Source organism: Photorhabdus kleinii, assembly GCF_025384885.1.
Taxonomy (GTDB): domain Bacteria; phylum Pseudomonadota; class Gammaproteobacteria; order Enterobacterales; family Enterobacteriaceae; genus Photorhabdus; species Photorhabdus kayaii.
Genome location: NZ_JAJAFY010000041.1, coordinates 1 through 41,957, shown reverse-complemented (window position 1 = coordinate 41,957; position 41,957 = coordinate 1). Strand labels below are relative to the sequence as shown.

At 42.2% G+C, this 41,957-nt stretch carries 30 protein-coding genes and 1 pseudogene; 8 read left to right on the top strand and 23 right to left on the bottom strand.

All coding sequences use genetic code 11. The features are described from left to right. Window positions 1-345: 345 nt before the first annotated feature. Genes hemG through pepQ form a run of 4 tightly spaced genes read right to left on the bottom strand, consistent with a single transcriptional unit; the run spans window position 346 to window position 4,340 of the window. Window positions 346-882 carry a menaquinone-dependent protoporphyrinogen IX dehydrogenase gene (hemG, locus tag LG003_RS17215; RefSeq protein WP_112878807.1) on the bottom strand — a complete coding sequence of 179 codons (537 nt, stop codon included), beginning with the start codon at window positions 880-882 and terminating at the stop codon, window positions 346-348. A gap of 23 nt (window positions 883-905) precedes the next feature. Further along, on the bottom strand, window positions 906-2,357 hold the full coding sequence (trkH, locus tag LG003_RS17210) for a Trk system potassium transporter TrkH (RefSeq protein ID WP_112878806.1): 1,452 nt from the start codon (window positions 2,355-2,357) through the stop codon (window positions 906-908). Between the two features lie 37 nt (window positions 2,358-2,394). After that, window positions 2,395-3,006, bottom strand: coding sequence for an IMPACT family protein (locus LG003_RS17205; RefSeq protein WP_112878805.1), 612 nt, complete (start codon window positions 3,004-3,006; stop codon window positions 2,395-2,397). Next, on the bottom strand, window positions 3,006-4,340 hold the full coding sequence (gene pepQ, locus LG003_RS17200) for a Xaa-Pro dipeptidase (protein WP_262981252.1): 1,335 nt from the start codon (window positions 4,338-4,340) through the stop codon (window positions 3,006-3,008). The genes LG003_RS17205 and pepQ overlap by 1 nt, the downstream gene beginning before the upstream one ends. Before the next feature lie 273 nt (window positions 4,341-4,613). On the opposite strand from pepQ, the gene fadB reads away from it, so the two are divergent. After that, window positions 4,614-6,800: a fatty acid oxidation complex subunit alpha FadB gene (fadB, locus tag LG003_RS17195; RefSeq protein ID WP_262981251.1), complete on the top strand. Its 2,187-nt coding sequence runs from the start codon at window positions 4,614-4,616 to the stop codon at window positions 6,798-6,800. Between the two features lie 11 nt (window positions 6,801-6,811). Next, a complete protein-coding gene (fadA, locus tag LG003_RS17190) occupies window positions 6,812-7,978 on the top strand; it encodes an acetyl-CoA C-acyltransferase FadA (protein ID WP_262981250.1) in 1,167 nt (388 codons plus the stop codon). Between the two features lie 83 nt (window positions 7,979-8,061). Here the strand turns inward: fadA and fre are convergent, their stop codons facing one another. Both fre and ubiD read right to left on the bottom strand, forming a co-directional pair. Next, the gene (gene fre / locus LG003_RS17185; protein ID WP_262981249.1) at window positions 8,062-8,763 is read right to left on the bottom strand and encodes an NAD(P)H-flavin reductase; all 702 of its coding nucleotides are present in this window, start codon (window positions 8,761-8,763) and stop codon (window positions 8,062-8,064) included. Window positions 8,764-8,773: 10 nt separating this feature from the next. Continuing rightward, complete coding sequence (gene ubiD, locus LG003_RS17180) at window positions 8,774-10,246, bottom strand: 4-hydroxy-3-polyprenylbenzoate decarboxylase (RefSeq protein ID WP_112878800.1); 1,473 nt, start codon at window positions 10,244-10,246, stop codon at window positions 8,774-8,776. 736 nt (window positions 10,247-10,982) lie between these two features. Between ubiD and rfaH the strand changes: the two genes are divergently transcribed. Continuing rightward, window positions 10,983-11,471 (top strand): transcription/translation regulatory transformer protein RfaH, encoded by a 489-nt coding sequence (gene rfaH / locus LG003_RS17175; protein WP_112878799.1) that lies wholly within the window; start codon window positions 10,983-10,985, stop codon window positions 11,469-11,471. 49 nt (window positions 11,472-11,520) lie between these two features. Here the strand turns inward: rfaH and hemB are convergent, their stop codons facing one another. The 11 genes and pseudogenes from hemB to udp form a co-directional block, all read right to left on the bottom strand. Next, on the bottom strand, window positions 11,521-12,534 hold the full coding sequence (hemB, locus tag LG003_RS17170; protein ID WP_112878798.1) for a porphobilinogen synthase: 1,014 nt from the start codon (window positions 12,532-12,534) through the stop codon (window positions 11,521-11,523). 109 nt (window positions 12,535-12,643) lie between these two features. Then, entirely contained in the window at window positions 12,644-13,426 is a 783-nt protein-coding gene (gene tatC / locus LG003_RS17165; protein WP_011148498.1) for a Sec-independent protein translocase subunit TatC, read from the bottom strand. A 134-nt stretch (window positions 13,427-13,560) separates the two neighbouring features. Beyond that, window positions 13,561-13,852: pseudogene (tatB, locus tag LG003_RS17160) on the bottom strand (Sec-independent protein translocase protein TatB); the annotation flags it as partial. Window positions 13,853-13,855: 3 nt separating this feature from the next. Next, window positions 13,856-14,116 carry a Sec-independent protein translocase subunit TatA gene (tatA, locus tag LG003_RS17155; protein WP_011148500.1) on the bottom strand — a complete coding sequence of 87 codons (261 nt, stop codon included), beginning with the start codon at window positions 14,114-14,116 and terminating at the stop codon, window positions 13,856-13,858. Between the two features lie 222 nt (window positions 14,117-14,338). Continuing rightward, entirely contained in the window at window positions 14,339-15,979 is a 1,641-nt protein-coding gene (ubiB, locus tag LG003_RS17150) for a ubiquinone biosynthesis regulatory protein kinase UbiB (protein WP_262981248.1), read from the bottom strand. After that, a complete protein-coding gene (gene ubiJ / locus LG003_RS17145) occupies window positions 15,966-16,616 on the bottom strand; it encodes a ubiquinone biosynthesis protein UbiJ (RefSeq protein WP_112878795.1) in 651 nt (216 codons plus the stop codon). Before ubiJ ends, ubiB begins: the two co-directional genes overlap by 14 nt. 1 nt (window position 16,617) lies before the next feature. Beyond that, window positions 16,618-17,373 (bottom strand): bifunctional demethylmenaquinone methyltransferase/2-methoxy-6-polyprenyl-1,4-benzoquinol methylase UbiE, encoded by a 756-nt coding sequence (gene ubiE, locus LG003_RS17140; protein ID WP_112878794.1) that lies wholly within the window; start codon window positions 17,371-17,373, stop codon window positions 16,618-16,620. Between the two features lie 72 nt (window positions 17,374-17,445). Next, complete coding sequence (rmuC, locus tag LG003_RS17135) at window positions 17,446-18,777, bottom strand: DNA recombination protein RmuC (RefSeq protein WP_262981253.1); 1,332 nt, start codon at window positions 18,775-18,777, stop codon at window positions 17,446-17,448. 129 nt (window positions 18,778-18,906) lie between these two features. Then, window positions 18,907-19,443: a DedA family protein gene (locus LG003_RS17130; protein WP_370446070.1), complete on the bottom strand. Its 537-nt coding sequence runs from the start codon at window positions 19,441-19,443 to the stop codon at window positions 18,907-18,909. A gap of 138 nt (window positions 19,444-19,581) precedes the next feature. Beyond that, on the bottom strand, window positions 19,582-20,364 hold the full coding sequence (locus LG003_RS17125; RefSeq protein WP_112878792.1) for a tyrosine-protein phosphatase: 783 nt from the start codon (window positions 20,362-20,364) through the stop codon (window positions 19,582-19,584). Between the two features lie 94 nt (window positions 20,365-20,458). After that, complete coding sequence (gene udp / locus LG003_RS17120) at window positions 20,459-21,214, bottom strand: uridine phosphorylase (protein WP_262981247.1); 756 nt, start codon at window positions 21,212-21,214, stop codon at window positions 20,459-20,461. A gap of 706 nt (window positions 21,215-21,920) precedes the next feature. On the opposite strand from udp, the gene pcp reads away from it, so the two are divergent. After that, entirely contained in the window at window positions 21,921-22,577 is a 657-nt protein-coding gene (gene pcp / locus LG003_RS17115) for a pyroglutamyl-peptidase I (RefSeq protein WP_262981246.1), read from the top strand. A gap of 244 nt (window positions 22,578-22,821) precedes the next feature. Here the strand turns inward: pcp and LG003_RS17110 are convergent, their stop codons facing one another. Both LG003_RS17110 and metE read right to left on the bottom strand, forming a co-directional pair. Beyond that, window positions 22,822-23,655 carry an intradiol ring-cleavage dioxygenase gene (locus LG003_RS17110; protein WP_262981245.1) on the bottom strand — a complete coding sequence of 278 codons (834 nt, stop codon included), beginning with the start codon at window positions 23,653-23,655 and terminating at the stop codon, window positions 22,822-22,824. A 250-nt stretch (window positions 23,656-23,905) separates the two neighbouring features. Continuing rightward, entirely contained in the window at window positions 23,906-26,182 is a 2,277-nt protein-coding gene (gene metE / locus LG003_RS17105) for a 5-methyltetrahydropteroyltriglutamate--homocysteine S-methyltransferase (protein WP_112878789.1), read from the bottom strand. Between the two features lie 108 nt (window positions 26,183-26,290). On the opposite strand from metE, the gene metR reads away from it, so the two are divergent. After that, window positions 26,291-27,244 (top strand): HTH-type transcriptional regulator MetR, encoded by a 954-nt coding sequence (gene metR / locus LG003_RS17100; RefSeq protein ID WP_112878788.1) that lies wholly within the window; start codon window positions 26,291-26,293, stop codon window positions 27,242-27,244. Between the two features lie 199 nt (window positions 27,245-27,443). Here metR and LG003_RS17095 read toward each other — a convergent pair whose 3' ends face one another. The 4 genes from LG003_RS17095 to LG003_RS17080 all read right to left on the bottom strand — a co-directional run bounded on the left by LG003_RS17095 (window position 27,444) and on the right by LG003_RS17080 (window position 33,133). Then, window positions 27,444-29,093, bottom strand: a complete 1,650-nt coding sequence (locus tag LG003_RS17095; RefSeq protein ID WP_112878787.1) for a Na+/H+ antiporter — start codon at window positions 29,091-29,093, stop codon at window positions 27,444-27,446. A gap of 271 nt (window positions 29,094-29,364) precedes the next feature. After that, a complete protein-coding gene (locus tag LG003_RS17090; RefSeq protein ID WP_112878786.1) occupies window positions 29,365-30,711 on the bottom strand; it encodes an NCS2 family permease in 1,347 nt (448 codons plus the stop codon). Window positions 30,712-31,099: 388 nt separating this feature from the next. Next, window positions 31,100-32,272, bottom strand: coding sequence for an MFS transporter (locus tag LG003_RS17085; RefSeq protein WP_112878785.1), 1,173 nt, complete (start codon window positions 32,270-32,272; stop codon window positions 31,100-31,102). Window positions 32,273-32,380: 108 nt separating this feature from the next. Continuing rightward, the gene (locus LG003_RS17080; protein ID WP_262981244.1) at window positions 32,381-33,133 is read right to left on the bottom strand and encodes a sulfite exporter TauE/SafE family protein; all 753 of its coding nucleotides are present in this window, start codon (window positions 33,131-33,133) and stop codon (window positions 32,381-32,383) included. Window positions 33,134-33,948: 815 nt separating this feature from the next. Here LG003_RS17080 and LG003_RS17075 point away from each other — a divergent pair. From LG003_RS17075 to LG003_RS17065, 3 genes are all read left to right on the top strand, one after another. Continuing rightward, window positions 33,949-35,568, top strand: a complete 1,620-nt coding sequence (locus tag LG003_RS17075) for a type I restriction-modification system subunit M (protein WP_262981243.1) — start codon at window positions 33,949-33,951, stop codon at window positions 35,566-35,568. Further along, the gene (locus LG003_RS17070) at window positions 35,558-36,943 is read left to right on the top strand and encodes a restriction endonuclease subunit S (protein WP_262981242.1); all 1,386 of its coding nucleotides are present in this window, start codon (window positions 35,558-35,560) and stop codon (window positions 36,941-36,943) included. Before LG003_RS17075 ends, LG003_RS17070 begins: the two co-directional genes overlap by 11 nt. A gap of 120 nt (window positions 36,944-37,063) precedes the next feature. Further along, window positions 37,064-40,327, top strand: a complete 3,264-nt coding sequence (locus LG003_RS17065; RefSeq protein WP_262981241.1) for a type I restriction endonuclease subunit R — start codon at window positions 37,064-37,066, stop codon at window positions 40,325-40,327. Window positions 40,328-41,957: the final 1,630 nt, after the last annotated feature.

Here is a 41,957-nt window from a genome sequence, read left to right as displayed (position 1 = left end):
TTCGTAATGAATTAACTGTTGTTCACTCTTCAAGACTTTAAAACGTATTTTTTTGTGATACGGTCTTGTGAGTGCCCACACAGATTGTCTGATTAATTGTTAAAGAGCAGGCTGAATTAAAAAATGATATTCTCGTTCAGCCGGGCTGCGTATACTACGCTTTTCGCCCGCGGAGTCAAGCGCTTATTGCCGCTTTCTCTGCCCGACCTCACAATGTTTATCAGCGTTGTGTCGGTCAGTGGTGGCGCATTATAGGGCGTTCTTTGGCGCTGGCAAGCGTTTATTTGAAAAAAACTTTTATTCGCGGATTTTTTCAACAAAACACTGATAAAAAGAACAAATCAGTCATTTTTCACTCACTATTTTAAGGAAATCATTGGTAAAATGATCAACTTGCTGCCAGTCGGTATATTCAACTTCTTTAGTTGTATCAGTTTCCCCACCGGTCATTTTCATAATTATTTTAACCATTATCCGATCCAACCAATGATAACGAGGATAAAGTAATGCACCAGCAAAAACACCACACAAATCTGGCTTCCACGGGGTATTAAATAGAAACTTACGAACATACACATTCGTTTCTGGTGTACGTTTCTCTGGCTTCCTTGCTGTCAAATTTACGCCAAAAAATGCGGTTGGCATTTTATTAAGTTGTTGTTGATGACAGATTGCAAACTTTTTCAGTGCCGAATTGAAATGACCATACCTGATCGAAGCTCCAATCATAATCTTGTCATAAGATTCCAAATTGATCGTTTTCACTGTTGCTAAATCTCTGAGCTCGCATACCTTCCCTGATCTGCGTAGATTTTCAGCAATGCGGGTAATGATTTTCTTAGTCTGTCCATCCCGACTGGAATAAAGTAATAAACAATTCATAGCCATATCCCTCTCCCAATAGACTATTCACGCCAGAAGGTTGGTGTAAATAAAACTAATAAAGTGAATACTTCCAAGCGACCAAACAACATCGTTATAACTAATATCCATTTGGCTGCCGGATTCATTGCAGTGAAGTTATCCGCAACAACACCCAACCCTGGCCCTAGATTATTTAGTGTAGCGGCTATTGCAGAAAACGCAGAAAGTTCATCTACACCAGTTGCGATAAGTAATAATAAACTAATGATAAATACCAAAGCATAAGCAGAGAAAAATCCCCAAACAGCTTCAATAATTCTTTCAGGTAATGCTCTTCGCCCTAGCTTGAGGGTATAAACCGCATTTGGATGAACCAATCTCTTCAATTCACGGGAACCTTGCAGGAATAGCAGTAAGATACGAATCACCTTCAGTCCTCCTCCCGTCGAACCTGCACAACCCCCAATAAAAGCGGAACACAACAGCAGTATTGGCAAAAATGATGGCCAACGAGCAAAACTATCTGTGCTGAACCCTGCTGTTGTCGCCATTGAAACAACCTGGAAAAAAGCTTGGTTTAGTGTCTCTATCCCCGACTTATAAATAGCGTGATGCCATAAGATCAGAGTGCAAATAATAACAAGCACTAATTGAATGGAGATAAACATACGGAATTCAGGGTCCCGCCAATATACTGTCAGGCTACGTCCCGTTAATACCGCGAAGTGCAAACCAAAGTTACAACCAGAAATCAGTAGAAAAATCGCAATAATGGTATTTATCGCGGGGCTATTGAAATAACCAATACTCGCGTCATGTGTAGAAAATCCACCAATTGCGATAGTTGAAAAACTGTGAGAAATGGCATCAAAAACTGACATACCCGCAGCCCATAACGCTAAAGAGCAGGCGATTGTCAGTAACACATAAATCAACCATAAAGTTTTTGCCGTTTCAGCAATTCTCGGGCGCATTTTATTATCTTTCAAGGGGCCAGGCATTTCAGCCCGATAGAGCTGCATTCCCCCAACCCCAAGTAGAGGCAGTATTGCAACAGCCAGCACTATAATACCCATACCACCTAACCATTGCAGCATCTGCCGGTAGAAAAGAATCGCTTTAGGCAAGGAATCAAGCCCAATCAGTGTCGTAGCACCCGTTGTTGTTAAACCGGAAAAAGATTCAAAAAATGCATCTGTAATAGAAAGATTTGGCTGTTCAGAAAAAATGAAAGGTAAAGCCCCAACACTACCAAGTACTGTCCAAAACAAAGCAACGATAAGAAACCCTTCCCGGGGCTTTAATTCATGTTTTTGCTCCCGATTTGGTATCCAAAGCATCAAACCGATAATTAAGGCAAAAATAAATGTCTGACTAAATGCACGCCCAGCGCCATCACGATAGATAAGTGCTACCAACCCTGGAATTATCATGGTGACAGAGAAAAGAATGACAAGCAGCCCAACAATACGGGTTATGGCACGAAAATGCATTTAGCTGGTTCCTTAGAAATCCAGTTACAGAGAATATTTACAGATCAGGTGTTAAATACAGTACACCGCGACTTAGATCACGTAATTTATCACCGACTTCCCCCACTAAGGTAGCTGGAAGTGAAATTCGCAAAGTAACATTCTCTGCATACTCACTGGAAATAATTTGCCCTGATGATTTCTGTAATAACTGTTCAATCATAGAGATATGGGCATATTCACACTGCAAGGAACAGAGTTTCTGTGGAACCTTATTTTTTGTCTCCAGCAATTTCAGCGCCTGTTGGGCACCACTTCCATATGCCCTTACCAACCCACCGGTACCTAATTTTATTCCACCAAAATAGCGAACAACAACCGCGGTTATTTCACCGATATTATTTCCCATAAGTTGGGACAGTATCGGCCTACCTGCGGTTCCTGAAGGTTCCCCATCATCTGAAAAACCCAACTGTTGTGAATCATCCGGTGCACCAGCAACAAATGCCCAGCAGTGATGGCGGGCATCAGGGTACTGAGCTTTGATTTTCTGGATAAACGCTTTAGCCTCATCCACCCCGTCAGTATGCTCCAGCAAGGTAATAAAGCGACTTTTTTTAATCTCTTCAGTAAAACTCACTGAAGCTGCGGGTATCAAATAAGGCTTCATTATGGCAATTGAAGATCCCGAGTCATGTTTTCCACTTTATTTTCATGGATCACAATATTGTCTTCAATACGAATACCACCGAAAGGTTTAAGCGTCCCAATTTTATTCCAGTCAAAATGTTTGCTGAACTCACTTTCACGCCAAGATGCAAGCAGCGATTCGATGAAATAAAGGCCTGGCTCGATAGTCAGCACCATGCGAGGTTCTAGAATACGGGTACAACGCAGATAAGGATACATATCCGGAGCGGTTAAATGTGTACCTGTATCATCCTGCATAAACCCTGCCACATCATGGACCTGTAATCCAAGAGGGTGACCAATGCCATGTGGAAAGAATGGCGTTGCCAGCCCTTTTTCAACCATGACTTCTTCACTGACATCTTTCACGATACCATATTTTTTCAACAACTTAGCAATCCGATGATGCATCTGAATATGATATTCGGTATAGCGAGTTCCTGCTTTAATTGTACTAATTAACGCTTTTTGTTCAGCATCCATATCTTTAATTAGAGAAGCAAATTCATTATTACTTTTTGCTGAATAAGTGCGGGTGATATCTGCTGCATAGCCATTATATTCAGCACCGGCATCAATCAGGAAACTACGAATATCCGAAGGTGCATTGTGCTGCAATGCAGTGTAATGCAAAACAGCCGCATTCTCATTCATAGCAATAATATTGTTATAAGGCACATCTGTATCACGATGACCTGTTGCCATAAGATAAGAGATATTAATATCAAATTCACTCATCCCAGCCTGAAATGCTTCATAAGCTGCCAAGTGCCCGACAATAGCCGTTTTTTGTGCTTCACGCATACAGACCAGTTCATAATCTGTTTTGTATGAACGATGGAAATGCAAATAATCAAGAACAGACTTTGGATTAATATTACGTTCAGAGAAACCAATCTCTTTTGCTCTTTGCGGTGAACAACCGATGTAAGCAACATTCTGTTTCACATAAGTGCTTAACGCTGAATTGATATCTCCAGCATTTGCCAGATGAATCATTTCAACTTCTTTAGTCCAGTAGCTAGTCGGCATCGGTTCTACGCTGTGCCAATAATCTACCGGCGAGTAAAACCATAATTTAGGTTTATTAATACCATCTACCCACAACCAGCAATTAGGCACTTTAGTTACTGGTACCCAAGCTTTGAAGTGAGCGTTAACTTTGAAAGGGTAGTCTCTGTCATCAAGAAAAATACGCTGTAACTCACCAGAGTGAATAAGCAAAGCACCAAATTGATTACGGGCCAATGCTTCACAGGTACGTTGCTGTAATGTAGAGATATGTTCGTGGTACAGAGATGCCAACTTTTCCATTTCAATTGACCTTTTTTATTTTATGACTAAACCATTAGCTTATCACAGCCGTTGATATTTGCAGGTATCACCCAAAAATCCTCTCAATTTATCGACCCCCACTAACACCTTATTTATCAAGATATAAAAACAATTATTGCCAATGAGATACAAATCTCACTTGTGATCACCCTTGCAAAAAACTAATCACTCATTTGCATTTACTTAACATAATAACCACAATCAAACCCATCTGGTCATACCAGATGGTATGCGCTCATTTAGGAGAACGACATGCTCTATCAAAGTGAAACAATTCAAGTAAGCTGGCTGAAAGATGGCATTGCTGAACTGGTTTTCAATGCCCCAGCCGCAATTAATAAACTAGATACTAAAACCGTTGCCTCTCTCGATAAGGCTGTTGCCAGCCTGGAGCAACAAACGGGACTGAAAGGCGTTTTATTACGCTCTGAAAAAGCCGCATTTATTGTTGGCGCAGATATTACTGAATTCCTCTCTTTATTCGATTCACCTGTAGAAAAGCTGCAAGAATGGCTTAACTTTTCAAATAGCATTTTTAACCGGATAGAAGATTTACCTGTACCAACCATTTCAGCAATAAACGGTTATGCTCTTGGTGGTGGATGTGAATGTGTTCTGTCTACAGATTTCCGTGTAGCTTCCCCGGATGTACGTATTGGACTGCCAGAAACCAAACTTGGTATTATGCCTGGTTTTGGTGGCTCAGTTCGCCTTCCACGCCTGATCGGGACTGATAATGCACTGGATATCATTGCCGCAGGTAAAGACATTGGGGCAGAAGAAGCATTGAAAAACGGTTTGATTGATGCTGTTGTTCCCAAAGAAAAACTGGTTGATTCCGCAGTATCAATGCTGGAACAAGCAATTGCAGGGAACCTTAACTGGAAAGCCGCACGCCAGCCAAAATTAGAGCCTTTGAAACTCAATGAAATTGAACGAGGCATGAGTTTTAGTGTGGCAAAAGGTATGGTGATGAAAGTCGCCGGCCCTCATTATCCAGCTCCTATCACCGCAGTTAAATCCATAGAAAAAGCCGCGACATTTGGTCGTGATGAAGCATTGAAACAGGAAACCGCCAGCTTCATTCCTTTAGCACAGACAAATGTTGCCCGTGCCTTAGTGGGTATTTTTCTTAATGACCAGTACGTAAAAGGACTGGCAAAAAAACATCTGAAAGAAGTCACAACACCTGAGTATGCCGCAGTTCTTGGTGCTGGAATTATGGGTGGTGGTATAGCCTATCAATCTGCCCGCAAAGGGATTACTGTCATGATGAAAGACATCAGCCAGCAAGCCCTTGAATTAGGTATGAATGAAGCCGCGAAACTTCTAAACAAGCAGTTTGAACGAGGCCGTCTAGATGCTATAAAAATGGCGAGAACCCTCTCTTCTATTCAACCTACCTTAAATTATGCCGGTATCGAACAGGCTCAAATCGTGGTTGAAGCTGTAGTAGAGAATCCTAAAATCAAAGCGGCTGTACTATCAGAAACTGAAACTCTGGTTAATGAAGATTGTGTCCTAGCTTCCAACACATCAACAATTCCAATTTCAGAATTAGCTAATTCCCTAAAACGCCCGGAAAATTTCTGTGGTATGCATTTCTTCAACCCGGTACACCGCATGCCGTTGGTTGAAGTCATTCGCGGTGAAAAAACTTCTGAAAAGACAATTTCAACCGTAGTCGCCTATGCCAGCAAAATGGGTAAAACTCCGATCGTCGTTAACGACTGTCCAGGGTTCTTTGTAAACCGGGTACTGCTTCCTTATCTCCTTGGCTTCGGTCTGCTATTGCGTGATGGTAGTGATTTCCGCCAAATAGACAAAATCATGGAGAAAGAATTTGGTTGGCCAATGGGTCCTGCTTATCTCATTGATGTTATTGGTCTTGACACTGCACATCATGCTCAATCAGTCATGGCCCAAGGGTTCCCAGATCGTATGCAGCGTGATTATAAAGATGCCATTGATGTTTTATATGACAATCAACGTTACGGGCAGAAAAACGGCCTTGGTTTCTACAAGTACACTCAAGATAAGAAAGGTAAGCCTAAAAAAGAGCAGGACGAGCAAACAGACCAACTGCTGGCAACTATCTGCCAACAGAAGAGTAATTTCTCCGGTGAAGAGATCATTGCTCGTACTATGATCCCGATGATCAACGAAGTTGTCCGTTGTCTGGAAGAAGGTGTCATTGCCAGCCCGGCAGAAGCCGATATGGCTCTGGTTTATGGCCTTGGTTTCCCTCCATTCCACGGTGGTGTTTTCCGTTATCTGGAAACAATGGGAACAGCGGCTTACGTAAAAATGGCTGAAAATTATGCTCACCTCGGTGCTCTTTATCAGGTACCACCTGGTCTGAAAGCCAAAGCTGAACGTAATGAAAGTTACTACTCTACAGCAGCAACGATTGCTGTCAGCACCGGAAAAACAGCGTGAGGTCTGGAAACATGGAAAATGTAGTCATTATTGATGGCATCCGCACCCCAATGGGGCGCTCAAAAGGTGGTGCATTCCGTCAGGTCCGGGCTGAAGATCTCTCCGCTCACCTGATGAAAGAGCTATTTAAACGTAATCCGGCAATACAGCAACACGAAATCGATGACATCTACTGGGGCTGTGTACAGCAAACTCTAGAGCAAGGTTTCAACATTGCCCGTAATGCAGCTTTACTGGCGGATATCCCTCACTCTGTACCAGCCGTGACTGTTAACCGGCTGTGCGGTTCATCAATGCAAGCGCTGCATGATGGCGCTCGTATGATCATGACCGGAGAAGCTAATGTCACACTGATTGGTGGTGTAGAGCACATGGGTCACGTTCCAATGACACATGGCGTGGATTTCCATCCTAAAATGAGTCTGAGTGTTGCCAAGGCCGCAGGAGTCATGGGCTTAACCGCTGAAATGTTGGCAAAGATTCACCATATCAGCCGTGAAATGCAAGATGAATTTGCGCTTCGTTCGCACCAACGTGCTACACAAGCAACGCAATCAGGCGCATTCTCCAATGAAATATCAGCAATTTATGGTCACGATGCCGATGGCATATTGAAATTGTTTGATTACGATGAGGTAATCCGTTCGGATGCTAATCTAAAAGATCTAGCCGCCCTGCGCCCTGTATTCGATCCAGTAACAGGCTCAGTCACAGCAGGCAGCTCTTCTGCTTTATCCGATGGTGCGTCTGCAATGTTGATAACCAGTGAAAGCTATGCCAAGAATCTGGGACTGAAACCTCGCGCCCATATCCGTTCTATGGCAGCTGTTGGTTGCGATCCTTCCATTATGGGATATGGCCCGGTCCCTGCTACACAAATGGCGCTCAAAAAAGCAGGTTTAGAACTGGGTGATATTGGCGTGATTGAACTAAACGAAGCATTTGCTGCTCAGTCACTTGCCTGCCTGAAAGGCCTGAATTTGTTGGACAGTATGGATGACAAAGTTAACCTGAATGGTGGCGCAATTGCTCTCGGTCACCCACTAGGCTGCTCAGGTGCTCGCATCACAACAACATTGTTGAACTTAATGGAACGCCGCGATGTTCAGTTTGGCCTGGCAACCATGTGTATCGGTTTAGGCCAAGGTATCGCCACCATTATAGAAAGAATGGATTAAGAACTTATCTGTAAGAATTATTATAACTGAGTCGTTGTTGCCGTAATTCCCGCCTGTCAGGGGCGGGTTTTTTTATTATTATTTTAAATGAATTCGAAAGCATCACCATACATGTTGTCAGTAGAAGCATCACGCTCACCACAAAAGCGCTCGCGAGCAATTTTTGCCATTTCAAATCGCCCTGCAATGTAGATATCATAATTGGCCAAACTACCAAAATCCTCTAGTACCGCTTTAAGCACTGTTCCTGTACGTCCACACCAACCATTCTCTGACTGTTCAACAACCGGAACAACCTTCAAATTAGGGTAGCGCTCTGTAAGTAGCTGTAATTCAGTAAGATCATATAAATGTTGTGATTCTCTGCCTCCCCAATACATAGAGATCTGGCGTTCAGGTTGTTCTTCCAACGCTGTCAGTAATATAGAACGGGTATAAGAAAACCCCGTACCGCCTGCAATTAATAACAGCGGATTAGTGCTGCTTTGACGAAACCAAGCTTTACCATGAGGGATATCAATATCGATCACTTTCTGATCCAGAATTCTATCCATCACCGCCATTGCATACAAATTCAATTCAGAAGCACCAATATGTAATTCAATAAACTCCTTTTCTGAAGGTGTTGATGCCATTGAAAACGGACGCTTATCTCTCTCACCCATTACCACCATCAGATATTGACCGGCACGGAATGAGAACGGAGAATCAGGAAGTAACCGTACCCGATAAACCGTATCAGTAATAGCCTCTACAGAGGTTACTTTGCAGCTCAGTGTTGTCATGCGTTCCCTCTTATGGTCCTAAAATATCTAATTCATCCCAGATTTTGTCGACGCGGGTACGCACTTCTTCACTCATCACAATAGGACGTCCCCATTCCCTCTGCGTCTCTCCCGGCCATTTGTTCGTTGCATCCATTCCCATTTTCGAACCCAATCCTGAAACGGGTGATGCAAAATCGAGATAATCTATCGGAGTATTCTCCATTAATACTGTATCTCTTGCAGGATCCATCCTCGTAGTGATTGCCCAAATGACATCGTTCCAGTCTCTGGCATTGATATCATCATCACAAACGATAACAAACTTTGTATACATAAATTGCCGTAGATATGACCAAACCCCCATCATGACTCGCTTGGCATGACCCGGATATTGTTTCTTCATAGTCACGACGGCAAGACGATAGGAACAACCTTCAGGAGGCAGATAAAAATCGACAATTTCAGGAAACTGTTTTTGTAAAATCGGTACCAGCACCTCATTCAATGCAACCCCCAACACAGCAGGTTCATCCGGCGGGCGGCCAGTATAAGTCGAGTGATAAATAGCATCATGGCGCTGAGTAATATGTGTCACAGTGAACACCGGGAACATATCGATTTCATTATAATAGCCCGTATGGTCACCATATGGCCCTTCTGGGGCTAACTCGCCAGGCTCAATATACCCCTCCAATACGATCTCAGCACTTGCTGGTACCTCCAAGTTATTTGAAAGACATTTCACAACTTCTGTTTTATATCCTCTTAATAACCCGGCAAATGCATATTCCGATAATGTATCAGGAACTGGCGTCACAGCCCCCAATATTGTCGCTGGATCAGCCCCCAAAGCAACAGCCACCGGGAAACGTTCTCCTGGATGTGCCTGACACCATTCCTGAAAATCAAGCGCACCACCACGATGAGATAACCAGCGCATAATGAGTTTATTTTTACCCAAGACTTGCTGACGATAGATACCAAGATTTTGCCGCTCTTTATTCGGGCCACGAGTGACTGTCAGCCCCCAAGTAATCAACGGCGCAGCATCCTCTGGCCAACAGTGCATAATCGGAATACGGGTTAAATCTACATCGTCACCAACCGAAACATGTTCCTGACAAGGCGCAGTATTAAGCCGTTTAGTTGGCATATTAAGGACTTGCTTAAATTTCGGTAGCTTATCCAGTAAATCACGAAAACCTTTCGGAGGATCGGGTTCTTTCAAAAAAGCTAGCAGCTTACCCACATCATGCAAAGCTTTAACATCTTTCTGCCCCATTCCCATAGCAACACGCTCAGCAGTACCGAACAAATTACACAATACAGGCATCGAATAACCTTTGGGATTTTCAAACAACAAGGCAGGCCCACCAGCGCGAAGGGTACGATCTGCAATCTCAGTCATCTCCAAATAAGGATCAACTTCAAAACTGATGCGTTTCAACTCACCTTTATGCTCCAATAAGGTTAGAAAATCTCTTAAGTCACGGTATTTCATACTATTCATTTATGCCGGTTTTTAAGGGGGAAAACATTATAAGCCATCCCACTCAGCTTTTTTGTGTTTTTTTCAGAAGACTACAAAGTAAACCAATAAGTTACTAAAAAGCAATGAGGTTAATTCAACCTTGCGACCTTAAAGTCAAATACAACGAAATGGAGGCTAATAAGTTAATATTTGAGCATTAAATTGCCTAGTAAGATGTTTAGTTGGAACATATACCCTATGGATTTCAAGATGCATCGCGACGGCAAGGGAGTGAATCCCCGGGAGCATAGAGAACTATGTGACCGGGGTGGGCGAGTGCAGCCAACAAAGAGGCAACTTGAAAGATGACGGGTATATTGCATTGGAACATCTCGATACCTTTACTCTTACCACAGAAATAATACTATCACTATCTCCTCTGGGTTCACTGCACAAAATGCAGCCAATCGATCACCACGGATTTCCCATATGACTACTCAATGACTATCAAATTTTGCAACTACTCAACAGAAATACTGATATTTTTCTTTTATTAATATTTTCTGAACAAATAACAACCAACTTTATATTAATTACTTTATCTGTTACTTACCAAAATATTACTCATCGCTTTTTTACTGAAAAACATAGGACCCACTCATAACAATAAATATGCATTATTAAACAATTATCACTAAGATAATGCCTGTAATGCCCTTTTCTATTTTGCTATGCTTAATAGTCATTGGATTAAGGTTAAATAAAGATGGAAAACTGGTACCTCATTTACTGTAAACGTGGGCAAATTTCACGAGCAATAGAAAATCTGGAACGACAGGATGTTGCTTGCCTGACTCCTACCGCGAGAATTGAAAAAATAACCCGTGGTAAACGTACTGTGAATATAGAACCACTTTTTCCTAATTATCTGTTTGTTCAGTTTGACCCTGAAATTATTCATACTACAACTATCAATTCAACACGCGGTGTTAGCCACTTTGTCCGTTTTGGCGTGCACCCTGCTATCGTACCGGAAACACTGATTAAAGAGATCGTATCAGCAACTGAGCAAGAATATGTATCACCAGATACACCTGTGGCTGGCGATACCGTATTAATCACCGAAGGTATTTTTGAAGGATTGCAAGCTATCTACAATGAGCCAGATGGAGAAACCCGTTCTATTCTGTTACTTAATATTCTGAATAAACAATTACCTAAGGCACTTAACAATAAGCAGTTTGTGAAAATTTAACCAAATAAAAAACGGGCAGAATTTGCATTCGCCCGTTTTTAATCAAGTATTAACGTTTCTGTTCATATAATTGTTGAGCAATCTGTTTCGCAAAATAGGTCAGTACACCATCTGCTCCAGCGCGCTTGAAGCATAACAGAGACTCCACAATTACCTGTTCTTGTAACCAACCATTCTGGATAGCAGCCATGTGCATGGCATATTCGCCAGATACTTGATAAGCAAAGGTTGGTACACCAAATGTCTCTTTTACCCTGCGAATAACATCCAGGTAGGGCATACCTGGTTTTACCATTACAGTGTCAGCGCCTTCCTGCAAATCCTGTGCAATCTCCTGCAATGCTTCATCACTATTCGCAGGGTCCATCTGATAGGTTTTTTTATTGCCCCCTTTCAAATTACGATTTGAACCGATTGCATCACGGAATGGGCCATAATAACTAGAAGCATACTTAGCGGAGTAAGCCATAATTTGAGTATTTACATGTCCTTCCGTTTCAAACAGTTCACGGATTGCACCAATACGCCCATCCATCATGTCGCTCGGCGCCACAATCTCAGCACCAGCTTCTGCATGTGACAATGCCTGTTTGACCAAGATCTCTTTGGTGACATCATTCATTACATAACCATCTTGGTCGATGATCCCATCCTGACCATGTGTAGTGAATGGATCTAATGCTACATCAGTTAGCAACCCTAGTTCAGGAACAGCATTTTTCAACGCACGAACCGTACGTTGAATCAACCCATCAGGGTTATAAGCTTCTTCCGCACCCAGAGATTTTTTATCTGCTTCAATAACGGGGAACAGAGACAATACAGGAATCCCCAATCGAGCAATCTCTTCAGCTTCTTTCAGCAAAAGATCCATCGTCAGACGATACACCCCTGGCATAGAGGGCACCTCTTGACGACGATTAGTGCCCTCCATCACAAATACAGGATAGATTAAATCATTAACAGTTAATTGGTTTTCAGCAACCAGACGGCGGGAAAAATCATGACAGCGCAACCGGCGCATACGTCGACCAGGGAAAGTTCCTGGAAATGCATAGCTCATATAGCTCTCCTAACTCAAACCCAGCACACTCGCGCTGGGTTAATTAATATGCTATCGCTTCGTACTAATTATCTTAGCACTACAGAACAACATGTTAAGATTACTATTATCACTTTTCCGTATTCACTTCTGGCGCTTCCTGCTCATCTTCCTCTGAACGATCCCCCAATTTCCGCTGTCCGGTATAAAAACGAGAGAGCAAAATCCCCAGCTCAAACAGCAGATACATAGGAATAGCCAGCAAGGTTTGCGAGAAAACATCCGGCGGCGTTAACAACATGCCAACAACAAAGGCCCCGACCAAAATATAGGGACGCTTTTTCTTTAAGGATTCCGGTGTAACTACCCCACTCCAACATAATAAAATAATGGCAACGGGTACTTCAAAAGAGACACCAAAGGCCATAAACAGTGCCATGACAAAGCTCAAGTAGTTACTGATATCCGTTGCAATCAGCACTCCTTCAGGCGCCGTTTTAGCAAAGAATCCAAAAGCTATCGGAAATACAACAAAATAAGCAAATGCCATCCCCAAATAAAACAACAGGCTGCTGGAAACAAGCAAAGGGATCATCAAGCGGCGTTCATGTTTATATAACGCAGGAGCAATAAATGCCCATACTTGATAGAGAACCATAGGTGCAGATACGAATATTGACACCATAATGGTTAGTTTTATTGGCGTAAAAAAGGGAGAAGCGACATCTGTTGCTATCATACTGGCACCTTGAGGCAACTGCTTAATCAAAGGCGCAGAAATCATTTGATAGATGTCGTTAGAAAAATAAACCAATGCTAAAAAAACCACTAATACAGTAAGTAAACTGTTTAGAATTCGCTTACGCAGTTCAATAAGGTGACTGATAAGTGGTTGGGTATCATCAACAGCCATGTTTTAGTGTTCACCATTAACTTAATTAGAAGTTTTTTTCTTTGTTGCAGAAGCCACAACCTGAGACGCTGCCGGCTTTTGTGCCACCTCATTTATTTCTGATGCGTTCATACTGCCCGCATCAGGTTCATTTTGGTATGCTTTTTTCAAAGACTCAGCAGCTTCTTTTAGCTCATCCATCGAAGCTTTTAGTTCCGGGGATAAATTCTGCAACCCCGCTTCTTCTTGAACTTTTTTCAGGCTTTCTTGGAGCTCCTGCAATTTCAGCTCTTGGGCCAACTCATTTTGGACGTTAGCAGCTAAAGAGCGCAGTGCCCTGATCCAACCAGCAACCGTTTTTACTGCCACCGGTAGCCGTTCTGGCCCCAAAACCACCAAGCCAATGACCATAACCAGCAGCAACTCACCAAAACCAATGTCAAACACGGTTTATACCTGCTCTTTGTTTTTGCTCTCAGATGTTTCAGATTGAGCTACAGATTGTTTTTCAGTAATGTTTTTAGTCTCAAAATCGGCATCACTACTGGTTTTTTGAGCCTGTTGAGGCTGATTATCATCCCCTATCGCCTTTTTAAAACCTTTAATAGATGCCCCAAGATCAGAACCTAAAGTACGGAGTTTATTCGTGCCGAACAACAGCACCACAATGACCGCAATAATGAGTAACTGCCAAATGCTTATACCACCCATTCTGATTCACCTCTATTTAACAGGAATTATTTTAATAGCTCATTATATACCCGTTATCTTTCAAGTTGCCTCTTTGTTGGCTGCGCTCGCTCACCCCGGTCACATCGTTACCTATGCTCCCGGGGATTCACTCCCTTGCCGTCTCGATGCATCTTGAAATCCATAGGGTATACATACGACGAACTATAACCAACCTTCAAAAAAATCTGACCAAGACAAATTTTACTCAACTTTATTCAGACGACACCAGCCAAACAACCATGAAACGGTACCCGCGCCTATAAACAACCAAGGAATATTTGCTAAGCCAGATAACAAAAACAAGCTGCCACAGAGAAACAATGTCGCACCAACACCAAGCAAATACTGCGACTGCCGCTGTTTTATCTGTTGCCCTTTCAAATGACTTGATAGCTTCTCAATGCTCACCTGCAAATGTTTATGCTGCTGAAGACTGTCATACACTAATTCAGGTAGTTCTGGCAACTTTTCTGCCCAATAAGGTGCCTTTTCTTTCAACGCTCGGATAACTGCCGGCAATCCAACCTGGCTATGTAACCACTCCTCCAGAAACGGTTTTGCTGTTTTCCACAAATCAAGCTGTGGATAGAGCTGCCGTCCTAATCCTTCTACATACAAAAGCGTCTTCTGTAGAAGAACTAACTGAGGCTGCACTGCCATATTAAAACGACGTGCAGTATTAAATAGATTCAGAAGTACATGACCAAATGAAATTTCAGCAAGTGGCTTCTCAAATATTGGCTCACAAACCGTACGGATTGCAAATTCAAAATCTTCAACATTGGTATCACTAGGAACCCAGCCTGAATCCACATGAAGCTCAGCAACTTTCCGGTAATCACGATTAAAGAAAGCAATAAAATTCTCAGCCAGATAACGTTTATCATCTTTATTAAGAGAACCAACAATACCGTAATCAATACCAATATAAAACGGATCTTCAGGATGTTCATAGCTGACAAAAATATTTCCCGGATGCATATCGGCATGGAAGAAGCTATCGCGAAAAACCTGTGTAAAAAAGACCTGTACGCCCCGTTCAGCCAGCAATTTCATATTGGTATTCTGCGCTTCCAATGCTTCAATATCAGAAACAGGGATACCATAAACCCGTTCCATTACCAAAACATTTTCACGGCAATAATCAGCATAAATTTCCGGTACATAAAGCGTTGAACTATTTTCGAAATTACGGCGGAGTTGAATTGCATTAGCCGCTTCACGCAGCAAATTCAGTTCATCAATTAACGTCTTCTCGTATTCCCGCACAACTTCACGAGGACGTAAACGACGTCCATCGGGTAATAACATTGGTACCCAATTAGCCAGACGGTACATTAACCGGATATCCGCTTTGATAATCGGCAGAATATCAGGGCGGATGACTTTGATAACAATTTCCTGTCCATTCTCTTTTAACCGAGCAGTATGGACCTGAGCAATTGAAGCAGAGGCCAGAGCAATAGGTTCAAAATCATCAAACCAGGTTTCCAATGCCCCTCCTAAAGCGGTTTCAACATATTGACGCGCCAGAGCGCCATCAAAAGAGGCAACTCGGTCTTGCAACAATGCCAATTGATCTGCTATTGCGGGAGGAAACAGATCACGCCGCGTTGAAAGCATCTGTCCAAATTTAATCCAAACAGGCCCTAATTCCTGTAAGGCAAGCCGTAGTCTCTCCCCAAGTGATTTATCTTTATGTCTATTTGGGATCCAGAACAACAAATAACGACCAAAACGAAGAGGCCAGGTTAAGCGAATCCGAGGAATTAGTTCATCCAATCCGTAAGAAAGAAAAACCCGTATGATCAAATAAAGGCGCCTTAATTCACCTGGAGTCATATTTTCCCTCTAATACTGCCAATCGTTGTTCTATTTGCTCAATATCTTTGGCCAACATGCTAACCTCTTCACTGAAATAAGCCACTTCAAGCTGATTTGGGGCCAGTTTCCATTCTTCCGTTAACGCTTCCGCCAGATAATTTTTCTGGCATTCCAGTGAACCTGAAACAAACTGAAATCCTTTTTTAAGGATTTGATTAATACTTTCGGCAGCGATATCCCCGAAATAAGGAGAAAGATAATGGGCCAAATCCCATTCAACCATATCTAACAACGCAGCCCATTGCTGAACAACCTGCATATCCCCTTCAATAACCATTTCACCGCTATTAAGCAACTTGGAAAGTTGTTGGCGATCCCGTAGCTTAAGCAAAGCAGAAAAGTGAGTTTTAACCGTGCAATCGGCAGATTCGCCCCATTGGCTTAATACGTCCACCTGTTTTTCACTGAACACCAACGTGAGTGGTGTATTCATTTCTTTTAATTCTATCGACAAAACTTTGTCCACCAGCCGCATACGGGCTGGCCTTAACACGGGTTCACGGTACAACAGGTAATTCAACGATGTTTCCATCACTGCGGTTAAAACCGGCGTAAGTGTGGAATTAATAACTGTACTCAGTGATGGTCTTTCCATCTCAGAATTTAAAACCTCTGTGTAGTGCAACAATGCCGCCAGTCATATTGGTATAAGTCACCTGTTCAAAACTAGCCTCTTCCATCATCGTTTTAAGCGTTTCCTGATCAGGATGCATACGGATGGATTCCGCCAGATAACGATAACTATCAGCATCCTGCACAAAAACCTGACCAATCTTTGGCAGCACATGGAAAGAATAAGCATCATACGCTTTGCTTAACGGAGCGAACAAAGGCTTAGAAAATTCAAGTACCAATAAACGCCCACCCGGCTTCAACACCCGAAACATAGAACGCAGGGCCTTTTCTTTTTCAGTAACATTGCGCAAACCAAAAGAGATAGTGATGCAATTAAAATAGTTATCAGGGAAAGGCAACGCTTCCGCATTAGCCTGCACATAGCTGACATTACCAACAATACCAACATCACGTAATTTCTCACGCCCAACCTTCAGCATAGATTCATTGATATCAGCAAGAACAACTTCGCCTTTTTCACCAACTATACGAGAAAATTTGGCGGTCAGATCTCCGGTACCACCGGCTAAATCAAGTATCCTCTGACCTCTGCGCACCCCACTGGCATCAATAGCCACACGTTTCCAGATACGATGGATACCAAACGACATTAAATCATTCATTAAATCGTATTTCGCTGCAACAGAATGAAACACTTCGGCCACCATGCCTGCTTTTTCATCCTTTGCTACAGTACGGAAACCAAAATGCGTGGTTTGTTTCGTTTGGTCTACCATGTTATTTGCCCATTTTTTATTCAAAGCGTTATAAAAGTGTATCAGCCTTTCAGATAAAACCCTATCCTGGTATTAATCATTAGCGCAGAATGGTTGGCTGGCTTTATCAACCAATTCAGGATCAATCGGACGTTTCACCTCAACACCTAAATTACGAAAACTCTCCGCCTGACTTATCAGGTTGCCACGTCCCTCAGTCAACTTTTTCATTGCCAGTCGATAATTAAGTTGAGCCTTATCCAGGCTTTGCCCCAAACCTTGCATGTCATCGACAAACAAACGCATTTTATCGTACATACGGGCAGCCTTATCGGCGATTAAACGCGCATTTTGGCTTTGATACTCATAGCGCCACAAGTTATTAATCGTACGCACAGCAACCAACAATGTTGATGGACTAACTAGCATAATATTGTATTTAAATGCTTCATCAAGCAGCTCAGGCGCCTTGTTCAGCGCAACCAGATAAGCGGGTTCAACCGGAATAAACATCAATACATAGTCCAACGATTTCAGCCCGGGCAACTGCTGGTAATCTTTGCGGCTCAAACCACGAATATGACCTTTAATCGAGTCGATATGCTCTTGAAGGGCTAACTCCTGCTGATGTCGATCACCACTGTTAAAATAACGCTCATAAGCGACCAGTGACATTTTGGCATCAATCACCACATCTTTCCCTTGCGGCAAATGAACAATAACATCAGGTTGGAAACGGCGGTTACCCTCCACCTTGATATTCACCTGAGTACAAAACTCATGCCCTTCTCGTAAACCAGAAGCTTCCAAAATACGGGATAATACAACTTCTCCCCAATCTCCCTGAATTTTATTATTACCTTTAAGGGCATTTGTCAGATTGATAGCTTCCTGCGCCATCTGGACATTGAGTTGCTGTAAGTTACGGATTTCATGTGCAAGAGTATGTCGTTCACGGGCTTCCTGGCCAAAACTCTCCTGTACTTGCCGATGAAGGCCATCGAGCTGTTCACGAAATGGTGCTAAAAGCGTATTGAGACTTTGCCGATTTTGTTCATCAGTACGGCGCCCCGTTTGTTCAAAAATACGATTAGCCAAATTCTCAAATTGAGTATTCAAACGTAGTTCACTATTGATCAGCAACCGCTGTTTCTCTTCAGCCGCAAGGCGACTCTCTTCCAGACGTGTCGTCACTTCCCGCAGTTCAGATTCTTGCACGCTATTGATTTCTCTCTGAGCCCGCAATTCTTGGTTCAATTGTTCGCATTCAACCCGCCAATAAGCGGATTGTTCAATTTTCTCATTAGCAACGGCAAGCTGGCTGTCCAATTTCCTTAATTCCAGCTCTTGCTGTTGAATACGTTGATGAACGGAGAACCAAACGAGAATACCACCCCCCAAAAGACCGCCAAATGTCCCTATCAACGTATATAACAACTGGATACCCACCGGTACTTCCTCTATCTAATGCTTAGACCAGATAAACTAAATTGCCACTGTATAGATGTCCAGAATGATTTATACAGATGGTTCAGTCTGCGAAGCCGCTCCCAATTAACTCACCCATTTCACTAACCATTGCAAACCAAATGCTCCTGGCGCTAATACGCCAAAAGACCAGATAAGTGCGGAACAGATATTCGCTATCTGGAAATAACGCAATCGCATGGTACAAATACCCGCGACTAATGGCACAATTGCACGGAATGGCCCAAAAAACCGACCAAGGAAAATGCTCCAAATACCCCAGCGCTCAAAAAAATTATGCGCTCGTGTCAGCAGTTGTGGTTTACGGGAAATCGGCCAGATTTTACCAACATCACCTTTAAAATGCGCACCGGCGATATAGGATACCCAATCGCCCAAAAAGGCCCCTACCGCGGCTGCCAACCAAATTGACCAGAAATTAAGGCCACTTTCACCTATTAATGCACCTAACCCAAGCAATATGATCGTTGCAGGTAATAACAAGGAGAAAAAAGCCAGAGATTCACCAAAAGCAAGTAAGAAAACAATCGGCATGATCCAAGTATCGTGTGCTTTAACAAAAGCGATTACCAACTCAACTATTTCATGAAGACTCAAATTCATATTCCTATATTGATTAATATACCCTATGGATTTCAAGATGCATCGCGAGTGCAGCCAACAAAAAGGCAACTTGAAAGATAACGGGTATACCACATTCAATTTAACCACCGCTGCATTAACCAGAATTAAACCAACTTTTTATTCAAGGAAATAACCTTGTAATTTCTTACGAGCAGCAAAATCAAGGCCAAGATCTTTCTCCAGCCATATATCTACACTGCCATAATGCTGGTTAATACTGTTTAATGCCGTCATTAAAAACTCTTCTCTCACGGAATAAACATAAGCGAATTTATCAACCACATCGTCACTCATGGTTTTCGCATGCTCATTTAACAAATATTCACGGTAAGGAGCCAAAGTAGAGTGAGTCACTAAATAATCTTCCATTACCGTATCCAAATCAGCCCCCAATGCAAATAATACCAGCGCAGAACCTACACCGGTTCTGTCTTTACCTACCGCACAATGCTGGACTATCCCACCTTTTTCCGGTTGTTGCAGTAATTTAACTAATGTCTTGTAGGCTGAGTTTTTTAGAGGCAGTAATTCATAAAGACGGAACATAAATGCCTGAGGATTAAATTGTTCCAACATCTCTGACGCCAATTTTTCCAGATTTGCATTCACTTCATCATATAAGGGATTGGCCGGAGCATGATGATAATTAGCGCCATTCCATACCAAATCGGGTTTATCCGCTATTTCACTGACATCACGATAATCTATGATTTGAAAGAGATTTTTATTTGCCAGGAAAGATTGGTCTTGTTCTGTTAAGCGATCCAGAGAACCAGAACGGAAAAGCAAGCCTGATTTGATTTTTCCACCACTCGCGACTTTTTTACCGCCTAAATCACGAAAATTAATCCCTCCATTGAGGGGAAGCACTGAGGGATGCAATAAAGATGTTGTGATCATGATGATTTTTAATCAGTTGTTAGGTATTAAAACATTAACAGATTTCTATTCAAAATAAGAGTGAGCCGGAATACTCCGGCCCAAAAAGTATGATTTACAACAAACGGCGAGCAGCTTCTACTACAATCCCCAATGCGTTACTTTCTGTTTTCTCAAGTAATTCAACATTAGGAATCTCCTGCTGAGTACGGTTAACAATAACACCGGCAACCATACCCGCACGCAGCCCTTGGCTTGCACACATTGTTAATAAAGTTGCCGATTCCATTTCATAATTCATGACCCCCATCGCCTGCCATTCAGCCATTGAACCTTTGAAACGGCTCACAACTCGGCCAGAATAGGTATCATAACGCTCCTGACCGGGATAAAAAGTATCGGAAGAGGCCGTTACCCCGACATGTACCGTTGCACCCAAATCTTTTGCTGCTTCGTACAAAGCCGTCGTACATTCAAAATCGGCAACCGCCGGGAATTCCATCGGAGCAAAATGCAGGCTGGCGCCATCCAAACGAACAGCAGCGGTGGTAACCAACACATCACCAACATTGATATGTTCCTGAATTGCACCTGTTGTGCCGATACGTAAAAAAGTACTCACACCCAATTGGGCTAATTCTTCAACAGCGATAGAGGTTGACGGGCCACCAATACCCGTAGAGCACACAATGACAGCTTTACCATCAATTTCTGCCCGCCATGACGTAAATTCACGTAAAGAAGCAAGATGAACTGGGTTATCCATCAATCTTGCGATTTTTTCCACACGTTTCGGATCACCGGGAACAATAGCTAAAGTTGCGCCTTGCAGGTCGCTTTTGGTCAGACCTAAGTGAAATACATCAGACATATCAGACTCCTCAGTAAGAAGAATTTATAATGAAATTAGTTGAGATCTACTGTATTGATCATTTAGACATCTTTTAGTGATAAATGTCACCTTAAAGTAATATAAAAAAGAAAAACGTACATTATTTTGAGATATAAATCACAAAAAAACCACAAAACGGACAAAAACAGGGCGTTCTCTTCCATCCATAAACTAACTTGAATGAGTTCATATTATGGAAAAAATAATCTATTGTTTATTTATATTTACATTTCAAACATATCGAGAAAAATATATCGCGGATTATCTCATCGAAATATTTTCTCCCTGAGCGTTAATAGAGATTAATATCCATCCCATCACAAAGAAAAAATTATCGTTTCACAACCCGGTTATAAAACAAAATATTTACAATAAACTATCAACTTAATCAAATATAAATCACCGTCGTTATTAACGATACTCTCCTAACATTTATAAATCAACAACGCAATAATCTGGACTATTTTTAAAATAACTTTTTCTTATGATGAACATATTAAAAAATTAACTGTATTTTACTTCTATAACTAATAAACAATTTTTCTTTCTTATTTACCAACATATTACAATTATATTTTCAACAAAAATAAAACAATTACCAAATATAAATATCACAGTTATCTTTTCATAAGATGCATATTGTTTAGATATATTAGACTCTTTCCTCCATATAAGGGAACTATCCATGACGACACAAAAAACAGTTTTAATTACAGGTTTCGAACCTTTCGATAAAGAAACGATTAATCCATCCTGGGAAGCGGCTAAACAATTACAGGGACGAGAATTATGCGGGACCCGCGTTGAAGCGCGTCAGCTTCCATGTGTGTTCGACGTCTCTCTGGCTTGTCTGTATGCTGCTATTGATGATGTACAGCCTGATCTGGTCATTGGCGTAGGGCAGGCAGGTGGTAGACCAAATATTACCGTGGAACGCGTGGCAATTAATATCAATGATGCTAGCATTCCTGATAATCAAGGCAATCAGCCTATCAATACCCCCATAGTCGCAACAGGCCCTGCCGCCTACTTCACCACATTACCGATCAATGCGATAGTCAAGGGTTTGCGTGATGCTGGAGTCCCTGCCTCCATTTCACAAACCGCAGGCACTTTTGTCTGTAATCATGTCATGTATGGCTTGTTGCATCATTTGGCATGCACCAATCCTGAAATACGCGGTGGTGTTATCCATATTCCTTATCTGCCTGAACAAGCAGTTCGGTATTCAGGTGCTCCGAGTATGGCCCTAGAAACAGTTATAACCGCGCTGGAAATTGCTATCGATGAAGCATTAAAAAACAGTGAAGATATCGCCATTAATGGAGGTACAACTCATTAATTTGACATTCTGCTTGCGGGACTGAAAGTTTTTCTCTGAGAAAATGACAGGCACAGAAAATATGATCTACTGATAATATCAATCAAACAGTAAAGATAATCCTCTCTGTGCCTGCACAATATCCATATGTAAATATCAAGTACCTGATACTTTATTAAATTATTAATCAGCATACCATTTACATAGGTTACTTTATAATTTAGACTGTTATTACATTGAAATTTAGTTTATTCAACAAAACCGGTCATACCGTATGGGAATATAAGTCATCTTTAGTTATGAAATTAGATATATTTTCCAAGTCTATCGATAGAATTATTTCACCCAGTATCCCACGGTTAATATCAGATTCATCTATTTTTGTTACTTTTATTTCTGAAAGATGACCATTCATATTTTTAAAATATTCATCTTCATGATTTTGGGTTCGGATGACCCTCCTTTTTGAATACAGATCATACTTATAAACCTCTGTATTGATCTCTTCTGGAAAATACATTTGACCAACAAAAGCAAAATGCTCTTTGTCAGTGATATCTGTACTCAATTTTCTGATTGCAATATGAATATGAGTCGCTCTACCAGCATAAAACCCAGGATAAATAGTCGTAAAATTAACTACCCCATTCTTATCCGAGGGTTGAGCTCCTCTTAGAAAATTTTGATCATCAGTTCTATTGCTAGAACCTACTCCATCAACATTAGGTACTATATCGGGGCTGATATAACTCCAACCAGAATATTTTCCCCGACTATTACAATGCCAGATATCAACAAATAAACTCTCAACCGGTTTACATGTTTTTTTATCCATAACAGTAATTTTCAATAAAAAAGGTATTCCTAACTCTGAATCGGTAATATCCCTTCTTACAATTTTGTCATTGCGGAAATACGGCCCTGATATCTGCTCTGGCGCAAGCGTACATACGCCTATTCCATATTGTGAGGATAACTTTGCTTCCGTACGAGCTAGAGCAATCGGAGCAAACGCCGCAGTCGCCGTAATAGCGGCACTACTTTTTAAAAAATTTCTTCGAGAGCTACTTTTCTTACCTTGCAACTTATTAACATCCATATAATCCCCTCTTTAATTATTAAGTTTCTATTACAATGCTTCCTTTTTGTTACTTCCATGGTTATTTTGTTAATAAAATGTGTTTTTTCAAATACCAATATGGCATATATAAGTTACTAAAAGTTTGGTAATAGAAAGGATTCTGGCTAAATCGCATCACTACGCGCTATTGCAAAAAGAAAGATTATTTTTTGAAAAATGCCCATCACCAACTAAAGGTGACAGGCAAATTGTTGGGTTATTGGATTAATTATTTCACTGATTCACGGAGACGTTTCGCCGCTTGCACCATATTTGCCAGTGACTGGCGAGTTTCAGTCCAACCACGGGTTTTCAAGCCACAATCCGGGTTAACCCACAGGCGTTCGATCGGAATACGATCAGCCGCTTTACGTAACAGAGCTTCAATCCATTCAACACTAGGTACGTTAGGTGAATGAATATCATAAACACCCGGCCCGATTTCATTCGGATAAGAGAAGTTTTCGAATGAATCCAACAGCTCCATATCCGAACGGGAAGTTTCAATAGTAATCACGTCCGCATCTAATGCTGCGATGGAAGGCATGATGTCATTGAACTCGCAATAACACATATGAGTGTGAATCTGTGTGTCATCTTTAGCAATTGCCGCATTCAATTTAAATGCTTCTACCGCCCAATCAAGATAGGACTGCCACTCTTCCCGGCGCAGTGGTAAACCTTCCCGCAATGCGGGCTCATCAATCTGGATGATACCAATACCCGCTTCTTGCAAATCGTCCACTTCATCACGCAGAGCCAATGCAATCTGCTTAGCAATCGTCTCACGACTGACATCTTCCCTTGGGAATGACCAACAGAGAATTGTCACCGGCCCGGTTAACATCCCTTTGACAGGTTTCTCCGTCAGCGATTGAGCATATTTAGCCCATTCTACCGTGATAGCTTCTGGACGACTGACGTCACCAATAATCACTGGTGGCTTCACGCAGCGGGACCCATAGCTCTGAACCCAACCATTCTGCGTAAAGACAAAACCATCGAGGTGTTCACCGAAGTACTCCACCATGTCGTTACGTTCAGCTTCGCCATGAACCAATACATCTAATCCTAAACGTTCTTGTTCGTTAATTGCCTGCTTAATATGTTCACAGATATTGGTACGATAGCTGGCACCATCTACCCGGCCTTTTTTGAAATCCAAACGCAAGCCACGAATTTCCGTCGTTTGCGGGAATGATCCAATGGTTGTTGTCGGCCACAATGGCAAGTTATAGCGCTGACGCTGTATTTCCGCACGCTGCGGGTATGGCTGATTACGCTCACTGTCCTGTGGCTTAATTGCAGCAAGACGCTCAGTCACAGCCTGATTATTTACCCGTTTAGATTCACGACGGGCACGGATTGGCGCACTGTAAGCATCCAATTCTGCTTGTTTACTGCCATCTGGCTGATTCAATGCCGCAGCCAGCAAAGCTAACTCCTCACATTTTTGCAATGCGAACGCAAACCAGCTTTTCACCTCTGCATCAAGCGCGGTCTCATCACTCAGATCAATAGGGCTATGCAGAAGAGAACAGGAAGAACCGATCCACAGTGTACGGCTACCTACCAATGGCTTAATTAGCTGATGCTTAGCGGTTAAATCAGCACGCCATACATTACGACCATTAATCACACCAAGGGAAAGCACCCACTCTTTCGGCAATGACTCATTCAGTTGCGCGATATCATCCTGACCAGCAACCAGATCCACATGTAGCCCTTGTACCGGCAAAGATTTAATCGTTTCTAGATTGTGACCAACGCTATCGAAATAGGTAGTCAGCAATAGTTTAACCTGTCCTTGAAGTGCCTGATAAGCAACCGGATAAGCTGCCAACCACTCTGCTGGCAGTTCCAGTACCAGCGCAGGTTCATCAATCTGAACCCATTCGATACCACGTCTAGCTAACTCAGCTAATACTTGCTGATAAACAGGAAGAATATCTTTCAATAAAGAGAGACGATCAAATCCCTGACCTTTCACTTTACCCAACCACAGGTAAGTTATCGGCCCCAGTAAAACGGGTTTCACTTGATGGCCCAGAGATAAGGCTTCATCCACTTCTTCTAGTAACTGAGTCCAACTCAGCTTAAATTCCTGCCCTTGCTGAAATTCCGGCACAATATAATGGTAGTTAGTATTAAACCATTTAGTCATTTCTGCGGCGGCGGCAGGTTCACCCGTCGGCGCACGACCGCGAGCAATACGGAACAGTGTATCTAGATCAATCGTGCCATCTGGATTCTGGTGACGCGGCGGCACATTACCGAGTAGTAAACTGGTGGTTAGAACATGATCATACCAAGCGAAATCACCAACCGGCACTAAATCAACACCAGCCTGCTTTTGTTGTTCCCAGTGACGGGCACGTAACTCACGGCCAGTTTCCGATAATTCTTGCTGAGAAATTTTCCCTGCCCAATAGTTTTCCTGAGCCTTTTTAAGTTCTCTTTTCAAACCGATACGTGGAAAGCCAAGTGTGTGATTAATAGTCGTCATTTCATTATCCCGTCATTTTTAGCCGTCTAGATGTTTACACATCCATAATCAACAGGTAAGGTATAAACCACAAGCGCAATTTATTCATTATCATCCTGAAGGTTTCTCATGATCGAAATAAAACATCTAAAAACATTACAATCATTGAGTCATTGTGGTTCATTAGCGGCAGCAGCCAATCATCTGCATCAAACACAATCCGCTTTGTCTCATCAGTTCAGCGATCTTGAACATCGTCTTGGCTTCCGGTTGTTCATTCGTAAAAGTCAACCGCTTCGTTTCACGCCACAGGGTGAAGTTTTATTACGACTAGCAGAACAAGTGCTCCCTCTGGTTCAAAATGCACTGCGCGAATGTAAAGAGCCGGGCCAAACAAATCTGCGTATCGCTATTGAATGTCATAGTTGTATTCAATGGCTGACACCTGCACTCAAGCATTTCCGAGAAACCTGGCCACAAGTCAATGTGGATTTCAAATCCGGCGTCACTTTTGATCCACAACCTGCATTACTGCAACGAGAATTGGATGTCGTTTTGACATCAGATATTCTTCCTGAGAGTCATTTGCACTACACACCGCTATTTGATTATGAGGTCAAACTGGTTGTTGCTCCGGATCATCCTCTGGCCAATAAACTGCACATCCAGCCAAAAGATTTAATTGATGAGACATTGATGATCTATCCCGTTCAACGTCAGCGATTCGATATCTGGCGGCGTTTCTTGCAACCGGCGGGTGTTGTCCCTACGTTGAAAAATGTGGATAACACCCTGTTACTGATCCAAATGGTCGCGGCCCGCATGGGAATCGCGGCTCTGCCACATTGGGTTGTTGAGACATTTGAAAGGCAAGAGTTAGTGGTAACTAAAACACTGGGAGAAGGTTTATGGAGCAGGCTGTACGCTGCCGTTCGTGAAGGCGAACAGTATCAGCCTGAGATTGACGCGTTTATCCATTCCGCACGCCAGCACGCGATGGATAATCTGCCATTCGTAAAAGGAATTGCAAAATTAAACGTTGATGCCCCCAGAACAACGCAACAACCACCAATGGTAAATTGATCAGCCATTCCACCGGAACCAACATATTATTCATCATTGCCGAGAGGTTCCGGTATCTACGGCGGGAAAACCAATACCACCAGCCAGATACGAGTAAACATATAAAATCAGTTATCAACCTGACAGGCGAAATATCCACCGATCAGGCTGAACACGGCGACTCACAAGATTATCGTGACAACTCACAAATTATAGGATATCAATGCTCTTTCTGTACCAATAGAGCTTCCAGTAAATCCAAATCATGTAGCAAGGTTTGAAGTGTCTCATTACTTATTTTTCTGGTCGCACGCAGATGATACAACTCACCACGCTCTGCCCTTAATGCGGTCAGACGAAAACGACGTTCCAAATCTTCCACTAGCAGGCTATGTTCTATCTCATCCTGCCCTACAGTACGGCGACGCAAATAACCAATTACTCTGGAAGCAACTTCAGTAATCACCTCAGCATCCAGTTGCTCTTCGGGACTAGCAGAAAGACGCTCTTCCATCTTATTCATACTGACAATCGCCACTTCCGCCATAGCTGCCCGCGCCATTCGGACCTCACTGATATCTGCCTCCTTATCGGAAGTTTGCATTCCCCGTAACAGGAATGGCAAAGAGAGAACGCCAATTAACAACGAGAACAGAATGACTCCCGCAGCAATAAAGATAAGCTGATAACGGGCCGGGAATGGCGTACCATCCGCCAGAAACAGAGGAACAGACAGTGCGCCAGCAAGTGTGATTGCTCCACGAACGCCGGCAAAAGATGCCAGCCATAATTCACGAGTGGTATAAGTCGCAAAATTCAGTGGATTTTTTTTCATAAAAAATTTGCTGATATTCTTCATCAGCCATAACCAGCAGAAACGCAGTAATAAAAGGGCTCCATAAATCACTGCAACTGCGGCGAACAGCATCCAAGTTTCAACGGTTGGATCAATTTCTGCCTGTATAACGGAAGTTTGCCAGATCCCCGGTAATTGCAGGCCCAACATGACAAACACCAAGCCGTTAAATACGAACGCCAGCATTGACCAGACACTATCAGCACGCAAACGCATTGCCAACGGAGCATTACGGATGACCCCAGATTTACTGATCGTCATACCCGCGGCAACCGCAGCAAGGATACCGGAAACGCCAATATGTTCTGCAATCAGATAAGAAGCAAACGGCAGCAGCAACATGAAAACAATTTGGGTTGCTGGATCGCCACCGCTCCAACGGTTCATTAAACGCAGGGATTTACTGTACAGCCAGGTTACTGCAATACCGGATAACAAACCGCCAATAGCAACCTTGAAGAATTCTATGGTCATGCCAGTAACAGAAAATGCCATCGTTCCCATCGCTATCGCTACAGCGAACTTTAAGGCTACCAGGCCTGAAGCATCGTTCATTAACGCTTCCCCTTCCATCACATTCATCATGCGCTTAGGCATACGCCTTTTTCCAACAATGGATGATAAAGCCACCGCATCTGTTGGCGATAACACAGCAGCAAGGGCAAAAGCAGCAATTAACGGAATACCTGGCATCAGCCAGTAAATCAGATAACCAATACCGACAACAGTAACCAGCACCAATACCAGCATCAGTATGAAAATTTCCCGTCCATACTGGAAAAACTCTCTGGTCGGCATTTTCCAGCCATCAACGAATAACAAAGGAGGAATTAGCAGAACGAGAAATAGCTCAGGATTAAAAGTAACATGTAAGCCAAAGTGCGGCCAAGCCAGCAATGCTCCCATAGCAATTTGCATTAACGGCAGAGGTATGCGGAACGGAATCACTTTAGTCAGAACGCCAGAAACTGAAACCACCAAAATCAAGATCAGAATAGTAAAGAATATTTCCATGTTGCCCTTACAATTTGCCTAAGAACCGTTGGTATACAGATTGAAACTCTTTTTCTTCCCGTTAACACAAAACAGTGAGAATAAATCTTAATACTAAAATAACTGAATCAATCGAAAAAGGTAGATACACGCGGAGCCGTATCCGAAAGAATTACAGGAATATTGTAAACTAATCAGATAAATACAGGGGAAATAATTGAGAATTTAAAAGTAATCGCAAGAATTGGCAAAGTGCGCAGGGGTGAACACCCATTACGCACTTTTTAATCAATCAAATAGCCCAATCACCAGCATAAAATGCTACTAAAGCGATCGTAATTACCACGGTACCGATATTCAATTGGCGCCATTCACCGGAACAGATACGACCAACAACCAGCGAACTGAAACCCAACATAATACCGGTTACAATATTGCAGGTCAGAACAATAAAGACCGCGCAAAGCATACCGGACATCGCCCCAACAAAATCATCGAAATCCAGCTTTCTGACATTACTCAGCATCAACAAACCAACATACATCAACGCCGGCGCGGTGGCATACGCCGGTACAAGATAGGAAAGTGGAGAAAAGAACAAAATTAACAGGAACAGGATACCGACAACTGTTGCGGTTAAACCTGTTTTACCGCCGGCTGCGGTACCCGCGGCTGATTCGATATATACCGCAGCCGGAGAAGCACCGATAGCGCCGGCAAAAATACTACTAACAGAATCGGCAGTCAGCGCTTTACTGCCATTAATAATCTGTCCGCCTTTATCCAACAGGTTCCCTTGCCCTGCTACCGCACGGATGGTACCGGTCGCATCAAACACCGCAGTCATGACTAACGCCAACACACTGGGTAACACAATCGGCTGCAAAGCCCCCATAATATCCATACTAAAAATCAAGGACAGGCCATCATCTCCCAGACTCGGTATCTTAAAGAACCCTTGATATTTCACCGCCGGATCAAAAATCAGCCCAATAACTGAAATCACCACGATCACTAACAGCACACCACCGGGAACTTTCAATTTTTCCAGACCAAAAATAACAGCCAGCCCAAGCAGAGTCATCATAACCGGAAAAGAGGTGAACGCCCCCAAAGCAACAGGCAAACCTTCCAGAGGGTTCTTAATGACCAAACCAACACCGTTTGACGCAATCAGTAACAAAAACAGCCCAATACCAATCCCTGCACCATGCGCAATACCCATTGGTATATTGCGTAAAATCCAAGAACGAATACCGGTAACAGAAATCACCGTAAACAAGCATCCCATCAAAAATACCGCACCGAGTGCAACCGGAATAGTGATTTGCTGTCCTAAAACCAAACTAAAAGCGGTAAATGCAGTCAACGAAATTGCACAACCAATTGCCATTGGCAAGTTAACCCACAGCCCCATTAACAAAGAACCAAAACCGGCAACTAAACAAGTCGCAATAAAGACAGCAGTATGGGGAAACCCTGCCTGCCCTAACATTCCCGGTACAACGATGACTGAATAAACCATCGCCAAGAAAGTTGTGATCCCTGCCAGAATTTCACGGCGTACCGTTGTGCCACGTTCAGTCAATTTAAAATACTTGTCCAGTTTGCATTTAACTGGTGCCTGAGTGCCAAACATGTCGTTCCCCTGCATTATGTTCATGGTACTTCTTCCACTTCCTCATCAAACGAAAACGATCACCTTGCTTAATAACACAACAACATTGCCCCAATCGGTTCAATAAATCACAAAAGCAATCGTTTGGCTTTTAGAATAGAAAGCAGTGAGAAAATTTGAGGCGAAAGATTATCCAGTGATCATCGTGTCGAAATCAATAGCTAACAGTATTATTTAGCTAAGTATCACAAGAATGACTTCTGGAGATTAAACCTTTTACGATAATTAATCGCAATGTTTCAATCTTAGGATTCCACTTACTAACGACTTGATAATAAATAAGATTCACTCAATGCTGACTGCTATTCACAGCCAGCTTTTACGCCTGTACAACTACCAACTGAATACTTCAGCTTTTATCACCTTGCGGGTTAAACCGATCCATGGTTGAAACCAGAAACAGTGCTGCAATGATGACAAGCAGAACAGGTAAACCTGATGGCGTCACTGAACTCGCTATACCGGCAAGCAGTGGTCCAAACAAACTCCCAATTCCCCACAACATAGCCGCCGCGGCATTAGCCACTATCAGATCATTTCCTGAAAAATACTGACCGATTTGGACCAATGCAATGGTGTAGATAGCCCCCGCAGTTGCCCCTAAAACAATCAACAAAGGCCAGATAAGATACTGATATGTCATGACAAACGGCAATAATGCACTTGCTCCGAGCGTTGCTACACCACAAATCTGGTATAGGCGCATACGATTCATATGATCCGCCAGCCAACCAAACGGAAGCTGCATCACTGCATCACCAGCAAGAATGACACTTATCATCAGTGCAGCTACCGCTTCGGTATACCCATAACTCATCCCGTAGATGGGAAACATAGAAAGAATGGTCCCGTCGAAAAAGGAAAAAAATAGCACACCACCACAGATCGCCGGTGCAATCTTCACAAATTGAACAATAGAGAAATTGGATTGCTTACTGTGTTGCGGCAACTTATCGCCTTTCTTCTGATCTACCATGACAAAGAGCACCAGTGAAAAGATATGGATCAGAGTACAAATCAGTATCGGCGTTTTATCTGCGATACCATAAAAAGCAATGATAGAAGGGCCAAGCAACTGACTGACAGTAAAAACTGTTGTATAAACAGCCAGTACCCTGCCTCGTTTATTCTCTTCAGAGAGTTCATTAATCCAGGTTTCACCTAGACAGATCATTAACCCGTTAGCAACACCAGTAACTAGCCGCAGAGGAAAAAGCAACTCCATCGGCAACGACCCCAAAAGTGGGAGCAAACTGCCAGCAGAAACCCCTGTTGCAATCATCATGACGTGTTTCTTACCTACCAGAGCTACAATTTTCTGGACGACCGGAGCACTCAAAAGCACTCCCAATGCCGGAGCCGCAGAAATTAAACCAATGTACAACTCATCAATACCTTGGCTATTCAAGCGTAACGCTATCATTGGGATAGTCAAACCAATGACAATGCCAATAACAGCGACACTCGTGGTAATAGTAAAAATGGCAAAAAAATTATTATTTCTATAATCACGACTGTTCATTTTATTTATATCTATCCAACAAAAACAAAGAGAATAAATATGAAATGAACTGAAAACAACAAATTAATAATATTATATTGAATGCGTTAATTCCTATTGGTTATTATTTCAAACAGTAAATATATAACGATATATCAGCATTAACCCCGAAGCCAGTACAATAATATTGATAAACTTCAAAAATGTTCCTCTGGAGATTTTCAGTGTCACTTGGCGACCAAAATAGATTCCCAACAACATGGCTGGAATAAATACCAGTATCAATAACAAAAATGAGGTGTCCAGATAAATACCCATGACAACAAAAACAATCACTCTCGTCAGGGTACTGAAACCAATTAAAGTCGTCTGAGTAATCCTGAAAATTTCCTTATCTGATATCCGCCCAGTTAGATAAATTGCATATAGAAAACCTCCACTACCAAATAGCGCACTGAAAATACCTCCACTCAGACCAAATGGAATAGCGGCTTTAGCGGGGAATTGACGGTAAGTTTTACTGAAAAATAGCGAATAAATTGAATAGAAAACAACAAATAACCCCAACACCAGAACTAAAACATCAGGTCGGGCCATCAATAAAATGGCGGCGCCAATCAAGCTACCGATAACCATTAATGGAATCATTAATTTGAGCTCACTAAACTCTGATTTTTTACCCTCTCTGGTAATATTAATCACTGCGGCGGTTAAATCTACCAACGCGAGCATAGGAACAATTTTCGCTACAGGAATATAAAATGCCAGAACTGGGCTAGCAACAAGAGCAGAACCAAACCCGGCCATACCAAAAACCAGATAAGCAAAGAAAACGACAAAAATGCAAATAAACAGATCAGGCCACGCAAGTACATGTAACATTTCTACTTCCCTGAAAATAGTTCTCAAACTAAAGTGATCGTTTTCCCGATACTAATAGTTTTTACTATCATTTGTCAGGTCTGTCTGCAAAAAATAGGACACATCAGTTAAAGATGTACTTACACACACATGGCGAATGTATATGGTTTTGATGGAAAGATAACATGTTAAAATTATAATCAATTGTAAATATTTCCTAGCAATAAATAACTTACCGTATATTGGGAATATATAAGGGTATTAGCAAGATAAAAAATATCACCAACAAACCAGAAAACGCTCTAAAGAAGAATGGTATTTCGCTGGATTGAATTAATATTGTCATTAATACGTTTCACTTCATTTTCATGGGATGAACGTGAATCTTCCATAACATTACATTTATCCTCCTGTAAAACATTAATAATTTCTTTATTATTAATATTTTTTTCTTTATACCCTATGGATTTCAAGATGCATCGCGACGGCAAGGGAGTGAATCCCCGGGAGCATAGCAAACTATGTGACCGGGGTGAGCGAGTGCAGCCAACAAAGAGGCAACTTGAAAGATGACGGGTATATATGTATTTTTCTAATTGACCTGTAGAGAAGAATAGAACTTCATTTACAGTAATCGGCAGATTCTTCTTCAATCCAATAGGTTAAAACAGAATATACTGGCAAGGCGTGCATACTGTGACACATTGGTTGAAAGAAACGCAGAATACATTTAGGTCAGTTCAAATACTCAAAGCCAAAAAATAATCACTTAAAAGAATTATTTCATCACCTTTTCGGGTACAATAGCCTCTAAATGAACCAATCCGCAATGAAAAATGGCTAAAGCACCAACTAAAAAAACCAAAGCAAAGAAGGGCTTTGAAGAAACATTATGGGACACCGCCAACCAATTACGGGGCAGCGTCGAATCTTCTGAATACAAGCATGTTGTGCTTAGTCTCGTCTTCCTAAAATTTATTAGCGACAAGTTCGAACAACGTCGTCAGGAAATGCTCGACGAAGGGCAGCAGACCTTTGTCGACATGGAGGAATTCTACCAACAGGACAATATCTTTTATCTGCCAGAAGAAGCACGCTGGTCATTTATCAAACAACGTGCCAAACAGGATAATATCGCAATATATATTGATACTGCGCTGTCGACCGTAGAGAAGCGTAACCCTTCCTTAAAAGGTGCGTTGCCGGATAACTACTTCAGCCGCCAGAATCTGGAAACCAAAAAACTGGCGTCACTGATAGATACCATCGATAACATCGAAACCCTCGCCCATGACACCGACGTACAGGATCTCTCCAAAGAAGATCTGGTTGGGCGGGTATACGAATACTTCTTAGGCAAATTTGCCGCGACCGAAGGTAAAGGTGGTGGTGAGTTCTACACCCCAAAATGCGTGGTAACACTACTGACAGAAATGCTGGAACCGTTCCAAGGTAAAATTTATGACCCGTGCTGCGGTTCTGGCGGGATGTTTGTGCAGTCAGTGAAGTTTGTCGAAAGCCACAAAGGTAAAAGCCGTGACATTGCCATTTACGGACAGGAACTGACCACCACCACCTACAAGCTGGCAAAAATGAACCTCGCCATTCGTGGTCTTTCCGGAAATCTGGGAGAACGACCGGCAGACACTTTCTTTAACGACCAGCACCCAGATCTAAAAGCCGATTATATTCTAGCCAACCCGCCGTTTAACCTGAAAGAATGGCGTAACGATGCCGAACTGACTGACGATCCGCGCTTTGCCGGTTACCGTACGCCGCCGACTGGCAACGCCAACTACGGCTGGATTTTGCATATGCTTTCCAAGCTGAGCGCCAACGGCACCGCTGGTTTTGTGTTGGCGAACGGTTCTATGAGCACCAACACTAGCGGCGAAGGCGAGATTCGCTCGCAGATGATCGACAATGATCTGGCGGAATGCATGATCGCTCTACCCGGCCAATTGTTCTACACCACCCAGATCCCAGTGTGTTTGTGGTTTATTACCAAAAATAAAGAAGTAGATATCGCGAAAGGTTATCGCAACCGCCAAGGGGAAACGTTATTTATTGACGCCCGTAACCTCGGCACCATGATTAACCGCACCACTAAAGAGCTGACGGCAGACGATATCGCCACTATCGCGGATACTTATCACGCTTGGCGTAGCACGCCAGAAGAGCTAGCGGAACGTATCAAGCGCGGCGACGGTAAGCTGGAGAAATACGCCGATATCGCCGGTTTTTGTAAAGTCGTAGCCATTGCAGAAATTAAATCCAATGACTATGTTCTGACGCCGGGTCGCTATGTTGGTGCGGTAGAACAGGAAGACGATGGTATCGCGTTTGAAGTCAAAATGCGTGAGCTCTCTCGGACTCTGTTCCAGCAGATGAAACAGGCAGAAGAATTGGATAAGGCAATTCGCCAGAATCTGGAGGCATTGGGTTATGGGGAGTAAGTGGCCTTTAGTTCGCCTTGGAGACTTTTGTCTAAAAATTGGTAGTGGCGCTACCCCAAAGGGTGGAAGTAATGTATACGATACCACTGGTAGTACATATCTGATACGAAGCCAAAATATATACAATGATGGCTTTAATACTAACGGTCTTGTTTATATCAGTGATGAAGCAGCAACTAAGCTTAAAAATGTTATAGTACAGAAAAATGATGTTTTACTTAACATTACTGGAGATTCTGTTGCTCGCGTTTGTCTCGCACAAGAATGTTTTCTACCCGCGCGAGTGAACCAACATGTCGCAATTATTCGTCCAAACCCCAAGGACTTTGATCCCCGTTTTCTTCGGTATTACTTAGCCAGTCCATACCAACAACAAACTTTACTAAATCTCGCCAGTGCTGGAGCAACGAGAAATGCCCTTACAAAGGGAATGATAGAAAACCTTGAGGTACCAAAACCTCCATTAAATATACAATATATTATTGCAAATAACTTAGAGTGTTTTGATAGTAAAATATCGAACAATATCCAAATCAATCAAACCCTAGAACAAATGGCGCAATCCCTGTTTAAATCCTGGTTTGTTGATTTCGATCCGGTGATTGATAATGCGCTGGAAGCGGGAAACCCGATCCCGGAAACCTTTCAGGAACGAGCAGAATTGCGTCAAAAAATACGTAAAAGCGCAGATTTTAAACCCTTGTCAACTGAAATTCGTGCATTATTTCCTGCAGAATTTGAAGAAACGGAATTGGGCTGGGTGCCGAAGGGGTGGAAACATTCTTCCTTAGATAAAATCGCTCACTACCAAAACGGATTAGCATTACAGAAATTCCGTCCAGATAATGAAACGGATGATTTTTTACCTGTTTTAAAAATTGCAGATTTAAGAAAAGGATATATTGCTGGTATAGAAAAGGCACGGAAAGATATTATTGAATCATGCAGGGTCCATAATGGTGACATGATATTTTCATGGTCTGGAACATTAATGATTGATATTTGGACAAGTGGGGATGCCGCTCTTAATCAGCACCTATACAAGGTCACATCAGACAGATACCCGCTATCATTTTATTTAATGTGGACTAAAAAACATTTGTCTAGATTTCAGCATATAGCTGCATCCAAAGCTGTAACAATGGGGCATATTAAAAAAAGGGATTTGAGTGAATCAATGTGTCTGATTCCCTCGAAAGAATTGATAAAAAAGTATGACTTCTTTGCAAATCCATATATTCAGCAAAGTACTAATATTCGCTTACAGAACAATTCACTAACCCAACTCCGCGACACCCTACTTCCTAAACTTATCTCCGGCGAACTATCGCTGGACGATCTACCGGAAGCAATAAACGAAGCAAAAGCAGCATAACCATTTTAGCCCCTTGATAAAGGGGTTTTGCCTTAAGGCTTTTAGCAATTAAAAAGCCCTAAGGCAAATCAAGGAACCGAACAGCGCGGCAAGCAAACGCCACACCTAGAACGGAGAATAATGAGTTTGAAATTTAATGAAGCCAAATTAGAACACGCCATTATTGAACTGTTAGGAGAACAGGGTTATCCCCACATGCTGGGTGAAAAACTCTCCAGAACCAGCAAAGATCAGGTAATTATCGACGACGATCTGCGTTACTATCTGGCAACTCACTATCAATCGGAAGGTCTGACTGACAACGAAATAAATCGGATTATTCTCCAACTCTCCACCCTTTCCGCCACCGATCTATACGACAGCAACAAAACCTTCTGTTCCTGGCTTGCTAATGGCTTTCTTTTTAAACGTGATGATCGTAATGAGAAAGATCTTTATATCGAACTGATCAACACTAGCCATCTACCCGCCGCACTGAGAGAATTATTTAACACTGACGAGATGCCCTTACAACAAGCTGCGGAGCCTTCTACTGCTTATAATGTCTCCTGCTCGGTCAATCGCTTTAAGATCGTTAATCAACTGGAGATTGCTGGTAAAGAGGAACAGATCCGTATCCCGGACACCATTCTCTACATCAACGGCTTGCCACTGGTAGTATTTGAATTTAAAAGCGCGATTCGCGAGCAAAAAGCCAGCCTGGGCGATGCCTGGAAACAATTATGTATTCGCTTCCGCCGGGATATTCCGCAGTTATTTATCTACAACGCATTGTGCATTATCAGCGACGGCGTTAATAACCGCATGGGCAACCTGTTTTCACCGTATGAATATTTTTATTCATGGCGCAAAGTCACCGGGGATGAAAGCCGTGAGCAAAATGGTATCGCTTCCCTGCACACTATGATTAACGGCCTGTTCCACCCGGTACGCCTGCTAGATGTGATTAAAAACTTTATTCATTTCCCAGGTAAAGCGAAGAAAGAGATTAAAATCTGCTGCCGTTATCCTCAGTACTACGCTGCGCGCAAACTCTATTACAACATCAAACGGGCACGTAAACCTCAGGGCAACGGTAAAGGCGGTACCTACTTTGGCGCCACAGGTTGTGGCAAAAGCTATACCATGCAATTTTTGACTCGCTTGCTAATGAAAAGCGTGGATTTCGCCAGCCCGACCATCGTGTTGATTACCGATCGTACCGATCTAGACGACCAGCTATCCCGCCAGTTCTGCAATGCCACAAAGTATATTGGCGACGCCACCATTGTACCTGTCGAAAGCCGAGCGGATTTGCGCGCGCAACTGGCCGGGCGCAACAGCGGCGGCGTATTCCTGACCACTATTCATAAGTTCACCGAAGATACAGAGTTGCTCTCGCGGCGCGACAACATTATCTGTATTTCCGACGAAGCGCACCGCAGCCAGGTAAACCTCGATCAGAAACTGGTGATTGACGAAAAAAGCGGTACAGTTCGCAAAACGTACGGCTTCGCCAAATACCTGCATGACTCGCTGCCGGAAGCGACCTATGTCGGCTTTACTGGCACACCGATTGACGCCACGCTGGATGTATTCGGTGAAGTGGTCGACAGCTACACTATGACTGAATCAGTAAAAGATAGCATCACGGTACGTATTGTCTATGAAGGCCGGGCGGCGAAAGTTATTCTCGATAACGGCAAACTCAAAGAGATCGAAAAATATTATGAAGAGTGTGCGGCAGCCGGTGCCAGTGAATATCAAATCGATGAAAGTAAGAAAGCCTCAGCCAATATGAATGCTATTTTAGGCGATCCTGACCGCCTGAAGGCGCTGGCCGACGATTTCGCGAAACATTACGAAAAACGTGTCACGGAGGGTTCAACGGTAAAAGGTAAAGCAATGTTTGTCTGCGCCAGCCGCGAGATTGCCTGGGAGTTTTACAAACAACTCAAAGAAATACGCCCGACCTGGTTTAAGGCCAAACAGGCTCCTGATGGTGTCGAACTCACCGAAGCCGAGCAAAAAGAGTTGCCTCCATCTGAAATGGTAAAGATGGTGATGACGCGCGGTAAAGATGATGAGGCAACACTTTACAATCTCCTTGGTAGTAAAAGCTACCGTAAGGAATTAGATAAGCAGTTCAAGAATCCGAAATCAAATTTCAAAATTGCCATTGTGGTGGACATGTGGCTGACTGGGTTCGACATTCCCGAACTGGATACGATCTACATTGATAAACCGCTGCAAAAACATAACCTGATTCAGACTATCTCCCGCGTAAACCGCAACCTTGAAGGAAAAAGCAAAGGGCTGGTGGTCGACTATATTGGCATCAAGAGACAAATGAACCAAGCGCTGGCGATGTATTCCAAAACCGACTCCACCAACTTTGAAGACATTCATCAGTCCGTTATTGAAGTGAAAAACCACCTCGATTTACTGGCACAGATATTCCATCACTTTGACCCTAGTGATTATTTTTGCGGTGAAGCGCGGGCGCAACTAGTGTGCCTGAACCGCGCCGCTGAATTCGTACTGCAAACCAAAAAAGTCGAAAACCGTTTTATGGCGCTGGTTAAACGCCTGAAAGCGGCTTATGACGTATGCTGCGGCAGCGAACAGTTAACCCAGAATGAACGTGATCACATTCACTTCTTCCTCGCCATCCGCTCCATCGTATTTAAACTTACCAAAGGCGACGCTCCTGATGTGACGCAGATGAACACCCAAGTTCGTGATATGATCGCCGCAGCACTGAAAGCCGATGGGGTTGAAGAACTTTACACGCTGGGTGAAGACAAAGCTGAATCCATCGACATCTTTGATGACGACTACCTCGCGCGCATCAATAAAATCAAACTGCCCAACACTAAAATCCAACTACTACAAAAACTACTGGAAAAGGCGATTGGCGAATTTAAGAAGGTTAACCAACTACAGGGCATCAACTTTTCCCGTCGTTTTCAAACACTGATGGATCGCTACAACGAGCGCCGGGAAGATGATGTCTTAAACGGTGAAGAATTTGAGACCTTCAGCCAGGAGATGGCCGATATCATCTACGATATTAAAACCGAAATGGGCACCTATGCCGAGATGGGCATCAATATTGAGGAAAAAGCATTCTTTGACATCTTAGTTCATATGCGCGAAAAGTATCAATTCACCTATGACGATGACAAAATGCTAACCCTAGCCAAAGAGATGAAACAGATTGTTGATAACACCGCTCAGTACCCAGACTGGAGCAAGCGTGACGATATCAAGGCAAAACTCAAAGTGGATTTGATTCTGCTCCTGCATAAACATCGCTTCCCGCCAGTAGCTAATGATGACGTGTATCAGGGTGTATTGGCACAAGCGGAAAACTTTAAGATGAACCGGATAAACCAAGTTTAATCTGGCATGTTGTAGATCTTTTTACAGATATATTTAGCTGGCATTTCGTGAATAATGGCGTGTTTTTCAGTATGACTAAAGGAACGGAGCTCCCGTATTTTGACAAATCTATCGTCGAGCGTGAAACTTTGCTTACTGAACAAAATACACATCCAAGAATCTTATTGCTTCCGGCTCACGAAATGTCTTTTCGTACAATTGGGTATAAAAAATAGTTTTTAAAAACAACAAGATGAACTTATTTTAGCAATATTAAAAGCATAAAAAGAGGAGTAATTCAAATCAAATAATCACAAAGAAATGCTATTCAACGGGTTAAAACAGGGTAAAGAAAGTTTAAACTGACGCATTTACAGACTCCCAATTTATATTCGATTAAATCATTTATCTGGGGATTTTGTTATGCTTATTTTTTATCATCGATTATTTAACTGGTTTATGAAGAAATTTATTCTCCGATTGAAAACGTTATTAAAACGCTTCATCTTGAAAAACAGATTAACGGATTCATATTTTCATTTATCCTTTTCCCCCGAAAACATAAATATAACCAAACCAATTTTTATTTCTCCGTTTCCACTGATAGCTTTAAAATGGGCAGGTTTTAAACTATTATTAAAAGTCATGTTTTCAACCACTGATTTTAATTAGCATAAAACTTTAATAGCTATTTTTACCACTTTTAACGCCCGATTTTTATTAAAATTAATTATCATAAAATATCGTACCTTACGTTTACTTAATGTAAATCCCACCCGCTTTTATCTTTAACTGACACTATTTTATCGGTAATTTAAAGCTGTTTTTATAGAGCACAATCCTTTATTTTTTCACATAAATTAACCAGTAAATAATCTGATGATATAAAGATCCCCCTTTGTGTTTTTTCGGATAATCACTTCTTTTTCAAAGTTTAAACCCTGCCAAACTAACCGTTTTATCCCTTTTTTATCGCATCATTTTTTACGGCTTTTTTTATAAAATAATGGCGAAAAATACTTTAATATAATACTGTTACGACAATATTATTTTACGCATTGGTTTCTTTTTAACTCTTTGTTGATGGATTTAGATTAAATACAATCAACCATTACCACGAATGAATATTTATTTATAAAAATCAACCAATTAAATAAATCATCACTATGTTTACATTTTTAAATAGCCATAGTCGGTTAGTTAAATATAAAATAATAGAAAAGTAGCATCGCCGATAAATACATTAAACATAGTGGCAAATAGGCCGTTTTTAATTACCCTGTACCTTTTAAAAACTTCGCACTAATGGAGCATCTGTTTTTATAACTCTTATCTAATTAATCACCGAAAAAAATGAGCGAGTAATCACAAAAATTTAATATGCAGGTAAAAAGAGACAATTAACCATGTTAATAAAGATGATAAACATGTGAATCAATTCTCAGAGCCTGTAATTAGAAATTCGTTTAATAAATGGTTTTCATAGTTTATGCAAATATAATAGTTTTTTTCCATCTCCCACCCCTCATTTAAACCTTCCCATTTTCATTAAGTTAATACTTGTTTTTTCTTTTTCCTGTATTTTATTTTTTTAGGTTTAAAACCAGAGAGGGCAGCAAGTATTCTAATGGTATTAAAATCAACACTTAAT

Coding starts and splice junctions, on each gene's coding strand:
- ubiJ (WP_112878795.1), bottom strand. CDS start 16,616: ATGGAAAGACCATCACTGAGTACAGTTATTAATTCCACACTTACGCCG.
- ubiB (WP_262981248.1), bottom strand. CDS start 15,979: ATGACTCCAGGTGAATTAAGGCGCCTTTATTTGATCATACGGGTTTTT.
- LG003_RS17130 (WP_370446070.1), bottom strand. CDS start 19,443: ATGAATTTGAGTCTTCATGAAATAGTTGAGTTGGTAATCGCTTTTGTT.
- LG003_RS17095 (WP_112878787.1), bottom strand. CDS start 29,093: ATGGAAATATTCTTTACTATTCTGATCTTGATTTTGGTGGTTTCAGTT.
- pepQ (WP_262981252.1), bottom strand. CDS start 4,340: ATGGAAAAGTTGGCATCTCTGTACCACGAACATATCTCTACATTACAG.
- udp (WP_262981247.1), bottom strand. CDS start 21,214: ATGTCTGATGTATTTCACTTAGGTCTGACCAAAAGCGACCTGCAAGGC.
- LG003_RS17110 (WP_262981245.1), bottom strand. CDS start 23,655: ATGGATGTTAATAAGTTGCAAGGTAAGAAAAGTAGCTCTCGAAGAAAT.
- metE (WP_112878789.1), bottom strand. CDS start 26,182: ATGACGACTATTAATCACACACTTGGCTTTCCACGTATCGGTTTGAAA.
- pcp (WP_262981246.1), top strand. CDS start 21,921: ATGACGACACAAAAAACAGTTTTAATTACAGGTTTCGAACCTTTCGAT.
- LG003_RS17205 (WP_112878805.1), bottom strand. CDS start 3,006: ATGAAGCCTTATTTGATACCCGCAGCTTCAGTGAGTTTTACTGAAGAG.
- LG003_RS17070 (WP_262981242.1), top strand. CDS start 35,558: ATGGGGAGTAAGTGGCCTTTAGTTCGCCTTGGAGACTTTTGTCTAAAA.
- tatA (WP_011148500.1), bottom strand. CDS start 14,116: ATGGGTGGTATAAGCATTTGGCAGTTACTCATTATTGCGGTCATTGTG.
- fadA (WP_262981250.1), top strand. CDS start 6,812: ATGGAAAATGTAGTCATTATTGATGGCATCCGCACCCCAATGGGGCGC.
- LG003_RS17065 (WP_262981241.1), top strand. CDS start 37,064: ATGAGTTTGAAATTTAATGAAGCCAAATTAGAACACGCCATTATTGAA.
- LG003_RS17090 (WP_112878786.1), bottom strand. CDS start 30,711: ATGTTTGGCACTCAGGCACCAGTTAAATGCAAACTGGACAAGTATTTT.
- LG003_RS17085 (WP_112878785.1), bottom strand. CDS start 32,272: ATGAACAGTCGTGATTATAGAAATAATAATTTTTTTGCCATTTTTACT.
- ubiD (WP_112878800.1), bottom strand. CDS start 10,246: ATGAAATACCGTGACTTAAGAGATTTTCTAACCTTATTGGAGCATAAA.
- hemG (WP_112878807.1), bottom strand. CDS start 882: ATGAATTGTTTATTACTTTATTCCAGTCGGGATGGACAGACTAAGAAA.
- LG003_RS17125 (WP_112878792.1), bottom strand. CDS start 20,364: ATGATCACAACATCTTTATTGCATCCCTCAGTGCTTCCCCTCAATGGA.
- LG003_RS17075 (WP_262981243.1), top strand. CDS start 33,949: ATGGCTAAAGCACCAACTAAAAAAACCAAAGCAAAGAAGGGCTTTGAA.
- tatC (WP_011148498.1), bottom strand. CDS start 13,426: ATGGCTGTTGATGATACCCAACCACTTATCAGTCACCTTATTGAACTG.
- LG003_RS17080 (WP_262981244.1), bottom strand. CDS start 33,133: ATGTTACATGTACTTGCGTGGCCTGATCTGTTTATTTGCATTTTTGTC.
- trkH (WP_112878806.1), bottom strand. CDS start 2,357: ATGCATTTTCGTGCCATAACCCGTATTGTTGGGCTGCTTGTCATTCTT.
- ubiE (WP_112878794.1), bottom strand. CDS start 17,373: ATGGTAGACCAAACGAAACAAACCACGCATTTTGGTTTCCGTACTGTA.
- fre (WP_262981249.1), bottom strand. CDS start 8,763: ATGACAACACTGAGCTGCAAAGTAACCTCTGTAGAGGCTATTACTGAT.
- metR (WP_112878788.1), top strand. CDS start 26,291: ATGATCGAAATAAAACATCTAAAAACATTACAATCATTGAGTCATTGT.
- fadB (WP_262981251.1), top strand. CDS start 4,614: ATGCTCTATCAAAGTGAAACAATTCAAGTAAGCTGGCTGAAAGATGGC.
- rfaH (WP_112878799.1), top strand. CDS start 10,983: ATGGAAAACTGGTACCTCATTTACTGTAAACGTGGGCAAATTTCACGA.
- hemB (WP_112878798.1), bottom strand. CDS start 12,534: ATGAGCTATGCATTTCCAGGAACTTTCCCTGGTCGACGTATGCGCCGG.